Genomic DNA, 56,287 nt, shown 5'->3' on the forward strand with positions numbered 1-56,287 from the left:
TCTTATTACTAATAAGGTGGCCCCACCCTGATTGATATTTAAACTTTAAAGCCGGGCCGGTGCTAAACCGGGCCCGGCTTTAAAGGCGACAGAGCCCCGCTCCACATACTGGGAGCTATAGATTGCTCAAAGCGCGGTTCAGGACATCCAGACGCCGCTTATCACTGTATTCGTCCACCTCGTCGTAGACCAGAGCCCCGGTGGGGCAGGCCCGGACACAGGCCGGCACCCCTTTTTCGTCCCGGCACTCCCGGTCGCACTTCAGGGCCAGAGTGCCGTCGGCGTCACTGCGGATGACGCCGTAGGGGCAGACCATGACGCACATCCAGCAGGCGGTGCACTGCTGGTCGCCGCCTACATTGGTCACGGTACCGTCCTCCTGCCGGTGCATGGCCCCGGCAATGCAGGCGTCGATGCAGGGGGCGTCCTGGCAGTGGCGGCAGTTCAGGGGGGCTTTGTGCCCACCCGCCTGGTGGATGAAAATGCGGGCGCGGGGCCTTTCACCGTTCAACACGGCGCCCAGGAGGCTGCCGGCACCGGAGTGGGCCACGGCACAGGCCAGCTGGCAGGAGCGGCAGCCCAGGCAGCGGTCGTAACGGATTAAAACTTCTTTCGGCATCCTGCCCACCCCCTAAATGCCCATAGCGGCCCGTTTATCATCAATATGCGCGATGACTAACTCAGCTGCCTTGAAGGGGTCTGTTTCCACCGCAAAATAGCCGCCTACCAGATCTTTCGCCTGCCTGGTGAGCAGATCCGCCACCACGTTGCTCCCCAAAACGGGAGGTACCGTGCCCAGAACGGTGAAAATCCCGGAAGCAACCACATAGGCGCCGATGCTTACCGCCTTTTCCGACATCCACTCGGGCGCCGCCCCGGCCACCGGCAGGTCGGCAATGTCCACGCCAAGTTCTCTGGCCAGCGCTGCAGCAACTGTCAGAATCCGGCTGATGTCCACACAGGAACCCATGTGCAAAACAGGAGGCAGGCCGAGCGCCCGGCAAACTTCCGCCAGGCCCGCGCCGGCCAGTTCCGCCGCCTCCGGCAGGAGCAGCCCTGCCTTGGCGCTGGCAATGGCTGCGCAACCCGTTTCCACCACCAGCACATCCCGGGCAATCAGGGCCTTTGCCAGGTTCACGTGGCTGTGGTCCTGGGTGACTTTCGGGTTATTGCAGCCCACCAGAGCGGCAATTCCCCTGATCTTTTTGTTTTTCACCGCCTCGATGAGGGGGTCGAGGGTGCCGCCCAGGGCGTTCAAAAGGGCCTCCACACTGAAACCGGCCACGTATTCAGCGGTCTCCTCAGGAATATAGACACGGTTTTGGTCCCGGTTGGGATAATTTTCAATGGCCTGAAGGATAATCTTCCGGGCGGTTTCCAGGGCGTTGTGTTCATCTAATGGTATATGAAGGGCGCCCGGGAACTTTGCCTTGGGCGAGGTGGAAATAAACTTCGTATGGTAGCAGGCAGCCAGCTGGCCGAGGGCGGGCATGATGCACTGCACGTCCACCACCACCGCCTCCAGGGCACCGGTAATTATTGCCAGCTCCTGCTGAAGGAAATTGCCGGCCACAGGAACACCGTGGCGCATGAGAATTTCGTTGCCGGTACAACACATCCCCACCAGGTTGATGCCGCTGGCTCCTTTAGCCCGGGCCGCGGAAATTAGAGCCAGATCTTTTGCCGCCGCCACCAGCATCTCCGACAGTACGGGCTCGTGGCCGTGAACGAGAATATTTACTGCGTCCTTGCTGAGAACGCCCAGGTTGCTCCTGCCCCTCACCGGGCGGGGAGTGCCGAATAAAACGTCGGAAAACTCCGTGGCCAGCAATGAGCCGCCCCAGCCGTCGGAAAGGCTGCAGCGCAGGCCGTGCAAAATCAGGTTGGCCGGGTCGTTGTCCACGCCAAAATGGGTGCGGTGCATGGCTTCCACCACTTCCCGGTCAATCCCGCGGGGGGTGATGCCCAGTTTTTCCCATATCTCCTTCCGCTTCACGGGAACCCGGTTTATGCCCTGCAGGTAGCCTTTCCTGGTACCGAACTCCTCCAGCGCCGCTTCTGCCAGTTTTTTAGCTATGACCTGAACCGTCTCACCTTCGGTGGACAGGCCAAACTCCCGGGCCAGGGCCATGAGTTTACTCTCATCCTTAATGGTATAGTCCCTGATCTCCCCGGCGGCAACACCTCGAAGGGTTTCGACAATGTCCCGTCCGTGGTCCGAGTGGGCTGCCGCTCCGGCGGCAATCATCCGCAACAGGTTTCGCGCCACAATAATGTCGCCGGTGGCTCCACAAACTCCCTTCTGCGGGCCATCACCAAAGGGATCGATGCGGCACGGGCCCATATTGCAGTTCCGGCAGCAAAGCCCCAGTTCCCCAAAACCGCACTGGGGCTGCTGGGCCAGGTAACGGTCCCAGGCGGTTTCCAGGCCTTCATCACGGGCAACTTTAAGCATCTGCAGGGAAGCCGGATCGATGGAACGGGTATCCTTCATGGCATACCTCTCCTTTCGCAAAATTCGAAAATTTCCCGGATAAATTGATGGCCCTTACTCATACGAATTGTGAGCACCTTTATCCCTTTTAAAAAGCAAATCCAGAGCTACGCTCCCCACCCGGCCCTCCAGCAACTGCCGGCGGTAAGCCCAGGCCGGGCGGCCCGATTTCACCAGCGCCGTGTAGACCCCTGCGCCATCCACCCTTCCGGCCAGGATGAAGCCCGCCAGGCGCCCCCCGCTAAAGACCAGCCGCCGGTAGGTACGGCTCAGGGGATCATAATGGGCCAGCACCTCCTCGCCTTCCAGGTTCCCCACCGAGACCACGTCCACCCCCCCAAAGCGGGCGCTGTTCAGCCTGGTGAGAGGAGCCGGATAGGGACGGGCCATGCCCAGCATATTGGCCGCCGCGTAACGCCCCTGCTCAAAAGCCAGCGTCCACAGGGCCGAATTGACCTTTTGCCCGGTTAACCGGTCGGTTACCTGGATACAATCCCCCGCCGCATAAATATCCTCCAGGGAAGTGCGCATGTTGCCATCTACCACAATACCCTGCCCCACCTTACCGCCGGCCTTCTCCACCAGGCCGCTGTTGGGGCGCACACCCTTGGCCACTACGGCCAGCCCCGCGGGCAGTTCCCGGCCGTCTTCCAGTTCCACCCCCGTCAGGCGGCCTTTTGGCCCGGCAGCAAAGGCCTTTACCCGGGCGTTATAGATAAAATCGATACCCGCATTGATCAATTCCCGCTCCACCATGGCCGCCGCCCTTTCATCCAGTTGCCGGATGAGCAACCGCGGGCTGGTGACCACCACGGTGACCCGCCCCAGGCCTGCCTGCCTCAAGGCCAGAGCCGCCTTCAACCCCACCAGCCCGCCGCCCACCACCACCGCCCCGGAAACCCGTGGGACCAGGGCGGACAGCCGCCGGGCATCACGCAGGGTGCGCAGGGTACACACCCCTTCCAGTTCAGTCCCCGGCACGGCCGGGAGCACCGGGCTGGCCCCGGTGGCCACCAGCAGGCGGTCATAGGCCAGCTCCCGGCCATCCTGCAAAACCAGTCTTTTTTCCCGGGGCCGTACCTCCACTGCCGCTACCCCGGCTAGCAGTTCCACCTCCAGCCGCCGGTAAAACTCCGCCGGCCGCAAGTTGATGGAATTTTCTGTACGTTTCCCCGCCACCAAATCCGGCAGCAGGCAGCGGGAATAGGCCCCCGCAGGCTCATCGCTTACCACCGTAATGCGGTGCCGGTAACCGCCCAGGCGGCGCAGGGTCTCCACGGCTGCCACTCCCGCCGCGCTGTTGCCGATAATCACAAAGCGCAATTAACCACCCCCTTATCCAGGATAAAATTACCATTTACCGCGAGGCTTTAGCATACCCCGCTCTCAACCTGACCTCAACCTAAACAATTACCACTTCATCCGGGAACCTGGTTAATCTCTCCAGCTCCCGCTCCCGGACCACAAAGGTATTCTCAATACCCACCGCCCCCCGGCCCGGAAAGATAAATTTGGGCTCTATAGCCAGCACCATACCCGCCTGCAGCTTATCCTTCGCCCCCCGGGCCAGCACGGGCAGCTCGTTCAATTCCAGACCGATGCCGTGGCCCACAAAACGCACCTGCTCACCGCAGCCCATGAAGTGTTCCGCCAGGCCGGCGCCGGTGGCCATTTCCAGGGCCAGGTCGTATAGCTCCCCGCATGTTACTCCCGGCCGGGCCGCCGCCACCAGGGCATTCTGGATGTTTACCGCCGTCTCATGGGCTCTGAGCAGGTCTTCGGGCAGGTACCCCAGGGCAAAAACCCGGGTCATGTCCACCTGGTAGCCGTTGGCCACCCCTACGTAATCCACCATCACCGGTTCGCCGGGAGCAAGGCGGTGCCTGCCCACACCAAAGGGGAAGGCCGGTGTGAAGCCGGGCCCGCCCAGGGGGCTGTCAAAATAACTGGGCACCCCGCCGCTGGGCCCCGCCAGGAGACAGCCCCAGAAGAACTCCTGGTTGAATCCCCGCACCCGGATCAGGCCCATATGGCCGGCGCAACGGGCTGCCGCCTCCAGGCGGGCGGCCAGCTCAAGCTCGTCCATTCCCTCCCGGAGCATTTCCGGAATCCGGGCAAAGACACCGTCCATCATGGCCGCAGACTCTTTTAAAAGGCCGATCTCGTATGCCGACTTTACAGCCCGCAGTTCCCTGATCTGGAACGAGCAATCGACAATCCGGCCGGGGAAAATTTTTTCGTAACGGCGATACAGGTTGACCGGCAGCACATCCAGTTCCATGCCCAGCACCCCGGGCATTGCCAGGCCGCGGGCGGATAACAGTTCGGGAATCTCTTCCAGCCTGCGCAGGGGCACCACTTCCGCCGGGATTAAAGCAGGATCAACGCGCTGGATGCTCCGGCGGATCATGAAAAGGGCACGACCCCGGGCCGGGATATAAAGGTGGGCATTCTGGGTGGTACCGCAAAAATAAACCAGATCCGCTCCCTGCAGGAGCAGGGCGCCATCCATGCCCTGTGCACGCAAAACCTCCTGAAAACGCTTTACCCTGGTTTCCAGCTCCGCCAGGGGAGGATAAGACATAATTTCCACCTTCCTTTTCAAGAGAAAAATCTCCGGCCGGTTATCCATTTTCCTGAAAAACACCTGAGAATTACCGCGTTTATCACGCCCATCTTTATCCCAGGGCACAGTGGTCCCCGGCAGTGACCAGGTCACCCCATATTTCTTCCAGCTCCCGCCGGCTGTTAATAAGCACCCCCGCCACATCCCCGTCCAGCATACCCTGCCCGGCCTGCCGGGCAATAATACGCTCTATCTCCGGCCAGGCCATGCCGGACCGGTACGGGCGGTCCTCCTTCAGAGCCGTAAAGATATCACTTACCGCCATAATCCTGGCCCCCGGGCACAACTGGGAACCGGACAGCCGGAAAGGATATCCCTGGCCATTTATTTTTTCGTGGTGGAAGGCCGCCCAGCGGGCCACCGGCAGCTGGTTATCGAAGGGCTTGAGCAGCCAGTAAGTATAGTAAGTATGCTGCTTGACGCGGTTAAATTCCTTTTCGGTTAAGCGCCCGGGTTTCTCCAGAATATCCTCCGGGACGGTCAACTTGCCCAGGTCATGCAGCAGGCCCGCCACCTCCATCAACAGGCAATCCTCGTCGGACATCCCCATGCGCCAGGCCAGGTAGCGGGCCACCGCAGCCACCCCCCGGGAATGGCGGTGGGTGAAAGGGCTCTTGGCGTCGATGACCCGGGCAAAAAGCCGGGCTATGGAAATGAGATCGGCAAGGTCAATGGTGGAAGCGTGCTCCCCCACCAGTTCCAGCAGGTTTTCGGTCAGGCAGGGAGCGGTAATATCCAGCCAGAAGCTTTCCGCCCTGGCCAGCTGCATAAAAATATCCACCAGGTCGGGATCAAAAACTTTTCCCGCAAGCAGCTGAACCTGCCTGATAATGGACTCTTTTTGATCCAGGACGTACTCCCCGTCGTTCAGTAAAACGTCCAGCCGGTCGGCCAGATGAATAATCCGGGCTGCCAGGGGAATACCGGCCTTTATATTCCCGGAAGGATTTCCCCCCTGCCAGCGGTCGTGGTGGGAAAGGATAATTTCAGCGGCAGGTGATAAAACAGCTACATCGGAAACAAACCGGTAACCCCGGTGGCAGTGATCCCAGGGTTGCTGCACGTCGAAAACTTCCAGGGCATCCTTTTCGGGCCAGGTAACCGCCCCGGCATCGTGAATGATGGCCGCTTTAAAAAGGTCAAAACGTTCATCCCCGGACATTCCCGCCGCTTCACCCAGGCGCAGGGCTATCAGGGCCACCCGCTGGTGATGGCGCAGTAAGCCCCGGCGGGTAAAATCCAGGGCCAGGGACAGGTTGACGAGCAGGCGGGCCAGGTCTATGACGGGCATACCCGGTTCCTCCCCACTGGTTGATTAATACACCCGCTGCAACCCCGGGGAACGGCTCGACCGCTGGCCGGCCGGATTGCCAGCGCCGGCGAAGACCTGCTCCAGTTGGAGCGCCGGTTTGCAGCAGACAAAACTTGCCGGCAATCTGCGTTACCGGGTTAAAAGTTCCTGCACCACCCGTTTCATCTCCCCCGGCGCCACAATGAGGGTGTGGCGCACCGGTTTTTTATCCAGGTCCTTCAGCCCCCCGGGTACGGGCATCCCGGTAACCCGGGACAGGATTTCCAGCAGTTCAAACTCCCCTTTCCCCCGTACCGCCTCTTCCCCCAGGATGGCTGCAGCCACGCTTTGATTGAACTTGAAGGGACTGGCCGTGGAGACAAGCACCGTCTTACGGGTATCCCCGGTGGCCTCTAAATAGCGTTCGTAAACATACATACCCACAGCGGTGTGGGTGTCCATCAGGTAACCATATTTCCGATAAACCCGGCGGATGGTTTCCACGGTTGCCGGGTCACCGGCAAAATCGGACCAGAAAACGGACTGGATCTTTTCCAGGGTCTCCCCGTCTACCCGGTAGTGTCCATTTGCCTGCAGCTCCTCCATCCACCCCCGCACCCGCACGGCATCACCACCGGTAACATCATAAAGAAGGCGTTCCAGGTTGCTGGAAATGAGAATATCCATGGATGGGGAGATGGTCCGGTAAAATTCCCTGGTGCGGTCGTAGGTACCCGTGCGGATAAAGTCCGTCAGCACATTGTTGCGGTTGGACGCGCAGACAAGACACCCCACCGGTAACCCCATCCTCCGGGCATAATAGGCCGCCAGGATGTTGCCGAAGTTGCCCGTGGGCACCACAAAATTCACGGTTTCACCGGGCCTGATCTCTCCCCGGGCCAGCAAATCCGCATAGGCGGAAAAATAATAAACTACCTGGGGCACCAGCCGCCCCCAATTTATGGAATTTGCAGAAGAGAAGCGGTAACCCTGGCGGTCGATGGCCTCAATTACGGCCGGATCGGTAAATATTGCCTTCACCCCGCTCTGGGTTTGGTCGAAATTGCCATCCACCGCCACCACATGGACATTGCCGCCCTCCTGGGTGACCATTTGCAGGCGCTGCACCTCACTGACACCCCGGGCCGGGAAAAAGACGATTATGCGGGTGCCGGGCACATCCCGGAACCCCTCCAGGGCGGCCGTGCCCGTATCACCGGAAGTGGCCACCAGGATGGCTATTTCCCGGTCTTCTCCCACCTTCCCTGCCGCCCGGGGCAAAAGCCGGGGTAACAATTGCAGGGCCATATCTTTAAAGGCGCAGGTGGGGCCGTGCCACAGTTCCAGCACGTAAAGGTGTCCATCCAGTTTTTCCAGCGGGGCAACTTCCGGTACGTCAAATTTGGCCGCACCATAAGCACCCTCAACACAATCCCCGATCTCGCCGGGGGTAAAGTCCGTCAGGAACATCTGCAGAATCCGAACCGCCCGCTGCTGGTAAGACATGCCGGCCATCAGCGCCAGCTCACCGGGGTTTACAAAGACTTCCTCTGCGGGCACAAACAATCCCCCGTCGGGAGCGATGCCCAGCCTGATGGCTCCGGCGGCTGTAACCGGTTCACTATTCCCTCTGGTACTCCGGTATAGCATGATCGCAACTCCTCGGCTATAAATTAATACCCCTAATTATTAGCTATAACAGCTCCAAAATCCTGCCCCTTAACGGGAGCATAAAAGGATGATTACTTAAAATTTACCAGGGAAAAGGAAAATTTCTACCCGTGAGGAATACAATACCTGTATCTCAGCGGGCGAAACCGGCTGGGACCAAAATTTTCAGGAGGGTAAAAATATGTATTTTATCCGTACTGTTACGGTGGCCCCCAGGTTGCCGGAAAAAATCTCCCGCCTGGATGAGCTGGCCCGCAACCTCTGGTTCAGCTGGAATCCCCGGGCCCAGGAACTCTTCCGGCGCATCAACAGTTCCCTCTGGGAGGAAGTAAAACACAACCCCGTCTGCTTCCTGCTCAACGTCAGCCAGGAACAGCTGGAAAAAGTGGCCAAAAGCGAATCTTACCTCCTGCTCTACAGCCAGGTAATGGAAGAACTGGACCGGTATTTATCTGCTCCAACCTGGTTCAGCCACCATTACCCCGGGCATGACCATCACGTCATCGCTTACTTTTCCGCGGAGTTTGGTATTCACGAATCCCATCCCACCTATTCCGGGGGGCTGGGATTGCTGGCCGGTGACCACTGCAAGTCGGCCAGCGACCTGGGCCTGCCTTTCGTGGGGGTTGGCCTGCTCTATAAAAGCGGCTATTTCACCCAGCGCATCAACCGGGAAGGCTGGCAGGAAGCCCATTACCCCCGCTTGAATTTTTACCAGATGCCCATCACCCCCGTTACCAACCCCGACGGCAGCCCGCTTTATGTTCCCGTGGAACTACCCGGCCGGACCGTCTACCTGAAAATATGGCGGGTACGGGTGGGGCGGGTACAGGTTTACCTCCTGGATGCCGATGTGACCGCCAACAACATGGCCGACAGGGCCTTAACCGGCCAGCTCTATGGCGGCGACCGGGAAACGCGTATATGCCAGGAGATCCTGCTGGGCATCGGGGGTGTCCGGGTACTGCGGGCCCTGGGCATCCACCCTTTGGCCTGGCATATCAACGAAGGCCACGCCGCCTTCCTGCTCGTGGAAAGGATCCGGGAGCTGGTCCAGGCGGGAGTGCCGGTTAAGGCCGCCGTGGAAGCGGTCCGCGCGGGCACCCTGTTCACCACCCATACTCCCGTTCCGGCCGGACATGATGTGTTCAGCGCTGAAATGATCGATAAGTATTTCAGTCACCTGTATAATCAGCTGGGTATGACCCGGGAAGATTTCCTGGCCCTCGGATGGGATGAAGAGCAAAAGGTATTCAACATGACCCTCCTGGCCCTGCGCCTTTCCAGCTACTGCAACGGGGTCAGCCGGCTGCACGGCCAGGTGACCAGGCGCATGTTCCGCCGCTTTTACCCCGGCATACCCATGGAGGAGATACCCATTTCCTCCATCACAAACGGCGTGCACATCAACAGCTGGCTTGCCCCGGAGCTGCAGGAACTGTTTGACCGCTACCTGGAAGACGGCTGGCGGCAGAACTGCTGCCACCGGCAGACCTGGGAACGGGTTTCGGCTATCCCGTCCGAAGAACTGTGGGAGGTACACTGCCGGCTGAAAGCAAAAATGGTCCGCATCGCCCGGGATAATCTGCGCGGCCAGCGCCTGCGCAACCAGGAACCGGCCTTGAGGGTCCGGGAGGTAGAGCAATATCTGGACCCCGGAATATTGACCATCGGCTTTGCCCGCCGGTTTGCCACCTATAAAAGGGCCAACCTGCTCCTGCGGGATAAGGAGCGCCTGGCCCGGCTGGTAACCCACCCGCAGCATCCCGTGCAGTTTATCTTTGCGGGCAAGGCCCACCCGGCAGACCGACTGGGACAGGAACTGATCAAGCAAATTTACGAGCTGACCAACCAGGAACCCTTTAAAGGACGGGTAGTCCTCCTGGAAGACTACGATATAGCCCTGGCCCGGTCTTTACTGCAGGGCGTGGATGTGTGGCTGAACACCCCCCGCCGGCCCCTGGAAGCCAGCGGTACCAGCGGCCAGAAAGCAGCCTTAAACGGGGTGATCCACTGCAGTATTCTTGACGGCTGGTGGCCCGAGGCCTACGATGGGGAAAACGGCTTTGCCGTGGGAGAAGCAAGAGAATACCACGATGACGAAACCCAGGACCGGGACGATGCCCACTCCCTCTTTGCCCTCCTGGAAGAAACCATTATTCCCATGTATTACGACCGGGACCAGAAGGGAATTCCCCGGGCCTGGATCGAGCTGATGAAACGGTCCCTGCAAACCATCCCGCCCTTTTTTAACACCGAGCGGATGGTGAAAGAATACTGCCAGCAGTATTATGTGCCGGCCATGGAGCGGAACCTGCACCTCAGCCGCAACGGCTGCGAAAGAGCACGGCATTTAGCCTCTTTTAAAGAAAGGCTCAGGGAAAACTGGTCCCTGGTGCATATCGAATCCGTAAAGGCCGGGGAAACCCGGGCTCTGGGCGTGGGCGAACCGCTGCCCGTTGAGGCCGTGGTATGGCTGGGCCCCCTTACCCCGGAAGAAGTCATGGTGGAGATAGTATACGGCAGAGTGGATGATAAATGCCCCGAAAGCTTTGAACATATGCCCGGAGCCTTCTGCCTGATTGATTCCCATTCCAACGGGCAGTTGAGCAACATAAACAGGACACCCATGACCGTGGCGGAGCAAACATCCACAGGGGCATACCTTTACCGGGGCAACCTCATCCTGCCCCAGGGCACCATAGGTTTTACTGTCAGGGTCCGCCCGGCCAGCGACGGCTTTGCCCATATTTTCGAGCTACCCCTGGTTGCCTGGGCCCCGCAATTTTAACCCGCAATTTTAAAAAGCAGGAAAAAGAAAAAGAAAGGTGAATTAAACAATATGGTCTGATCACTTGAAGACAGGAGGTATTGCTGTTATGAACTGGAACGAACTGCGGGAAGCAGCCCGGGAAAAATTGAAGGGGTACTGCCGGGTATGCCCTAACTGCGACGGCCGGGCCTGTGCCGGGGAAGTTCCCGGGATGGGCGGAACCGGCACCGGGGCATCCTTTAAGGCAAACATAGAGGCCCTGGCCCGTTACCGCCTGAACCTGCGCACGCTCCACGGGGCCAAAAATCCCGATACCACCCTGACCCTGTTCGGCAAAGAACTTTCCACGCCCATTCTTGCCGCACCCATGACCGGCGTCAGCTATAACATGGGAGGCGCCCTCACCGAGCGGCAGTTTATCGGTATGATCATGAGCGGTGCCCGCCAGGCCGGCACCCTGGGCATGTCGGGGGACGGCGGCGATCCGGAATATTATAACGCGGGCCTGGAAGCCATCGCTGCCGAAGGGGGACACGGTATCCCGGTAATTAAGCCCCGGGAGCAGCAGGCCATCATCGAGCGCATCCGCCGGGCGGAAGAAGCCGGTGCCCCGGCAGTGGGAGTGGACGTGGACGGCGCGGGTCTGGTAACCATGGCCCTGTTCGGACAACCGGTAGGACCCAAAACGGCCGATGAACTCAGGGAACTGGTCAGCGCCACCCGCCTTCCCTTCATCGTTAAGGGCATTATGACCGTGGACGAAGCCGAACTGGCGGCCGATGCAGGGGCGGCGGCCATCGTGGTCTCCAACCACGGCGGGCGCATTCTGGACCATACTCCCGGAGCGGCCGAGGTGCTGCCGGCCATCGCCCGGGCAGTAAAAGGCCGGGTGACCATTCTGGCCGACGGCGGCGTCCGTTCGGGAGCAGACGTTTTGAAGCTGCTGGCCCTGGGAGCCGATGCGGTGCTGGTGGGCCGGCCCCTGGTAATCGGAGCTTTCGGCGGCGGTACCGAGGGAGTTAAATTTGTCCTGGAAAAACTAACCGGGGAACTGAAACAGGCCATGATCCTCACCGGATGTGCCTCATTAAGCGATATCGATGAAAGGGTGCTCCGTCCCTACCCGGGAATGGAATATTAATATGCTCCGGAAAGCGTCGTACCCGAAGACGCGGATAAATTGAACATGGAAAAGAAAGTGCGCTGGTTCCCCCTGCTGCCGTACCGCACCAGGCCTTCCCCCGGAACCAGCGCACTGCCTTTTAAGTGCGGCTCTTACCTCAGATCTTTTTTCCCGGCCAGGGCTTCTTTAAGCTTGCGGTAGGTGGTGTCCAGGGCTTCGGAAATAACCCGCACGTCCCCCAGAACAGGCATGAAGTTGGTATCCCCGGCCCAGCGGGGCACCACGTGAATATGGAAATGGCCCGGCACACCGGCACCGGCAATACTGCCCAGGTTGACCCCGATGTTGAAACCGTCGGGGTTAAAGGCCGCCCTCAAGAGGGAAACCGCCCGCTGGGTCATCTGGCCCAGCTCCAGCAATTCCCCATCCGTAAGTTCTGTCAATTCACCCACATGCCTTTTAGGAGCAATCAACAGATGCCCGTTGGTATAAGGATACAGGTTAAGCAGCACAAAGGTCTCCCGCCCCCGCAGGAGCACGTAATTGGCCTCATCTTCCGTAGAATGCAACTTCTCACAAAAAATACAGCCATCTCCTTTTTGCTTGCCGACGTAGACCGTTCGCCACGGTGCCCAGATCCGTTCCAAGCCTTGATTCCTCCCCTTCTCCTCCGGAGTGAGATTTGTTTTCTTCTTCCGCATGCCCGGACTTAGTTTTTCGGTTTTTCGTTCCTCAATTCCTTCCCGGAAACAATCATGGCGGGGTAATTTCTTCAGAATTATTTGTTCCACGAAACCGGCGTATCAACCTTGTTTTTCTTCTCCTTTATCGAGTAAGATGAAATTAAAAATTTAAGTCAAGGTGTTGCTCATGCCTTTCCCCCTCCTGGCCAAAAAACGCGCGGGCATGGAAGTATATCAAACCCTCGCCGGCCACACGGAAGACGCCCTGATTGTTCTGTCCCGTTACCTGCGGGAGCACCGCCCGGCGGTGCAGAGGTTGATGAACGAGCAGGAGCTACCATTTACCCATTTTTGCCAGATCCTTTTTTGCGCCCTGTTTCTGCATGATATCGGCAAGGCCACCCGGGAATTTCAAGAACGGCTGATGAAAGAGGAACTGAGCCGGGAGCTTTCCCATACCTTCTTCAGCCTGCCCCTGGTGGAAACGGATCTGCCGCCGGAATACAATCTCCTGGTCAGGATCCTGGTGCTTACCCACCACACCCAGCCTTTCAACCACCTTTATTCCAGCTTCGAACTGCTTCCCCGGGTAAACTACCTGACCGAACAGATAAAAGACTACCTGCAAAACTACCGGGACCTGTATAACCGTTACTTCAAGGACATCTTTCCCCTTTCCGCCCGGCCGGTTTTCCGCCCCCCCGCCTGGATTACCGGAGCCGGTTTAAGGGAAAAACTGCAGGAGGAAGTGGCCCGGCTGCAGCAGGGGGTTGAACTGTGGGGAAACGCCGCGCGAACCAAAGCCCTGTATTGCTTCGCCATTACCCTTTTAAAATACTGCGACAGCCAGTCCAGCCGGGCATTTCACCGGGCCCGCCTGGCCGGCGGCACGGTTTGCGGATCAATATTAGGGAGCGAAGTTAATACACAGGACGGGAATTCACAACCCCGTCACCCCGGGCCGGCTGACAACCGCCCGGCCTTTAACCGGCCAGCTCCTGTAGCGGCGGTTAAAACAGCCGGTGCTGCATCTGGCGATGGGTTTTTGCTGCTCCTGGCACCTCCCGGCTCCGGGAGGCTGACGCTGGCCCTGGCCCGGGCCGCTTCCCTGGGGCGGGAAAGATGCCGGGAAAAACTGGTCTGGATCTGCCCGGGACAGATCGCCTCCGGCTTCACCCGCCGCCGGCTGGCCCGTTTCTTTGGCGCGGAACAGGTGGCCCTGGTTCACGCCGCGAGTTATTACGGGAACGACCCCCACTCCTGGGGGCTGCCCCCGGAAACCAGCCGTTTCAACGGTACGGCCAGCAATTCCAGGGAAAGCATTTTTGCCTGCCCGGTAACGGTGGCCACCCTGGATCACCTGGTTTTTTCCCTGGTCCATGGATTACGGCAGGCCGATTACATCCTGGGCAACCTGATGCAGGCGGTGGTAGTTATCGACGGGCTGCCCGAGCCGGCAAGCCCGGCCTTTCCTTACGCCCTGGACGCCCTGGCCCTGCTGCGGAAAATGAAGGTCCCCCATCTAATTCTTGATACGGTAATGGCCCCGGCATTAAAAAAATACCTGGAGGGTGCGGGTTATGTGGTGGATGATCACGTTTCCGGGCACAACGGGCCTCTCTTTGAGCTGATACGCTGCCGGGACAAACAGCCGGAGCTGATCCGGGAATACTACCGCCTGGGCTTCAGACAGGTGGTCCATGCCCCGTCTGCCCGAAAGGCAAGGCAAATCGCCCGCCAGCTCAAATCGGCCCTGCCCGGGTGCCCGGTTTTCCTTTATCATTCCCTGTTCACCCACGAAGACCGGGAAAGGCTGGAAAGAGAAATAATGTCCCTGGGGGAAAAACCCGGCCCCTGGTTGTTAATAACCGGTGGAGATATTGATCCCGCCGGGCCTCCTCCATGCGATGTCGTGCATACGGGGAGTACCGGCCCCACCATTCTGCTGCGGCACAGTTACCCCCTCTGGCGCACGGATACCGACCCGACACGTCTGGAGAGCAGGAACAGCGGCAGCCCTGGACCCGGGGTGCTGGTGCTTCACTCTCCCCCGGAACTCGCGCAACCTTTGCCCGTTACCCCGGGCTTCCTGGAAACCATCCTGGAAGAGGAATACGTGCAAAATAAACACCTGCCCACCAACCTGGAAGAAATATTCCGCGCCTGTACCCTGTTCGGCCATTCGCCCCGGGAGGTACGCTTCGACCCATCCCCCCTGGTAAGCCTGTGGCCGCCCCGGGAGCGGTTAATCGACGTCATCCCGGCTGTATTGTGGCGGGAGGAGCTTTTTGCCCAACCGGCTGCCGCGGGGGGACTAAAAGTTAAGGTGCCTGCCGAATGGTTCTTCCAATATCCCCGCTTATTTTCCACCCTGGACACATCCCGGGAAAAGATCATCCTCTGTCACCTCGCTTACAGCCGGGAATGCGGGCTGGAGGAGCCGGAAAATCGATAATGGAGGTGGAAACACATGATTCTGGTTACCGGAGCTACCGGTCTGGTGGGCCGGCACATTGTCCCGGCACTGGTGCAGGCGGGTTACCGGGTGCGCTGCCTGGTGCGGAACAGGGAAAAAGCCCGTTCCCTGCTGGGTAACGAGGTTGAGTTTTATACCGGGGATGTTACCGACCCCTCTTCCCTGGATGAGGCCTGCCGCGGCGCCGGGGCAGTGGTCCATCTGGTGGCGGTAATCCGGGAAAAGGGGCCGGTTACCTTTGAGAGCGTCAATGTCCGGGGCACGCGCAACATGGTTGTCGCCGCCGCAAGGGCCGGATGCCGGCGTTTCGTCCACATGAGCGCCCTGGGTGTACGCCAGGACCCGGCCTACCGCTATGCCTATTCCAAGTGGCTGGGTGAAGAAGCCGTGCGCCGGAGCAGCCTGGCCTGGACCATCTTCCGTCCTTCAGTGCTCTACGGCCGGGGTTTCGGCTTTTTCGACCGCATGGACCAGTCCTTAAGGATGAGCCCTCCACCCTTTGCTCCGGTCCCCGCCGCATCCTCCCGCTTTCAACCCCTGGCCGCCGAAGATCTGGCCCGCTGCGTCGTCCTCGCCCTGAACAACCCGGCTTCCACAGGACAAACTTACGAAATCGGGGGGCCGGAGCACCTGACCTACGGCCAGATGCTGGATACCTGGCTGGCCAGCCGGGGCCGGCGGCGGATCAAACTACCCGTCCCTCTGGCCCTGATGCGCCTTGTGGTCCCGGTTATGGAACGCCTGCTGCCCGATCCGCCGGTAACTTCCGTGGAGTTAAAGCAAATGGAGCTGGACAATATTACCGACCCGGAGGCTGTAGAAAAATATTTCGGTTTTAAACCCAGGACCCTGGCGCAGGGGCTGGCGGAGCTGCAATCTTAAAGTGAAACAATTTGCAGGGAGAAGAGCTAAGACAGCAATTAAAAATTTTGATACCATTGCCAGACCAAAATCGGGGCGTTATTTACACTAATTTTTTCTCTTAAACGGTATTTTATATGATAACGCCATCTGGTCCCCGCCGGGGGATTATACCAGGGGCTTTTTTCTTTTGGGGAACTTATTGCAGGCTCAATCAGTCCAGATATACAGGGGATGACAAAACACTAAACATAAAGGGATGGTGACCATGCGCAAGAAAATTGTGCCCCTTTTTATTGCGGGATGTCTATTCCTCAGTGCCTGCACCCACTTCCCTACCCCCGCGGCATTGATCAAGCCCCCGGGAGCGGGCGCCGGCACTGCCGCTGAAAAGAAGGCGGAAAATCAAAATGACCTGCTTAAGATTGTGCAGACCTTTTTACCCACCGGCGCGCACCTTTTAGCCCCGGAACCGGCGGGAACCGTGGACCAGAGCACCCGGAAACTGGTGGAAACCGGAGACTTAAACCATGACGGTCGGCCGGAAATTATTGCCGGTTACCGTACGAGCCAGGGCAGTGCGGGGGTGCTGGTGCTGGAAGAAAAAAGTGGCGGGTGGGCAAAGTTATGGCAGGAAGAAGGCGGATATAGTTTGGAACGGCTGCAGCTGGCCGACATTACCGGTGACGGCCGGGATGAATTGCTCATCGGCTGGGCCATTGGCGCCTCGGCGGGCAACGGCCTGGACATTCTGGCCTGGCAGGATGGGAACCTGAAAAAAATTGCCGGCACGGGTTACCACCGCCTGGAAGTGAAGGATCTGGCCGGTGCAAAACGTAAGGACGGCCGGCAGGAACTGGCCGTCTGGGTCAAGGACACCGGTGATGCCATGGCCGTAGATGTGCTGCGCTGGGATGGGAAAAACTTAATCCCCGCTGAAGATGTATACCCCGCCTATTTCCCGGTGGTGGTTGATTACTACCGGGAGAAGGTGCGGGAACACCCGCAGGCCAGCTTTTACTGGTACTACCTGGCGGACGCCCTGGTCAAGGTGGGAGAATACCGGCAGGCCCTGGAAGCAGCCGAAAAGGGAATAGCAGCAAATAAGGAAAATCCCCCTTCCATGTACGGCTTCCAACTGGTTAAAGCACGGGCTTTAGCCGGCCTGGGAAGCTACAAGGAGGCTGCTTTCACCTACCGGGAAATCGTCACCGCGGGTGAAAAAAACCTCCCCCGCCCGCAAGCAAACACCGGAAAGGACTACGAAACGCCGGGTTTTATAGGCGCCCATCTCTCCCCCCGCATGGTGGCCGTGGCCTGTTATGAAGCGGGTGAGGTCTACGCCAGGCTGGGACAGAAACAAAGAGCTGCCGATTATTTCCAGAAGGCCCTGCTCTACCTGCCCGGCTGGGATAAGCCCCGGCAGGCCCTGAAAGACTTAAACAATTAAGAATTCAATAGCCTGATGCTTTCTTAATCCGGAACCATTAAATGAAAATGATATTTAATTAACCAAAAAATATCAAGATGGGAGATGACCGGAGTGGACGTTAAGAAAACCTGTAAATACATTGCCGCCTGCCTGCTCCTGGGAGCGGCGCTGGTAACCGGTGCGGCCGGCTGCGGGCAGGAAGCGGGAACCCGGAAAACCCCTTCGCAACAGGCGCAGGAAAAGGAACGGGATGCCGCCGCCCGTTCCCGGCAGCTTTTCAACCTGTATAAAATGGACGGGGAAAAGGCGCTGGCTGCCGTCGACGAAGTTTATCATAGCCTTGCCTCGGAAAAGGAAAAAGCAGGCTTTATACAGGAAGCCGGCAACGCCGCCCGCTGGTCGTTAAAAGGCACCGCCAGGGATGCAGTCGTTCAGTGGCTGTGGAAAACGGCCGAAACGGACTCCCTGCCCTCCATCCGCCAGCAGTGCCTTTACACCCTCTATCAACTGGGGGTAAAGGAGGCCCTGAATAAATTCGTGGAAGATACGGACAAAAACGGAATGGCTGCTTGGCCAGTTGGAAACGACGATGCGGGTTTTAGCCGGCTGGACTGGCAGTTCCTGAAAGAGGCAGTCGAAAAGTACCCGCAAAGCTACCTGGCGCGGGGTATTAAGGCCTACGAAGAAGTACGGGGCGAACCTTACTTTGAGCTGGCGCGCCGGGAAAAATATCAAAAGGACTGGGGAGTGTATTCTTACGGCGATGAACAATACGATCCAGAGCGGGAGATCCCCGGGTGGGAAAAATTTTTGCAGGAATTCTCCCGCCACCCGGCCGCTGACGACGCCGCCTACCGCCTGGCCCGCTGTTACGAAATAGAGGGGCGCTGGGCCGAGGCCCTGAACATGTTACAAAAAGCCCGCACCTTGCCCGACGGGGATATGCGTTACCACGCTTCCGGCCGTCTGGTCTATGTCCTGGATGTGCGAATGACTTATGAGCAGTTAAGGGAACTGCCTTTGCAGGACCTGGATCCGGCTTTACGCCTGATGACCTCCTATTCCCTGGGCGTCAAGCAAATCCGGCGGGACGACTACCGGCAGGCAGCCGGTGCACTGGAAGAAATGCTAAGAAAATATAAAGAGGAGGGGAAACCGGCCAGCCAGGAACTCTTACCATATACAACCGCCGCCTCCCCATACGATTTCTGGGGCGCCGTGGAGAAGCAACTGGCCAGGGTGAAAGAGCTGGCCGGTCGCAAAGAACAGTGGGAAAAAACCCGGGATCCCGCCCGCCTGTACGACCTGGCGGCGGCCATCTACCACGACCAGCTCCTCTACTACAACCACCTCTGGGCGGGGGAGCGACAGTGGTACAACTGGCTCGGTTATATCAACGCCACCGCCTCAGGCCGGGCGCCGGCGGAAATGGCGGCCTTTGCCCGGGAAATGATCAACTACAACCACAGCCTGCCGTTTTTCCGGCAGGTTTACAGCCACCCCGCCTCCGGGCCGGAACTGAAGGCAAAGGCGCTTTACTCCCTGGGTTTATGTTACATCGGCCTGGACCAGTGGGGCCAGGATGCCTGGTTTGCCTTTACCCCCTCGGAAGTGAGACAAAAAATAATCTCCATCTACCGGCAGTTCCTTAATGAATATCCGGATAACTCCATGGCCGACGAGGCCCTGCTGGTCCTGGGCGCCTACACCGGGGACGCCGCTTATCTGGAAAGGATCATTCGCGAGTATCCCCGGGGCGACGTGGCTGACAAGGCGCAAAAACTCCTGGAGAAAATGAAATCACCTTTTTACGTAAACACACGCCCTTACGGGTCGGCCATGCCCTATAAGGTACTGGTTGACGGAGATGCCGGGAATCCATGGGGCGCTCAGGATGCCATCACCATCCCCGGAGAAGTTAAAAAGTGGGCGATGGAGAACAGCCGGCGGCCTTTCACGGGCTCGCTGACTTCCGGGCAGTGGCGCTACATTTTCATTGCGGCCGGAGAAAAACCTACCGCCGGCTACAGGGTGGAGATTACCGGCATCCACGATGATGGCCGGGGTAAAATAACGGTGCATTACCGGGTTGCCGGCCCGCCACCCGGTAGCGTGGTAGCCCAGGTAATCACCCACCCCTGCGTGCTGGCCCGCATTCCGGCAGGCGACGCGGCGCTGGAGTTTCGGGAGGAGAGTTGATGAGCACGCAACGCCCGACCGGCACAATATAAGGCACCTTTGGACCCCGACGGAGAAAACCAGGACCCCCCCTGTGATATAGCAGGGGGTGCGTTTTTTTGTAACCTTTCCTGGTTGTCCACCGTCTTTATAGGCGAAAAAGAATTCTTTTTCACTAAAACCCCGTGCCGGATGCCATCGGGCCGGCCGGCAAAACAATTCCTGAAGGAGAGGGGCCCCTTGTGGCAGGAATTGTACCGCTTAATTTTCCGCTACTACAGCGGCCTGGGACTTTCCCGGGAAGATGTCGAGGATCTGACCCAGGAGACGCTGGTGGCGGCCTACCTCCACCTGGACGGGGTGCGGCCGGGAAAACTAAAAGCCTGGCTTTTAACCGTCGCCCGCCACAAGTACATTGACTGGCTGCGCCGCTCCCCCAAAGGGGTGGTGCTGGTCAATTTTCCTGCGGCAGAGCTTGCGGACGGAACACGGGGACCGGAGGAAGACGCGCTCGCCGGGGAGACCCGGGAGGCGGTGGCGGCTGCGCTGAACCGCTTGAGCCCCCCGGAACGTACCCTGCTGGCGCTGAAGTACAACCTGGGCCTGAGCACGCAGGAAATAGCCTCCGTCCTGAAAATAAAGCCCGGAACCGTCAAGGTAAGGCTTTTCCGGGCCAGGCAAAAGTTCAAAGAGGAATTCATCAAGCTCTGGGAGGGCTGATCATGACCGAAAAAAATTTTAACATGAGCGAAAAAGAAAGTGAAACTTCAGGAGCACCGGCCGGGAATACGGAAGAACAATCTTTATGGGATGAGCGGCGCTTTTTGCGCCGGGTGCGGTGGCACAGTGCCCTGCGCACGATACTGATTGCCCTGGGAGTGATGGGAGTAAGTTTCGCGCTCCTGTTCATATGGACCAGGCACCTCCTGAACGTACAGGGAAACCGCATCGACAGTTATTACCCCGACCTGGTCCGGTACAGCACACCCAATACCATCGCCATCCGCGGCTCCTGGCAGGATGTGGGCTGGCTGGGGCAGCAAAGGGAATACTACCTGGTCCGGATGGTGGGCAACCGCCCCGTTTACGTAGGCACCACCAGGGTGGAATACCAGGTTTGGGGCGGGGAAATGTTCTGGGAGCCCGACCACACCGTACTGCAGGTGGGCGGCCGGGAATACCTGCTGCCCGGCGCAGTCCCGCGGCTTAGGTTTTTCCATCCGGCGGTAACCCACGACCAGCTTCCCCGCCAGTTTGACCGCCTGAAAGACATACCCGCCGGTAAAACGGTAGAAATGGCCCTGTCCTTTAACCGCCTGCTGACCAGGAAGGAGATGTTCGCCCTGCTTCCCAGGGGGGTGGAGCCGCTCTGGGGCGCCATTTCCGCCTACAGCAGTGAGGAAATTGAGAAGGCGGGCAGGAAAAACCCCTCTGCGGCATACAGCCTGGCCCACCGGCTGGTGGGCCTGCCCCTGGGTGGGTTCCCGGACGGGGAAGGCGCGGAGTTCAGGTTTACTGAAGAAAAATTTCCGGCCGAATTGCAGCGTCTAAGCAAGATTCCCAGCTATTCTTCCCAGCTGCTCGGGCGTACGGCCGATTATCTGCAGAAAAATGGTATCCGCTACTACGGCCTGGTGGTTTGCGGCAAACCGGCCGATCTTTTAAAATTACAAAATAACCCCATGGTTTCTGCAGCCGTTCTGGGAGCGGTCGCAGACATGGAGTAACCCGAAAACACCGGGGGTAAGCCGGCTTCATTCCAAGGCTTACCCCTCAAAACTTTGTAACTTTATGTCGAAGGAACAATGAGGAATATTTTGTTTCTTTATGCATCAGGAGGAAGGATTTTCTTCTTTTATGGAGAAGAAAGTACGAAACTGGCTAATCCTACCCGGAGAATACAATTATGTTTGGTGAAACATTAACCGAAGCCCTGCTGGCCCTGCCCGTTCAGGACCTGCCGGAAAGCATTGTCATGACCATGGCCGTTTTCGCCCTCCTGGGCCTGCCGCTGGAGTGGAGAAAAATTGCGGCGGTGGCCCTTCTGCAGACGGTCACCAACCTGGTGCGCCTGCTGCCCATCGCCTTTGGCATGCATACGGTCATTCTGGCCATTTCCCTGGCCATATACACCAGGTTGTTTACGGGAGCCAGGTTTAGCAGGTCATTTCTTGCTGTCATAATTTGTTTTTTTTGTCATATTTACTACTGAATTGGTAAGTATTAGACCATTAATAACTATGTATAACTTTTCATATGAACAGGTAGTTAATAGCCCCCTGCTCAGGGGTCTTTTCAGCCTCCCTTATGAAGTTGCTTTATTACTGCTGGCCCTGGTGAAAAATTACTTCAACCGGCGGAAATATGAACAAGTGTCCAGGTGATGACCTATATGGTTCGTTACAGCCTTTCCCGGGAACTGGCCGGTTACCTGCGCAAAACCCTGGAGCTTACGGAAGAGCAGGAAGAAATCGCGGCCTACAGCCTCCTGCTTATCTTTCAGACCCTTATCTCCCTGCTGGGCATATCAGTGGTGGCCTGGCTGGCGGGTTGCCTGCCGGCAGCCCTGACTGCTCTTTTCACCAGCGCATTCCTGCGCTCCTTTTCCGGCGGTGCCCACTGCTCCTCGCCCGCCCGGTGCACCGTGTTAAGTATGGTGACCGTCCCCTTGATTGGAGCGCTGGCAACCAATCTGGCCGAGGTCTTTCCACGTCCTCTGCTGGCCCCGGTAATCCTGGCCGGCGGGGTTGTGGCTCTTGCCAATGTCCTGCGGCTGGCCCCCGTGGACTCCCCGGCCAAGCCCATCACCTCGCCGCAGGAGCGCCGTCGTTTCCGCCGGCTCTCCCTGGCAGCAGTGGTGGTTGTTGTTATAATCCAGCTCCTTCTTTTGCCATTTCTCAACCAGGAAGCAATAGCTCCCATCCTGGCCGCTGAAGCGGGCATGCTGTGGCAGGTTTTTTCCTTAACCCGTACCGGCCACAGCTTTATAGCCGGAATAGACAGGTTGTTGAAGTTCATCTGAACGGGGAGGTGATCCAGCAAAATGAAGAGGTTATATATTAGTGCTTTATCTACATTTTTTAGTGTGTTACTTTTTGTTGCTACCATAAGCATTAAACCTGCTTGCGTATCATGGCTTTACCAACCAGAATTACCTCGTCTTCTAAAAAAATAACTTTATCTTAATTTAGGAGAGGTTTCCTCTCCTAAAAAACTTTTCTCTAGAGGCAACCTTTATGAGCACATGGAAAGAAAAAAGAACAGAAAATATAAAGGAACATATTGTATGTACACAAATACTGTGTATTTTACTCACATTACTTTCATTACCTGCATTATACGGTTTTACACCGTGGGAAATTTATAAAAATTATTTTTATTATTGGTTAGCATTATTAATTACATTTTCATTAATTATTGTTATATATATAATCAGTAAATTTGATTATCAAAAATTTAAGATTATTAATAGCCATCACTTTCATATTAATGAAGTAATAATAATATCTCTTCTGCTCCCCCTTACCCTCTCCCTGGCCGCAGCCTTTCCGAAAACCAAATTTCTGCTCCTTATCCCGGTAATCATCGCCGCCTCTACCTGGGGCAAGAGGGTTGGGATGGCCGTGGCAGCATTTTCCGGCTGCGTGGTGCTGATCAGCGACCTGCTCCCCTTCCTGAGTCATTTTTCACCCCGGGACTTCCGGATGGATCTGGTCTTTACCGGTGTAATCGTCCTGGCAGGCTGGTTTATCGGCGGGCTGACAGATATAGAAACCGAGACCAGAAACCACCTGCTCCACCTGGCCAACACCGACGGCCTGACCGGGCTTTACAACCACCGGTACTTCCAGGAAGAACTGCGCCGTCACCTGGCAGAAGCAGCAGAAAAGAACAGGCCTTTAAGCCTGATCATGATGGACATAGACTACTTTAAATTTTATAATGATGTCTTCGGCCATCAGAAAGGTGACCGGGTACTGGCCACCATCGGCAACATACTGGCCCGCCTGGTGAAGGAACCTTCTTTTGCAGCCCGTTACGGTGGCGAAGAATTCGTGGTGGTCATGCCCGGGGCGGACCGGGAGGCAGCCCGTGAGCTGGACGAGCAGATCAAGCGTGAAATCGCCGGCTACCCCTTTGAAGGTGCCGAAAACATGCCGGGGGGAGGGTTGACCATCTCCTCGGGCATCGCCTCTTTCCCCGAAAACGGTACAACCGCAGAGGAACTGGTCCGGATGGCGGATAAAGCCCTTTACCGGGCCAAGTACGGACGGGGAAATCATATTTATTTCTCCGTGGTGGATGAACTGCGCGCCTTTTGCCGCAATGAGAAGGAGCTTTTCAGCTCCCTGAAAACCCTCCTCACCGTCATCAACGCCCGGGACCGATACACTTACTGGCATTCGGAACGGGTGGCCGGTTATGCCGTTGCCCTGGCGGAAAGGATGGGACTTCCCCGGGATCTGGTCACGCTGCTCCAGTGCGGCGCTTACCTGCACGATATAGGGAAAATTGAAATTCCACCGGAAATACTTAACAAACCCGGCAAGCTGGACAAACAGGAATGGGAAATTGTTAAAAATCACCCCGTATGGGGCGGAAATATTGTGCACCCCCTGACCCTGTTCTCGGCTGTCGTCCCGCTTATCCGCCACCATCACGAAAATTACGACGGTACCGGCTACCCCGACGGCCTGGCCGGGGAAGAGATACCTCTCCTGGCACGGATCCTGCGCATTGCCGACAGCTTTGATGCCATGACCACGGACCGCCCCTACAAACCGGCCAGAACTCCCCGGGAGGCATGCCTGGTTTTAAAACAGGAGGCCGGGAAAATGTTCGACCCTCATCTGGTTGATATTTTTATATGTTTAATCTCTGAGCAGGAAGAAATTAAGAAAGAGCCTTCCCGGCCTCGCACCGCCGGCAGAAGTGCCGGCTAGGCACAGGTACACTCCACCCTGGCCATGGCTTCAGGCAGCAGTTCCAGAATATCACCTGCCAGGAAGCCACGCATGCCCTTTTCCCGGGCAGCCATGTCGCCGGCCAGGCCGTGCAGGTATGCCCCTGCAGCCGCGGCCCGCGGCGCATCCATCCCCTGCGCCAGGAGCCCGGCAATCACCCCTGTGAGTACATCACCGCTGCCTCCAGTGGCCAGGCCCGGATTACCGGTGGGATTGATATAGGTTGTGCCGCCGGGGCAGGCAATCAGTGTGGCAGCTCCCTTCAGCAGGGTTACCACTCCCCAATTTCCCGCTGCTTCTTCCGCCACTTTCAGGCGCCGCGAACTGATCTCACCGGGAGGACATCCCAACAGGCGGGCCATTTCTCCCTCGTGAGGTGTAATTATTGCAGGCGCAGAAATACGGCTCAAGATCTGAACATCACCGGCCAGAGCGTTCAGGCCGTCGGCGTCAATAACGCAGGGCACCCTTACCGCCGGTAACAGCTCCCGGATCAGGGCCACTGTTTCCAGGTGCCGGGAGAGACCGGGTCCAATGGCCAGCACGTCGGCTTTTTCCACCAGATCCAGGATTTCGTTCCGGGCGCTGCGGGCCAGCGTCCCTTCCCCGGTACCCGGCAGCCCGACGGTCATTATTTCCGTTAGCTTTACCGCCACCACATCCTGCAGTTCCGCAGGTACGGCCAGGGTCACCAGCCCCGCCCCGGCCCGGGCGGCACCCAGGGCTGCCAGGCAGGCAGCGCCGGTCATGCCCCGGGAACCGGCCACCACCAGCACCCGGCCGCAGGACCCTTTATGGGCCCAGGCAGGCCGCGGAGGCAGCCAGTCCCGCACCATTTTTTCGGTAACCAGGTAGCGGCCGGGAGCACCGTTTTCCAGCAAAAATGAGGGTATGGAAATATCGGCCACATGCAGTTCCCCAACGTGACTGCGCCCGGGTTCCTGCACCAGCCCCAGCTTGGGCAGGGCAAAGGTCACGGTATGGGTGGCCCGCACACAGGGACCGTGGACCTGCCCGGTATCGGCTTCCACGCCGGAAGGTATGTCCACGGCCACCACCGGCTTGCCGCTGGCATTGATGGCATCGATCACCCCCGCGGCCGGTTCCCGGGCCGCCCCCTTAAACCCGGTACCAAAGATGGCATCCACCACCGCGTGGGCACCTACCAGAAACAGGCGCACCGCATTTAAATCTTCCCCCCTAACCACGGGATACACCGGCTGGCCCATCTTCTGCCAGATAGCTAAATTTACTGCTGCATCACCGGTGATTTCCTCCGGCCGGGCCAGGAGCAAAACCTTTACCTCCGCCCCGGCATTAAACAGGTGACGGGCCACCACCAGCCCGTCCCCGCCGTTATTACCCTTGCCGGCAAAAACGGCCACCCTCTTGCCCGCCACATCCCCCAGCAACTGCCGGACGACCTGTACTACCGCCAGCCCGGCATTTTCCATCAGCACCAGTCCGGGTATGCCGTATTCTTCCATCGCCGCGCGGTCCAGATCGCGCATCTGCCCCCCGGTAACCACCCGCATGGGAAACACCCCTTTCCAGTCAGTTAATCACCAAGGGCCACGACCAGAGCAATTGCATACGCATCATCGTGGGAAAGGGTGAGCAGGAACGTTTTAATCCCCTGCTCCCGGGCCAGCAGGGCAGCCCGGCCGTGAAGCTTTACGCCGGGAACACCCCGCTTACTGCTTACTACTTCCACATTCCGCCAGCTGCAGCCCCCGGTTAAACCCGTACCCAGGGCCTTTAATACCGCTTCCTTGGCGGCAAACCGCGCCGCATAACAGGGGTAGGGATCCCGGCGGGCCATACAATACTGGCGCTCCCCGCCGGTATAGACCCTGGATAAAAAACGTTCTCCGAATTTACCTACTGCCTGCCTGATCCTCTCCACGGAAACCATGTCCGAACCAATGCTGCAGATGTTGTGCCGCGTGTTAATTTCCATTTTCCCTTTCCGCCTTTAAAAATATGGTCCGGATATATCCGGATCCTTGAAAATTCTAGTTCTCCTTCCAGGGGCAAAAACCCTGCTTTTATAGCCCTTCACTGCTGTTACTGCTATCGCTGAATGTTCCCCGGAGTTTAAAGTTAACCCACTCGGGAAAGGGAATCCCCGACCGGGCGAAAAACTCACTCTCCCTGGCCCGCTCATCGTCTTTTTCTTTAAGGAATTCCCTAACCGCCCGGCGGGTAATGGCGTATAGCTCCTCGTCCACCAGGCCCTGCTCCATCAGCAGAACGCGCAGGGCCAGATTTTCCTCTTCCAGAACCTTAACCCGGCTGAAAATTTCTATAAACATAAGCCGGATTATATCTTCATCCAGGGGACGCTGCACATCACCCAGCAGGTTCCAGATCTTTTGATCGCTTAACATATCCCATACTGCCTGCACACGCATCACCATCCATACCAGGTTTCACCAGCAGTCTTCAGCATAGTTTTTACAAAAGAGCCCTCCTTTATACACCCGCCGGTTTATGTGCCCCAAAAAAAGCATGGCCCGTGCAAAGGCCATGCAGTTATTCAGCAACCTTCTTTTTACACATCTAGAAGCCCAGAATCTTGCGCAACTTTTTGGCCTGGGCCCGGCTTACCGGAACCTCGCTGTTTTCCTTGTCATCCACCACCAGGTTGTAGGTACCGTTAAAGAAAGGTACTATTTCCTTGACCTTATGGAGGTTAACAATATAGCAGCGATGGGTACGGAAAAAGATGTTGGGGTTCAGGCGGGCTTCCAGCTCTTTCAGAGTATAACGGGTGAAAAATTTATCGGCATAGGTTTTAATGTAGATGTAATCCTGCTCCGTAAAGGCATAGACAATATCCGACTCCGCAACCAGCACCGTCTTGCCCTGTTTTTCCGCCGGGATCCGGTCAATTTTAAACTGACCGGCCCCGTTACCACCCCGGGCTGCCGGGGTGGTAAAGCCATTCTCCACAGCTCCAGCATCCATCTGGTTGATTTCCTGATATTTTTTCCATACTTTATCCACGGCCTTTTTCAGCCGGGCCTGGTCTACAGGCTTCAAAAGGTAATCCACGGCATTAACTTCAAAAGCTTTGACGGCATATTCATCATAAGCGGTAACGAAAATTACCTGGGGCTGCCTGGGCAACTCCTGAATAGCCGCCCCCAGTTCCAGGCCGTTCATGCCGGGCATGGATATGTCCAGGAAAAGAACCTGATATTCCAGTGCCTTGATTAACGCCAGGGCTTCTTGGGCATTGGTGGCCTCTCCCACGATCTCTATGTTATCAAAGCTGCTCAGGGCATAACGCAGTTCCTGCCGGGCCGGATATTCATCATCTACTATTAATGCTTTTAGCTTCAACAGAGTTCCCCTCCCCGTGTCCCAACTTGCATAATAAAGGCACCCGCACATAAACCGATGTTCCGGCATTGGGAGCACTGATAATGTGCAGGCCGTAATCTTTACCGAAAAGGCTTTTCAAGCGTTCATGGACATTACTGAGACCCACGCCATTGCCCGATCCAACACCGGGCTGCAGCACCTCGGACAGCCTTTCCGGAGGTATACCTACCCCATCATCCTTAATCACAATCAGCATATCCTCATCCAGCCGCTGGGCCGTAATCTGCACCGTACCCTGCCCCGGCTTGGGAAGAATCCCGTGCTTAATGGCATTCTCCACCAGGGGCTGGATGGTCAGAACCGGCACCTGATAGTCCAGTAGCTCCCGGTCTATATTCCTGACTACCCGCAATTTTTCACGGAAACGAGCCTTCTCCAGTATAAGGTAGGTGTTCAGGTATTCTATTTCTTCCCTCAGAGTATTGAAATGACCGTGGCGCTTCAAAGCATGGCGGAAGAAAGAAGCCAGGCGGATAAGAAGGCGTCGCGCCGTTTCCGGATTGGTCCGGCTGAACATGATGATGGTGTTCAGGGTATTGAATAAAAAATGGGGGTTGATCTGGGCCTGCAGGGCATCCAGCTCCGCTTTGGTTACCAGCTGAGCCTGCCTGTCCAGTTCCGCCAGTTCCATCTGCATACCCAGCAACTGGGCCAATCCTTCAGCCAGCTTAACCAGGTTCTGGGGAATTTCCCCCGGCTGTGTGCGGTAAAGCTTAATGGTACCCACAATTTCGTCCCTGCACTTGAGGGGAGAAATTACCGCCGACTCCAGGGGGCAACCGGGTACAGGACACTGCAGGTCACGGCCGCTGCGGACCACCTTGAGTTCACCCGTAACCAGGACCTCCCGGGTGGCATCGGTCATGATTGAACCGCCGGGCTTGTGGTGATCCGCCCCGGCACCGATATAGGCCAGGACTTTCTCCCGGTCAGTGATGGCCACAGCCGCCACGTCGCTGATTTTCTGAATGATTTCCACGGTCTTGGCTGCCGTCTCTTCATTCAACCCCCGCCGCAGGTAAGGCAGCGTTTCACTGGCAATTTGAAGGGTGAAATCCAGGGGGTGCTGCTCGCTTTTAAGATTGATTATCTTTTGTTTCTGTATATAATCACTGACCACAAAGGCAGCCACGGCATTGACACAGACCATGGCCAGCACCAGTTTCCAGGCCAGCGGATCCCACAGGAGTACAAAACCGGTGGCCAGAAAATTAATTGGCAACCAGCGGGCTATTACTCCCAGAGCCAGTTTTCTCTGCACCCAGACGCGCCTCCCCTCCCCCAAATGTTCTTATAATTCATAACATTTTAAAGATAAAAAATTTATTAACCTGCTAACTTTATTATATAAAATCCAGCGCAAAAAGTCTATTCCTCCACCAAGCAAAAAACCGGCCGTCCGGCCGGGAAAAAACGGGTGTGGATTATATCTGCCCTCTGCTTCCGTATAAATTAAATGGGCCCGCCGGATGGCGGGCGGAGGTAATGCCCAGTATTTTTAATCATAACCGCCCCCGCAGGCGGAAGCGCTGGCATAACCGCCACCCGGCAGGCCCAAATTTCTATCACATTTCTTTGGATTCGTACTGCTCCTTGATTTGAGCCACAACTGCAGGATCGGCCAGCGTGGTGGTATCCCCCAGTACCCGTCCCTCGGCAATATCCCGCAGCAGGCGCCGCATGATTTTACCGCTGCGGGTCTTGGGCAGTTCAGCGGTGAAGAAAATATCCTCCGGCCGGGCAATGGCACCGATTTTCTTGACCACGTGGGCCTTCAATTCATTGGCCAGTTCAGGGGTACCCTGAATGCCCTCCTTCAGGGTGACAAAGGCGCTGACAGCCTGGCCTTTTACCTCGTGGGCTTTACCGATAACGGCCGCCTCGGCTACCGCCGGGTGATCCACCAGGGCACTCTCAATTTCCATGGTTCCCAGGCGGTGCCCGCTGACGTTAATCACGTCATCCACCCGGCCCATGATCCAGAAGTAGCCGTCTTCATCCCTCCTGGCCCCGTCACCGGTGAAATATACATTTTCAAACCGGCTCCAGTACTGGGCCACGTAACGATCGGGGTCGCCGTAAATGGTACGCAGCATGGCCGGCCACGGGGACTTGAGAATCAGGTAACCACCGCTGCCCAGGGGCACTTCCTTGCCCGTGTTATCAACCACGGCCGCTTCCACACCGGGGAACGGTACGGTAGCGGAACCGGGCTTCAGGGTGGTAACTCCCGGCAGGGGAGAAATTAAGATCATTCCGGTTTCCGTCTGCCACCAGGTATCCACAATGGGGCAGCGCTCGTTGCCGATGTACTTGTAGTACCACATCCAGGCCTCGGGGTTAATGGGCTCTCCCACCGTGCCCAGCAGGCGCAGGCTGGAGAGATCGCGCCTGGCCGGCCACTCGGTGCCCCACCTCATAAAGGCCCGGATGGCCGTGGGAGCGGTATATAAGATGTTGACACGATATTTTTCCACAATGGCCCAGAAGCGGTCCCTTTCCGGCCAGTCGGGGCTGCCCTCGTACATCACCGTGGTGCACCCGTTGGCCAGGGGGCCGTAAACGATATAGGAGTGCCCGGTCACCCAGCCGATATCGGCGGTACACCAGTAAATGTCATCATCCTTAATATCGAAGATCATGCGGTGGGTGGCAGCAACCCCTACCAGGTAACCACCGGTGGTATGGACCACGCCTTTGGGCTTGCCCGTGGTCCCGCTGGTATAAAGAATGTAGAGCATATCCTCGGCGTCCATATGCTCCGGCTCGCAGCCGATGGGTGCCCTGGCCATCATCTCATGCCACCAGTAATCGCGGCCTTCCACAAAGTTAACATCCTGGCCGGTGCGCTTAACCATGAGCACCTTTTCCACAGACGGGCACTGGGCCAGCGCATCGTCACAGTTCTTTTTCAGGGGTACAATACCGCCCCGCCGCCACCCGCCGTCGGCGGTAATGACCAGCTTGGCCTGGCAGTCGTTAATGCGGTCCCGCAGGGATTCGGCGCTGAAGCCGCCAAAAACGACGCTGTGGGGGGCACCAATACGGGCACAGGCCAGCATGGCAATGGCCAGTTCGGGAATCATGGGCAGGTAAATGGTCACCCGGTCTCCCCGCTTTACGCCCAGCTCTTTCAGCACATTGGCGCATTTGGTTACCTCACGGTACAGATCCTGGTAGGTCAGGACGCGGTCGTCCCCGGGCTCCCCTTCCCAGATGATGGCTGCTTTGGTCCTGCGCCAGGTGTTCAGGTGGCGATCGATGCAGTTATATGAAACATTTAATTTCCCATTTACAAACCATTTGAAGAAGGGAGCATTGCTGGTATCCAGCACCTTATCCCACTTCTGGAACCAGTCAATACTCTCGGCCTGTTTGGCCCAGAAGCCCTCCCGGTCTGCCTTCGCCTCTTCATATATCGAAGCATCTTTTACTAACGCCTTGTCGACAAAATATGCCGGCGGCGGAAACGTCCTTTCTTCTTTTAATAACGCTTCCAGAACTCTTTCTTCGCTGGCCATTTTTTACCGGACCTCCTTTTTATTTTTCTGGAAAATAAAATTTTGTTTGTTTCGCGGGAAATAAATCCCAGCATCACCCCCGTCTAAAGCCAGCACAGCCTTACCTTTTCTAGAGAATTTTACATCAGAAATGATAAAATTTTAAGAATTTTGAGTTCAATTGCCCAATTTTAGCTCCTTTTCGTTTCTTAATCGAAACCAGTTGCCGGAAGACAAGCCGGGCTACCCTCGCAAACCATTGGCGGGCAAAAATAAACACTCTGCCCCATGACTTTGGAACAGAGCAAAAAGGTATTTTTATATGCCTGTTTTACACACCAGTGAACAGTCATTCACCGCGTTCTTCCACCCGTTCGGCAGGCTTTTTTGCCTGCTGCCACAACAACCGGGTCTTCCGTTAAATTATCCGGTATTAATATCGCCATATAAAATTGGCCCGGCAGTTAACATTTCAGCTCATATCCTCGAGAATTTCACCTATAAGCCAGAAGAGATCAATAGTTCTCACCACACCGCACAAATTGTCGCCGTCCATTACCGGTACGGAATTAATCTTTTTATTTAACATAACCAGGGCAGCCTCCCAAAGCGCTGCATCTTCATTAACAAAAGCCATCCCCACCGGGCGCATAACCTCTTTGACTTTTATGAATTGCTCGCTCCAGCGCGGGGGCAGGAAAAAAAGACCTGCCGGGTCACCTTTTAACAGGTCTTCCAGGAGAGCCTGGTAATGCAGGGCCCGCAGCAGCCCCCGCAAAGTAAGGATGCCCGTGGCACGCCCCCGGTTGTTATAAACCAGCGCCGATTGAAAACCCATCCACGTGCCGTCTTTCCCGCGAAAATACTCCTGCAACAACCTGAAAGCAGAAGCCACATCCGCATCTTCGTGCAGCGAAGGCAGTTCCTCCGCTGGAACCATAATTTCCCGCACCTTCAGCCGCAGGGGCACAGGATCATACCACCTCCCGGGGGTTCAACCGGTCTTGGCCTCACCTATCTTTTCAATATATTCACGGGTCACGAGGATGAAATCTGCCATCAGGCGGGCTATTTCCTCACAGTCGCGAACCGACAGGCGTTCGTTTAAGGGAAAGCATATTTTAAAGCGGTATTTACCGGTTTCCTCAACACGGGTGGACTCCCGTTCCAGGCGAAAACCCAGACGATTTTCCATTTCAACCTGATAATGGAGCAGCGGCAAAAAAAGGCTGTGCTTGTGACCATCCAGCACCAGTTCACCCTTGATAATTTTCTGCCCGGAATAGGGGCCCTTGCGGGGCTGGGTGCGGCACAGGCGGTAAAAAACATCCCGGCGGTCGGGAAGAACCAGGCACAGAGCTGAACCCCTGGCCTGCCCCCAACGGGCAGCGGACAAACATTTAATAACTATGCCTCTCTTAAAAAGGTTTTTCTCTACTCTCCGGCAGATTTCCTCCAGAAGCATCCTCCAATCTTTACCCGCATTAAAAGGCATGACCGGGACATTGGCAGCTTCTTCCCCTTGCTCATTCCGTTGCTCTTTGCCCCGCACCTGCAGCCATTTTTCAAACATCTCCAGAACTCCCCGCTGGTCCTCCTCCAGCTTCCACTGCTGGAGAAATTCCCGTTTATACCTGTTAAAGGACAGGATGAACTCGCTATCGTTCACAGTTTTCCCCCCTTTTTCCCCGCTAACACAGGAAGGGGAGCGACACCCTCCCCTCCGGCCATGTATATTGCACCGGTTGAGCTGCCTGCTCAACCCATTTTCAGCCCCAGCCATAAACATGCCGCCAGGACAAACGCAAGCACTACCACCAGAAACAAGCCGCCATTTTCCTCTGTCTGTATTTCCGCCCTGGACAACTCAATCCGGGTGAACACCTGCTCCAGGTATTCCAGGAGAGAAGGATCATCGTCCGGCAGCGGCCTGCCCCGATGGGCCACCAGCGCTTCCCCCCGGGAACAGCTTTTATGCAGTAAATTTGCTCCACCATTACTCATGGTCCGTTCCTCCCCTCATACAGGGGCAATGGTAATCGGCTTTAGCTCTTCTGCAGGTTTACCGCCACGCCGGCTTCTTCTGCCTGCAGTTCTTTCTTTCTCTTCCACATATTGCCGAGAACGATTACCCCACCCAGAGCCAGGGCAAAACACATGATAATGAAACTTGCTTTATCCAGCAGGTTAACGGTGCCCTGATTGAGCTCGATCAACCCCAGTTCGTGTAAATAAGTGGGTATGGCAATCCCCCTGCTGATGGAAACAATCAGCATTATAGTAGACATTACCAGCTTAATCATGTACTCTTTAACATAGGTGGTGCCCACAGCACCAACCTGCACCCCTATCAGAGAGCCGGCCAGCAGGAGCAGGACCATTCTAATATCGACAAAACCGCTTACAGCCCAGGTTATGGTACCGGTCAACCCCATCAGGAAGGCCACCACCAGCTCCGTAGCGCTGGCCATGATGGGTGATACACCCAGAATATAAATCATACCTGGAACGCCTATAAAACCCCCCACCGCAATGGTTGCCGCCAGCAAACCGGTGGCAAGCCCCAGCGGTGCAATAACCCAGAAGGAAACCCGTATACGGGCAGCGTTAAAACTGATCATGGGAGGAATGTTAATTCTTTTCATTTTTTCTGCCAGACCGGAAACGGTATCCTCAGTGCTGGCCCTTACCGCTCTCCGGGCATCGTAAAGCATATACAGTCCTACCAGGGTTAAAATCAGCACAAAGGCTACACTAACATATAAATTTGAACCCGCCGACCCCCACCGGGCAAAAATGAACTTCTGCACATAAATTCCCAGCTGCACACCTATAACCGCGGAAATGGCCATGAACACGCCCAGTTTTAAGTCCAGCTGGCCATATTTATAGCGCTTGTAAGCCCCTACCATGGATTTGGGAAACTTGTGGCACATATTGCTGGCCACCGCAATGGCCGCCGGTGCGCCCAGGCTCATCATGCCGGGAGTCAGAACAAACGCCCCTCCCGAACCGATAAAACCGCTGATCAGGCCTCCAAGAAAACCAAGGATAATCAGATATATAGCTCCCAGCGCATCGAGGCGGACAAACTGCTTAACCACATCACCAGGGCCCAGCGCTTCCCCGGCTGCTTCAGCCAGAGAAGGGATAGAAATTAAAAACAGGGTACCCAGGGCCACCAGGCTCCACAAAACTGCCTTTCTGCCCCGCATTCTAATGCACCCCTTTCTTTAAGGGTTGAATGCCCAGCGCTTCCAGAAGATAGTTGGCAAAGGCCCCGTGAATAAAGGAAAATATCATAGCTGTAAGAATAACCGCTATAGCAAAAATGCCTCCCCGGGCGAAATTGCGGGTAACAACATCCTGGTTAAGAAATAAGGCGAGATAAGCTGCCAGGGAGATTATTCCCCATAATATTGCCCGTCCGGTTGGTTTTTTTTGCGTGCCCATACATTCTCCCCCTTGCCGGTAATATTATCCAACAGCAATCATCCACGGCTTTCAATCAGACCGGCCAGTTCCCCCCTTTACCGGTTGTTGTTTTTGTGCTTAAAGGTGCAAATGCTGTGCCGTTGTTCACAAAAAAAAAGGCCGTTTTTAAAGGCCTTCCGGGTTCTGACATTACTTTCCTTGTGTCCAGTTTATGGTCAGTAGAACAATTTCTCAACACAGGATTTTTAAAGATGGCTTGATGGCTCTCATTTCAGTTTATTTCGGCCACCGGTTTTACCACCTGTCTTTTGCTTCTCTGTTGAAATTTTCATCAACCCTGACGGAAAAAGTGTAATTGAGCATTTTCACAATCTTCGAGAACAGGCATAAATTTTACCTGTTCTTTTCTTCTGCTTCCCGATAATAATCGCTCAACACTTTGAAAACATCAACAACACGTACCACACCCAGCAGGTTGCCGCGCTCCAGAACAGGCAGGGAGTTAACGTTATATTTCAAAAAAGTGCGGATAACCTCTAAAAGCTCATCACTGGCCTGCACTGTGGCCAGCAGGACGGGCCTCATGATATCCCGCACCTTCATCCGGGAGCCTTCCTTTAACTTTCTCAGAAAGTACCAGCTCCAGGACTCGGACTTAAACAGGGGGTTGCGGATTAAATCGTAAAGCCCTACCGCTGTTAAAATCCCGCGGAGAGTCAAAATACCTTCCAGTTTACCATCATTATTCAGAACAATCAGAATACGGTGCCCATGCCAGGGCCTGCCTTCCCGGTGAAAAGATTGCCTTAAGGCCTGGATACCCTCGTGCAGGGTGGCATCTGCCGTAATAGTGGGAATCTGCTCGATGGGGATCATAACGTCCCGTGCCCTCAACGCAAGCATGATCGTACTCCTTTACATTAATTTACATTCGCTTAATCAATAATGCCCAGCTCTTTCATTTTCAGGTACAGAGAACTGCGGTTCATTTTCAGCGCCTGTGCGGCCGCTGAACGGTTCCAGTTGTGTTCTTCCAGGGCCTGCAGGATGATCTCCCGCTCCACTTCAGCAACCATTTCTTTGAAGGAATCCCCGCTCAGCCCTTTCAACCAGTGCAGGCGGCGGGAACTTTTGCGGATGGAGTGGGGCAGATCCTCAACCGTCAGCAGAGGCCCGTTGGACATCAAAACAGCCCGCTCGCAAACATTTTTCAGCTCCCTCACATTGCCCGGCCACTCGTATTCCAGGAGCAGCTTCATGGCCTGTTCGGTAAAACCGCTGATCTGCTTTCTGTATTCAGAGCTGTACTGCTTTATCATATGTTCGACCAGCAGGGGAATATCTTCCCTGCGCTCCCGCAGCGGCGGCAGGTAGATATCAACCACGTTCAGACGGTAAAACAAGTCCTCCCTGAACGTTCCTTCGGCAATGCATTTTTCCAGATCCTTATTGGTGGCAGCAATAATCCGCACGTCCACTTTTATGGTTTCGGTACCCCCCAGGCGCTCAAATTCCCGCTCCTGGATGACCCGGAGCAGTTTGGCCTGGAGGTTCAGGGACATTTCCCCGATTTCATCCAGAAAAATGGTTCCATGCTGGGCCAGCTCAAATTTACCGGGTTTCGATGTCACCGCGCCGGTAAAGGCACCTTTTTCATAACCGAAGAGTTCGCTTTCCAGAAGGCTATCCGGAATAGAAGCACAGTTGATTTTTACAAAAGGCTTATCCCGCCGCACGCTGTTAAAGTGTATGGCCCTGGCCACCAGTTCCTTGCCCGTTCCGCTCTCGCCCCGGATGAGCACAGTGGCATTGGAATTGGCCACCCGCCCGATAATCTTGTAAACCTTTTGCATTGCCGGCGACAATCCGATCATGATTTCCGAAGGCTCATCCGTCACCTTACCCGGATCGGCCGGGGCTTTACGCATCAACTTTTTTATCTCCACGGCTTTTTTGACCGTTTCCAGAAGATCATTAATCTGAAGGGGTTTTAAAAGGTAATCAAAGGCACCCATCTTCATGGCCTCAATGGTACTTTGCGTAGAACCGTAAGCCGTAATTAAAATGATGGGAGTATCCTGACCTTTCACCCGTACCAGTTCCAGGGCCTTAATCCCATCTATTTCCGGCATGCGTATGTCCATGATGACCGCAGCGGGATCGAGCATGGTTATCTTTTCCAATCCCTCCCGGCCATCCCGGGCCGTTTCCACACGATAACCATGGTCAGTCAGGATGTCCTTTAATGTTTGCCGCACGCTTTCCTCATCATCCACAACCAGAATGAGATCTTCCATCGCGCTTCACCTCTTGCCAGGGTTACCCGGCTACGTTCTGAGATAGATGGTAAACTTCGTTCCCCGGCCCACCTCGCTCTCCACTTCTATCTGCCCGCCATGGGCCTGCACGATCTCGTAGGCAATGGCCAGCCCCAGGCCGGTGCCTTTAGGCCTGGTGGAGTAAAACGGCGTAAAAAGATGGGCCAGGTTTTCTTTCGGAATACCGCATCCGGTATCAGCAATGGTCAGGGCCACCCGTTGCCTGCCGGGAAGGTAAGCGGTGGATATGGATATGGTACCACCTTCGGGCATGGCCTGGATGGCGTTAAAAATTATGTTAACCACTGCCCTCTCCATCTGCTCGGCGTCCATCCAGACCGGCGGCAGGTCCGCTTCCAGGTCCAGCAGCAGGTTATATTTCCCCTGATACATCTCCTGAAAGAATTCGGTTAACTCCCGGATTAAAACATTCAGATCGCGCTGAAACAGCCGCGCCTCCGCTGGTTTGGCAAAGTACAGCAGTTGCTCAACAATGTAATCCAGGCGGGTAATCTCACGCTGGATTGTTGCCAGGGCCTGGGTGCTGGGTTGTTTGTTTTGCATCCAGTGCTGGATATAGCAGCTAATAGAAGTGAGCGGGTTGCGAATTTCGTGGGCCACACCGGTAACCAGTTTCCCCAGAGCAGCCAGACGCTCCTGCCGCCGCACTTTTTCCTCCAGCTGCATGCGTTCAGTCAAATCCCGGCAGTTGATTACAGCTCCCAGAAGTTCTCCGGAAGCAGTTTTCAAAGGTAAAATGCTCAAAAGCAGCTGGCGGGGAGATTTATCGCCATTGCTCCAGTTCAGCATCAAATCGCGAAAAGCCTTTTCTTCCTTTAAGGTCCGCTCCAGGTAAGACAGCAGGGGGGAGTTCCCGGAGAAAAGCTCACCCATCATACGACCTTTAAATCCTTCCGGCAGGGCGAACAGTTCCCGTGCCAGGTTATTGGCCAGGACCACTTCTCCCCCGGCGTTAACCACCACGATAGCTTCATCGATTACCGCCAGCATGGTTTCGGTATACAGGTTTAACTCCGCAATACGGCGGGCAAAGCCATTAATTCCCTCTACAATTTCACCGAGCTCGCCATGAGCCTCGGGCATGGTCCGGGAAAGATCTTCTTCCAGGGTTTTCAGGCCCTGCCTGATGAACCGCACCTGCATTACCAGGTCACGGAAAATGTATATGGCTCCCCCAAAGCCTGTAAGTACCACAGCGGCTATTGCCGAGTAGGCAATCATCTCGATATGGCGCCGCTTGCCGTAATAACCCACTTCGGAAAGATATTCGGCCGAACGAATTACGCCCTCCACTTTACCATTACGGGTGAAGGGACGGTAAATCTCAATAACCCCGCCTTCTTCAGGACCCAGGTTTTGTACCAGGCTCTTCCTCTGGGACATGGTTTCCTCAAAGGCCTTTTTACGGCGCAGGGAAAAATTTTCATCGAAACGCGCGGTTCCGTCGTAAAAAACGTGCAGGGGTTCATAGTACAACCCTATATGAACCTCCGGGTACTCCCGTTTAACATGGTTAATTTTTTCATTGACATAATTGCCTATAGCCACTATTTTTTCTTCTCTGGTTCTGCCCGCCAGACCCTGTTCAGCTAAATAATTATCCAGGCTGCCGGCCAGGTTCTGGTCCAGCAGGTAAGCCGCCTGGTTAAGCTTGGCCTTCTGGTGTTCCAGAATGGAAAGCTCGCTGTTTTTGATGATGTGCATCATATAAAGGGTAAGAAGAACAGGGAGTATCAGCAGCAGGGTAACCAGAAACAATATACGATTGCCGTAAAAGAACTTGTGCAACGCATCCCCACTCCATGCGCCAATGATTTATTACTATTGTAATACCGGATAAGACCCTTTTAAAAGGGAAAAACTTTTGGCACATAAAAAATCAAGCAGTCACGTACTGCTGAACTGTAAAATCGCTAATAATAGGAACGGTGAAAACTCATGTTTCAGCGCATAACTTCCCTGCCCCCGGGAGCCACCTACCTGGGAGAAGGCCGCTGCTATTTTAAAGTATGGGCACCCAGGGTAAAAAGCCTGGCCGTACATATCCTGGGACCCCGTGAGCGGGTTATTCCCTTAACCGAAGAAAAACACGGTTATTTTGGCGGCACCGTAGAGGGGGTGGAACCGGGAAACCTCTATTACTACCTCCTGGACGGGGAAAAGGAAAGACCCGACCCGGCCTCGCGCCACCAGCCGGAAGGAGTGCACGGACCTTCCCAGGTGGTGGACCTTTACTCTTTTAACTGGAACGATCACTGCTGGTCCGGCCCCAACCGGGAAAGCCTGGTTTTTTATGAGCTGCACCCGGGAACATTCACCCGCGAGGGGACTTTCGAGGCCATCATCCCCTACCTGGAAGAGTTAAAGGAACTGGGAATCACCGCCATCCAGCTCATGCCCGTAGCCCAGTTTCCGGGCAGCCGCAACTGGGGCTACGACGGTGTCTACCCCTATGCCGTGCAAAATTCCTACGGCGGGCCCGGCGGCCTGCAGCGACTGGTGGACGCCTGTCATCAAAAGGGAATGGCTCTTTTCCTGGACGTGGTCTACAACCACCTGGGACCGGAGGGCAATTACCTGGGCGACTACGCGCCCTATTTCACGGAGCGTTACCGCACCCCCTGGGGACCGGCAATTAATTTCGACGGGCCGGGCAGCGATGAGGTACGCCGCTATTTTATTGAAAACGCCCTTTACTGGATCCGGGATTACCATATAGACGGCCTGCGCCTGGACGCGGTGCACGCCATCCTGGACATGTCGGCCACCCACTTTCTGGAGGAGCTGGCAGAAGAAGTGCACCGGGAAGCCGGGCGCCTGGGCCGCCGCGTCTACGTGGTGGCGGAAAGCGATCTCAACGATGCCCGCATCATCCGGCCCCGGGCCATTGGAGGCTACGGGCTGGACGCCCAGTGGTGCGATGATTTTCACCACGCCCTGCACACCCTGCTGACGGGTGAAAGGCTGGGGTACTACCGGGACTTTGGAGAGCTCGATCATCTTGCCAAAGCCTTTCGCCAGGGTTACGTATATACGGGCCAGTACTCGGAATACCGGCAGCGCAGGCACGGCAATACCACGGACCTCTGCAGGCCCTGCCAGTTTGTGGTTTTCTCTCAAAATCACGACCAGGTAGGGAACCGGGCGGGGGGCGAAAGGCTCAGCAACCTGGCCACCTTCGAGGACCTCAAGCTGGCGGCAGCAGCAGTCATCCTCTCCCCCTACTTACCCCTCCTGTTTATGGGGGAGGAATACGGTGAAACGGCTCCTTTCCTCTACTTCACCAGCCATACGGACCCGGCCCTGGTCGAAGCAGTGCGCAAGGGGCGGCGGGAGGAATTTTCCGCCTTTGCCTGGCAGGAAATAGCAGACCCCCAGGATGAGCAGACTTTCCTGCGCTCCCGGCTGAACAGGGCTCTTCGCCATGAAGGCCACCACCGGGTCCTCTACGAATTTTACCGGGAACTGCTGCGCCTGCGCCGGGAAGTGCAGGCCCTGGGGAACCTGGAAAGGAGAAATATGGAGGTGCACTCCTACCCCGGAGAGCAGGTTCTGGTGGTCCAGCGATGGGAAAGGGAGAGCCGGGCCAGTCTTATTCTCTCCTTTAATGATCTCCCGGTTCACCTGAATCTGCCCCTGGCACAGGGGCACTGGCAAAAAATTCTGGATGCCGCGGAGGAGCGCTGGCTCGGCAGCGGCAGCACCGTCCCGCCCGTCCTGTTTTCCCCGGGAAGGGTGGAACTCACCCTCCCGCCAAAAGCATGCCTTTTACTGGAGCTGGAAAGGTGAGTCCATACCCGGGCCTATGCCGGGGAAGGAAAATCGATACTGGAGGGATACCAGTGGAACGCTATATCTGCATTCACGGGCACTTTTACCAGCCACCCCGGGAAAATCCCTGGCTGGAGGACGTGGAACTTCAGGATTCCGCCTACCCCTACCACGACTGGAACGAGAGAATTACCGCTGAATGCTACGAACCCAACACTGCCTCGCGCATACTGGACGCCGACGGTTGGATCAGAAAAATCGTCAACAACTACAGCAGGATCAGCTTCAATTTCGGCCCCACCCTGCTTTCCTGGATGGAGAAACACGAGCCGGAAGTCCTCCGGGCTATCGTTGAAGCCGACCGCCTCAGCCGGGAAAGATTTTCCGGACACGGTTCCGCCCTGGCCCAGGCCTATAACCACATGATCATGCCCCTGGCCAACCGGCGGGACAAATACACCCAGGTCATCTGGGGCATTAAGGATTTCGAATACCGCTTTGGGCGCCGCCCGGAAGGCATGTGGCTGCCGGAAACAGCGGTGGATCTGGAAACGCTGGAAATTATGGCCGAACAGGGTGTCCGCTTTACCATCCTGGCACCCTACCAGGCCCGGAGATTCCGCAGGATCGGCACCGATACCTGGCAGGATGTGGGGCCGGGGGGTATCGATCCCACCGTCCCCTACCTCATCAACCTGCCCGCATCGGGCCGCACCATCAGCGTCTTCTTTTATAACGCCGATATTTCCCGGGCGGTGGCCTTTGAAGGCCTGCTCTTAAACGGGGAGAATTTCGCCAGGAGGTTGATCAGCGCCTTCAATACGGGCCGCCCCGAAACCCAGCTGGTCCACATTGCTACCGACGGGGAAACCTACGGCCACCACCACCCGCATGGAGATATGGCCCTGGCCTACGCTCTTAATTACATAGAAACCAATAAGGCAGCCCGCATAACCAACTACGGGGAGTTCCTGGAAAAACACCCGGCCACTATGGAAGTGGAGATTAATGAAAATACCGCCTGGAGCTGTGCCCACGGGGTGGAACGATGGCGCAACAACTGCGGGTGCAATTCCGGCCAGCACCCGGGATGGAGCCAGGCGTGGCGGGCCCCCCTGCGCAACGCCCTAAACTGGCTGCGCAACACCATCGCCCCCATGTACGAGGAGGAAGCACGCCGCTTTTTAAAGGATCCCTGGGCCGCCCGTAACGACTATATTGAGGTAATCCTGGACCGTTCAACCGGGAGCCTGAACCGCTTCCTGAATAAACACGCCGCCCGCCCGCTGGAAGAAAACGAACAGGTACGGGTCCTCAAACTCCTGGAAATGCAGCGCCACGCCATGCTCATGTTCACCAGCTGCGGCTGGTTTTTTGACGAAATTTCCGGTATCGAAACGGTACAGGTGCTGCAGTATGCCTGCAGGGTGATCCAGCTGGCCCAGGAATTATTCGGGAAATCCCTGGAGCAACCTTTCCTGGAAATACTCTCCCAGGCCAAGAGCAACATACCCGAACATAAGGATGGCGCACACGTCTATGAAAAGTTCGCCAAACCGGCCATGGTGGACCTGGTCAAAGTGGGAGCCCACTACGCCATTTCCTCGCTGTTCGAATCCTATGACGAACATTCCCGCATATACTCCTATACCGTGTTGCGGGAGGACAGCATCAACCGCCTGGCCGGGGCGGCCAAGCTGACCCTGGGCAAGGCTCGCGTCACCTCGGAAATTACCCGGGAAGGGGTAACTATTGTTTATGGCGTGGTCAACTTTGGCTACCCCAGCATTAACGGCGGGGTGCGGGTATACCAGGACGAGGAAAGCTACCGCAAGATGGTGGAAGAAGTGGCCGGGGCCTTTGACCGGGTTGATTTCCCGGAAGTCGTCCGCCTTTTAGACCAGTATTTCCATGGCAGCACTTTCTCTTTAAAACATCTCTTCCGGGACAAGCAGCGGGAGATCCTGGATGTCATTCTGGACTCCACCCTGGAAGAGGTGGCCGGCGACTACCGGCGCATATACGAGCGCCACGCTCCTTTAATGCGGCTTTTGCAGGAACTGAACATTCCCCAGCCCAATGTCCTGCGGGCGGCCGCCGAATTTGTTATCAATACCAGCCTGCGCCAGGCCTTTTCGGAAAAATTCCTGGACCTGGAGCGTATTAAAGCCCTGCTGGAAGAAGCCAGGATGACCAGCATTAATCTAGATGGGGCCTCCCTGAGCTATGCCCTTAAGAAAACCCTGAATAAACTGGGAGAGGAACTGCGCAGGCATCCCACCGACCTCTCCCTGCTCGAGCACCTGGCCACAACCTGCAACCTGGTCCGTTCCCTGCCCTTCGAGGTGGATATGTGGAAAGTGCAGAACAATTATTACTGCCTGCTGCAAACCATCTACCAGGACCTGCGCCAGAAAGCCGACCAGGGGGATGAAGAAGCCAGAACCTGGGTGGAACGCTTCGGCTCCCTGGGAGATTGCCTGGGCATTAAAAGGAACAGGTGAGGGAGGAAATGCCATGACCCCCGTGCGGATCCCGGTTTCCACCTACCGCCTGCAGTTCAGCAGGGAGTTCGATTTCACCAGGGCCCGGGAACTGGTCCCCTACCTGCATGCCCTGGGTATTACGGATATATACGCCTCTCCCCTGCTGGGCGCCCGGCGGGGCAGTCCCCACGGTTATGACGTGACCGACCCCACCCGCATCAACCCGGAACTGGGGGGGGAGGAAGGAATGCGTACCCTGGTCGCTTCCCTGCACGAACGGGGGATGGGCCTGCTCCTGGATGTGGTGCCAAACCATATGGCCGCCAGCCCGGAAAACCCCTGGTGGTTTGATCTCCTCCGCTGGGGGCCTGATTCTCCCTATGACGCATATTTTGACCTGGACTGGCAACCGGCGAGAACTTCCCTGGCCGGCAAGTTACTCCTGCCCATCCTGGGCTCTCCATATGGTGATGTTCTGGAGAAAGGGGAACTCTCCCTTACCCTGACCGGGATGGGCTTCGGCGTGGCCTACCACCAGCAGTGGCTCCCTTTAAAGCCCGCCTCCCACGGGGAGATCCTGGAATATGCAGGGGTGACAGGTGAACTGCAGAGACTTGCCGGCGTCTTTTTGCGCTCCCCCGGCCGGGAGGAATTTTTACGGGCGGTAGAAGAATTGTGGCGGCTGTATACCCAGAAACCTCCTGCCAGGGACCTGCTGAACGAGGCCCTGCTCCTGATCAACAACCAGAAGGAGAAGCTGGACGAAATCCTCAGCGGGCAGTACTACCGCCTCGCCTTCTGGAAGGCGGGCAGGGAAGAGGTTAATTACCGGCGCTTCTTTGATGTGGCTGAGCTGGTCTCCCTGCGGATGGAGGAGGAAAGGGTTTTTGAAGCCACCCACTCCCTGGTACTGGAACTGGCCCGCCAGGGAGCGGTAACGGGCTTCCGCATCGACCATATAGACGGCCTGCGCGACCCGCAGGCTTACCTTGAGCGCCTGCAGGCACGTCTCCAGCCTGCCGGCAGCACCGGCGGTTCGCCGGCCAGAAACAATTTTTTCGTGGTGGTGGAAAAGATCCTCACCGGAAACGAAGAATTACCCCCGCAGTGGCCGGTTTACGGAACCACGGGGTATGATTTTTTAAACCTTTTAAATGCCCTCTACACCAACGGGGATGGCCTGGACATTCTGGAGGCGGTTTACCGCCGGGCAGAACGGGAGGTTCCCGCCTTTGAAGAAGTGGTTTATACCTGCAAAAAAAAGGTGCTGCGGGAGCTCTTTGCCGGGGAAGTGCGGGCGCTGGTGCACCAGCTGGACCCCCTGGCAGCCGCCGACCCCCGGGGCCGGGATCTCTCCCTGAAGGAACTGGAAAAAGCCCTGGTAGCCCTTACCGCCTGCCTCCCGGTTTACCGGACCTACATCCGGGAAGAGGCAGTATCAGACATGGACAGGGACTTTATCCTCCAGGCGGTGGAGCAGGCCGGCAGGTTAAACCCGGAACTAAAAAGGGCCATTGATTTCCTGCGGCGGGTGCTGCTGCTCGAAGTTAAGGACCGTGCTGCCGCCCTGAAATTTTCCATGCGCTGGCAGCAGTTCACCGGCCCCGCCATGGCCAAAGGGTTCGAAGATACGGCTTTATATATTTACAACCGCCTCATATCGCTGAACGAGGTGGGCGGGAATCCCGGCACCCGGGGCCTGGAGGTGGCAGAATTTCACCGGAGCAATCTAAAAAGATACCGGTGCCAGCCCCACACCCTCAACGCCACCTCCACCCACGATACCAAGCGCAGCGAGGATGTGCGGGCACGGCTGCACGTCCTGTCAGAAATTCCCCACCTGTTTGCCGGGCGCCTGGAACGCTGGCAGGAAATGAACCGGAACAAAAAGCCCCTTATCGAGGGCCAGCCGGTCCCCGAAGCAAATATGGAACTGTACATCTACCAGACCCTGCTGGGGGCCTGGCCCCTGGAGGAAGGAGAGCTGGACAGCTTCAAGCAGCGGCTGCGGGATTACCTGCTTAAAGCCGCCCGGGAAGCCAAGACCAGAACCAGCTGGTTGAATCCGGATCCGGCCTACGAAGAAGCCCTGCTGAAATTTGTGGAAACCATCCTGGAAGATGATAAGAACAACCGGTTCCGGCAGGATTTTCTGGAGTTCCAGAAAATAACTGCTTTTTACGGCGCCATTTATTCCCTGGCCCAGGTGCTGCTGAAGATAGCCTCACCGGGCATCCCGGACTTTTACCAGGGGACGGAGCTCTGGAACTTCAGCCTGGTGGACCCGGACAACCGCCGCCCGGTGGATTTTTCCCGCCGGATGGGCCTCCTGACCGGGCTTAAGGAAAAGGAAAATTTCGCCGGGCCGCTGGCCCTGGCAAAAGAACTTTTATCCACCTGGCCGGACGGCCGCGTGAAGCTCTATCTCACTTACAAAGCCCTGCACTTCCGCCGGGCGAGGCGGGAACTTTTCCAGGCCGGTGAATACATTCCCCTCCAGGCCGCAGGCCCGCTGCAGCGGCACCTGTGCGCTTTTGCCCGCCGGGCGGGTGAAAGCTGGGCCCTGGTGGTTGTACCCCGCCTGGTGGCCTGCCTGAACGGCCGGGAACCGCAACTCCAGTTTCCCCTGGGGGAGAAGATATGGGGGGAAACTGCCCTGCTCCTGCCCGCCCGGGCCCCGCACCGGTGGATTAACATTTTTACCGGCGAAGAGGTAAACTCGTCCGCAAAGGGCTCCCTCTCCCTGGCGGAAGTATTCCGCCACTTCCCGGCAGCACTGCTGGAAAACGCCGGCTAGAGCTGGCCGGAAAAATTTTCAGGCCGGTTTGCAGACCGGCCTGTTCAACTCCATTCTATAATTCCCGGTAATCAAAAACCCTCTTGCTTTTTTTCTCACTCCGGGGCAGGGTGCCAGGGGCAACCGCTTCCACGTCGGCGGTAACGCCAATCCGGGATTTCATGTTGCGCTTGAACTCCCCGGCCACTTCCCGGGGATCTCTTCCTTCTTCCACCTCTATTTTGATCAGCATATGATCCTTACCTTCGTTCCTGGTAAGTATGATCTGGTACTCACTGCCGGCCCCCTCTGTAATTTTAAGGACATGGTCGACCTGGCCGGGGTAGATATTTACGCCCTTAATCTTGATCATATCGTCGGTCCGGCCGAGAACCCGGTCGATCATGGGGTACGCGCTCCCGCAGGGACACCTGTAGGGCAGCAGCCGGGTGATATCATGGGTGCGGTACCTCAGCAGGGGCATACCTTCCTTGGTGAGGGTGGTGATGACCAGCTCTCCCTCTTCTCCCGGAGGAAGCTGCCTGCCCGAAACGGGATCAATAACTTCAAAAAGGAGATGGTCGGACCAGTAGTGAAGGCCGCTGTGGTAGGGGCAGTCAATGGCAATCCCCGGCCCGTAAACCTCGGTGAGCCCGTATATATCATAGGTTTCTATATTGAAGATTTCTTCAATGCGGCGGCGCATCTTGTCGCCCCAGCGCTCCGAGCCAAAGATGCCCAAACGGAGTTTGATTCGATCCAGCACCCCCCTCTTTTTGGCCTCTTCCGCCAGCAGGAGGCCGTAAGAAGAGGTGCCGATTAAAACGGTCGTCTTCAGGTCGATCATCATTTCCATCTGTTTTTCCGTATTCCCGGGACCGGTGGGTATGGCCATGGCGCCCAGCCGTTCCACGCCGGCCTGGAAGCCGATACCCGCCGTCCACAGCCCGTAGCCGGGGGTAATCTGCACCCTGTCCCGGCTGCTCACCCCTGTCATGGCCAGGGAGCGGGCCATCATTTCGGCCCAGGCATCCACATCTCTTCTGGTATAAGGTACAATAACCGGCTTGCCCGTGGTACCGGAAGAAGAGTGGATGCGCACAACTTCTTTTTCGGGAACGGCCATCAACCCCAGGGGATAGGCATCGCGCAGCTCGTGCTTGTCGGTAAAAGGTACCCGGTCCAGATCGTTTATTGTTCTAATGGAAGCGGGATCCACCCCCGCTTCATCCAGCTTCTTCCGGTAAAAGGGAGAGTTGCGGTACACCCGCTGAACCATTTCCCGCAGCGCCGTCCCCTGCATCTCATACAGGGCCTCGAAATCAAAACGGCCCCCGCCCAGTTCGGCAGCTTTTAAAGCCATTTAATACACCCCCATGGCCCGGCGGCCTATTTCAAAAGCCTTCCGGTTAATATCCCTGTACCGGTTGGGCACGGTTTCCAGCACCGCTTCCAGCAGCCCCTCCGGGGTGAAAGGAAGGCCGGGAAAAGTCGACAGCGCCCCCAGCATTACCACATTGGCGCACCTGATATTTCCCGCCTCCCTGGCCAGGGCGGAAGCTTTCAGAAAACACACCCCCGGCAGTTCTTCCTCCAGATATCTCCTTATATCCTGAACCGGGTAGCGGGATAAACCCGCCGAAACGGAAGTGGGCATAATTACCTCGTCATTGACAATGGCCCTGCCCCCGGCGGCAAGTTTTTTCAAAGCCCGGGCCGCCTCCGCCAGTTCAAATCCCAGCAGGACATCGGCCCTGCCGTCCGGAATCAGGGCGCCCGCCAGCCTATCCCCCACCCGGACATGGCTCACCACGCAGCCTTCCCGCTGGGCCATGCCTATAGTTTCAGAAGTTCTGACCTGCCACCCGGCTTCCATGGCAGCTCTGGCGATCACCCGGGAAGCCAGAACCGTTCCCTGGCCGCCCACTCCGGCAATGACCAGGTCAAATTTCACAGCTGCTCCTCCTCCTCGATGGCACCTGCCGGGCAAACCTGGGCACAGACGCCGCATCCGGTACATTTTTCAGAAATACTTATCCTATCTTCATCATCCCTGTTCAGAGCCGGGCAGCCAAAGCTTTCCACGCAGGTCAGGCATCCCACGCAGGTTTCCGCATCCACCCGGTAGCGACCGCCCGGCCCGGTCAGAGCCACGCACTCCCTGCGGGCGATGACCACAGAGGGACCTTCATGTTCCACCGCTTCCCTGGCGGCCTGCATGACTTCCCCCAGGTTATAAGCATCCACCTGGAGGATGTGCTCCACACCGCATCCCCTGACCAGCCCGGCAATATCTATTTTTCTGGCCGGGTCGCCGGAAGCTCTTTTACCAATTCCCGGATGGGGCTGGTGACCCGTCATGGCGGTGGTACTGTTATCAAGGATCACCAGGGTGATGTCGGCATTGTTGTAAACCGCGTTGATCAGGCCCGTCACCCCGGCATGAAAAAAGGTGGAGTCGCCCAGAAAAGCCACGTGCTTGCGCCCCCGTTCCACACGGGAAAGGCCGGAAGCTATGGTAACGCTCGCCCCCATGCACAGGCAGGTATCAAGGGCGTTCAGGGGTGGAACAACCCCCAGGGTGTAACACCCGATGTCCCCGGTAAAGACCGGGTCGTAATCCTTCAAGGCTTCCCGGAAGCCATAGAAAACCGGCCGGTGGGGGCACCCCGCACAAAGGACCGGGGGCCTTAAGGGCAGCTCGGGAACGGGGTGGACGGCACCCGCAGCCCGCTTTTCTTCCTCCAGGCCGAAAAATTTCCGCAGGGCGGCAGCCACCCTGTCCGTATCCAGCTCCCCTTCCCGCGGTACCAGCCCGTCATTTTTGCCCGCCACGGCCAGCGGTAATTTATGGCGCCAGGCCAGGTGGATTATCTGGTCCTCCACCACCGGTTCCTGCTCTTCAACCACCAGCACCCGCTCCATCCGGGACAGAAAATCCAGCACCAGATCTCCGGGCAGCGGGTAGGGGGTCCCTATTTTCAGGAGGGATGCCTCCAGGCCCAGCATTTCCAGGGCCTCCAGCACGTAATTGTAGCTCACACCGGAAGCGACAATGCCGGTTTTCCCCTTAATTTCGGCCCGGTTAAAGGGCACACTGTTAAACAAAAGGGCCATCTCCTCCTGTTTCCGGTTGAGCCAGATATGTTTTTTATAAGCCAGGGCAGGGAGGATCACCCACCCCGGATTTTTTTCAAAGCGGCACTGGTTTCTGGCAGCAGGCAGGGGACCCAGGATAACATCCTGGCAAACGTGACAGGTTCTGGTGGTGGGTCTGAGGATCACCGGCAGCCCCAGCCGCTCGGAAATTTCAAAAGCCGCCACCGTCATATCCTTCGCTTCTTGAGGGGTGGAAGGGTCCAGGACGGGCAGACCGGCGAAATGGGCGAACTTTCTGGTATCCTGCTCGTTCTGGGAACTGTGGGGCCCCGGGTCGTCCGCCACCACCAGAACCAGCCCGCCCTTCACACCGATATAGGCCAGGGTCATCAGGGGGTCCGCCGCCACATTCAGTCCGACCTGCTTCATGGTCACCATGGCCCGGGCTCCGGCGTAGGCTGCCCCGGCCGCCACTTCCAGGGCTGCTTTCTCGTTAACCGACCATTCGACATAAAAGCCATAGTCCCGGGAAAAGCGGGCCAGGGTTTCCAGGACTTCCGAAGAAGGGGTGCCGGGATAACCCGCCACCACCTGCACCCCCGCTTCCACCGCCCCCCTGGCGATGGCCTCGTTACCCATCAGGAGCATTTTTCCAGGAACTGCCATTAAATGTGCCTCCCCAGTGGCCAAACTGGATGTCGCAAGATAAAAATAAAAAACCAACACCCGATGAGTGTTGGTTTGCTCAACCCCATCCACTCATCTCGGCTCACCTCATCTCAACTCTTTTCCATTGGCTGTCTCCAAACAGGTACGCATCCGAAATATGCCTGGCAAAATGCTATCACGCCGGAAGAAAATATGTCAAGAAGATTTTCAGGCCATCTTTTTTTACGCGGTTGGAAGCTTCCATACCAGCACGTGAAATTCCTGATCCGGTGCCGCCTTTAATCCGTGGGGAATACCCTTTGTGCTGTAGACGAGTTCACCCTCTTCCACCGGCGATTCATCTTCCCCAATTGTGATTACCCCCCTGCCCCGGGTCACCTGAAAGACCACATTTTGCGGCGTTACATGGGCTTCTACCACTTCGCCCGGCTTCAGCAGCAGGTTCATGATGACAAGACCGTCTCGTTCCAGCACCTTCCTGGCACTTACCCCCCGGGGGTTAGTGGATACCGGTAATTCCGAAATTTTAATTACTTCCATTAAAAAAACCTCCCTTACAGCACCCGGATTAAAAATTGACCGGAGTTATTTTAACTACCCGGCTGCCATTTTAAACAATGGTACTGCACTCATTTTCAGGGAAGATATTAAATGGCTCACGCCGCAGTTGTGATATTGATCACCATTTATTTACCGGATGATCTGCGGACCCATTCCCGAAGCATTTTTATTTCCTCTTCCGTCAATTCACGATATTCCCCGGGCTGCAGGCGCTCATCCAGCACCAGGGGTCCCATGGCAATACGTTTCAAATAAACCACTTTCTTGCCCACGGCTTCAAACATGCGCTTCACCTGGTGGTATTTCCCCTCGTAGATGGTCAACTCCACCCTGGATTCCGGCCCGGAACTGAGAATTTTTAATTCGGCGGGCATGGTCCGGTAGCCGTCGTCCAGGATCACTCCCCGGCGGAAGGCCTCCACATCGGCTTCCGTCACCACCCCGCTGATAATGACATAATAGACTTTGGGCACGTGTTTTCTGGGTGAAAGTAACTGGTGGGCCAGTTTACCATCGTTGGTAAGCAAAAGCAGGCCCTCGGCATCTTTGTCCAGCCGGCCCACCGGAAACGGGTGAAAGAAACGATACTCGGGTGGAAGCAGGTCCACCACCACCTCGGCAAATTTATCTTCGGTGGCCGAAAGAAAGCCCTGCGGCTTGTTGAGCATTAAAAAAATATGCTGCCTGTACACCACCGGCTCCCCGTCCACCTCGATCTGATCCCGGCCGGGCAAAACATGGAACCCGGGGTTACCCACCGGCTCCCCGTTAACCGTGACCCATCCCTCTTTAACCAGCTTCTTAACCTCATTACGGGTACCAAACCCCATATGGGCCAGCACTTTGTCCAGGCGCTGGCCACCTTTCCCCGCCATTTTCCTCACCTCACCGCGTATTCTGCCAGTGGCATCTCAAAAGCATAACCTCCCGGCCCATCCCCGGAGTATTCCTGCTCCTCAGGGCATGGTCAACCTTTTGATGAGCATCGTCCCGTAGCTCCCGCGCGGCAGCCTGAAGAACAGGCGGATTTTCTGCCTGCCGGGGTAAAGGTCATCGGGTTCCGCAGGCTCCAGGCGCAAATCGCCGGGAAAAACTATGGCCTGCCTGGGGGTGGACTTGAAAAAGGCCTGCCGCACCTTGCGGAGGTTAAAACTGCTGCGCCTGATGCCCCTTTCTTCCAGGATGTCCGCAAAGAGTTGCTCGGTACGGGCATCGGGAAATTCCATGCGGCTGGCGGCCAGTGGAAGGGCAAGGGACTTTAAATAAGCCAGTTCTTTTCTTTCCAGGCGCCGGTAAAAAAGATAGGGTCCGGCCACTCCCGGAACGGCCGCGAGATTCAGGTTCATTTCCTGCAAGATCCTTCTCAAAAGCTCGTTAAACAGAAAGCTCTGGTAGGCCGAAAAGAGAAGCGAAAGCTCTTCCCGGGGAATCATCTGCAGCGCCTCAACAAAGGCCTTTGGTTTCTCCGCCAGCAGGGAGAACATTTTCATCTCCATGGTGGTTTTGGCACGGGAAAGGCAGGCCGGCCAGTCACCCCAGTGTTCGCGGAAAAAGCGTTTCCGTTCCCTGGCCTCTTTTTTTTCTTCCGGGTAGATACCGGTAAGGTATACCTGCAGGCTGCCGTTATAATGCTTTTTCAGCAGCCTCTCGGCCATGAAGCCCATCTGGCGGTCCATGCTGCCGAAACGCTGGTCATCATAGTAATTGGGATAGCCGAAGCCCCTGACCTCATCCACCCGGCGGGTGATGCGGGATACCTCTTCCGCGCTGAGGGCGCGGATGGTGATGGCAAACTCGTTTCCCTCCAGCAGATCGGGCCCCATGGGCCTGTCCATATAGCCAATGCTCTGGAAGAAAAAGTTTTTGTCCCCGGTGGTTAAATTGGCGGGATGCTTAACCGTAACGTACTGAAAGGTATGGGCATGCCTGTCCTTCAATCCCCCGTAAGCAAAAAGGCGGTAGGGAAGGCCGTGTGCCTTTGCCAGCCGGATCAAAAGATCGATGGTGTTCCATCCTTTCTTTTCCAGGAGATAGAGCCGGTAAGGCCCCCTTTCCCGGAGAGGAAGACGGGCCAGCTCCCTGACCACGAAATCCTCCGGGATCACCTTCAGCTTCATCGTCCCCGAACTCTCCTTGTCTTCCTCTTAGCCCTTCTTTATGTCTCTTTATATTTACCACAACCGGGGAGCTTTGTAAAATGCCTGTCCGGCCGGTGCCGGGTCCGGAGGAGCTCCAGCGTGGAAAAGATGTGCGTATGCCCTTACCCATCATGCACATACTATGGAAGGTATATCAATCCGTTCTAAATTCTAAATGTGGAGAGAACGAACATGGCCAGGAAAAGAGAAGGGCTTACTACGCGGGACCTGGTGCTGCTCGCCCTGAAAGAAAAAATAATCCGGCATGCGCCGGAAGAACAAGGTTTTCGCCATGGACACGGAGAAAAAGTCTTTTCATGGATTACGTTAGCGGGGGGTCTGCCGCGCTATGGGTGAAGTCAGGAAGAGAGAAATCTTTGAAGTGCTCAAGAGGATGCCCGCCTACTTCAGGCTTATTTACGGGCTGTACAGGGATAAGGATGTTCCCCCCAGGGCCAGGCTGTTCTTAGCCCTGGCCCTGACCTATAATATTTCCCCGGTGGACCTGATCCCCGATATCATTCCGCTGGCCGGACAGTTTGACAACGTCCACTTCACCTTAAAATTATTACGGCGTTCCCTGAAGGCTTGCCCCGAAGAGGTATTGAAAAGACACCTGGAGAATACCAACCTCTGCCTGGATTATCTGGAAAGAGATATCCTGATCTCGGGGCAGTTGATGAAAGGCTTTGGCCGTGCTGCTTTAAACGTATCCCGCAGGACCGCCGGCTATATTTTGACCATACCGTTTAAAATGGGAAAAGCCATCTTCAGGCTGGGGAAGATGATAAAGTAACCCCACCGGGCCGGGAAATTACCGGTTAAATAATCTTCCGGTACTCCCTTTCAATAATATTCCTGAGCATTCCAGCCAGCCCGTTTACACTGTCCATTTCACTGTAAGGGATGGTAAACCGGACAAATCTTTCGTCCAGGTCCAGCTCGTCCAGAAGGGACCCGAAGAGGCCACGGGCCTTTTTGTCGATCTGCATGACCACCTCCAGTTCCCTCTCCCCGGCCACGGGATAAACCTCGATTTCATCCAGTTCCCGGACAAAATAAGTGGTCGGACGGTACTCAAACTCCTGGAAGCGGCCGTTGTAATCGCCGGAGCCGCGCTTTTCCCGGAAACCCAGGGCTTTCAGGGCTTCAAAGAACATTTTGAATTCCCTGTTGGGCACTATTTGAATGGGGTCATGGTCAACCGGGTCAATGGCCTGGGGTATGTCCAGCCCCGTCTGGAGGAAGTACCTGGTCCGGCCCCTGGAAATGGGCAGGCCGAAGGGGATCTGGAAACTCACCGGGTAGACCCTTTCCTCCCCCGGGCGGACCACCATTTCCTCCCCCACCCTAACGGTACCGATGGTCCGGCGAATGTTCCTGGTCTGATCCCCGGCCCTGTACGCCGAGGAGAGGACAAGGTTGATGTAGATCCCGTTCACCCGCTGCTCCACGTTCCCGCCCTGGATCCTGATGGCCCCATTCAGGATCCCGCCCAGGGGGACCGCAGTCCCCGCCACCTCCAGGTCCACCCTGGCAGAACCAATGCCAATGCTGGCCAGAAGTTTGGTAAGCATAATACACCTCCGATAGAATTTGGAAAGCTGAGGTAATGAATTCGCCGGGCAATGGGGAAGTCCTTTTCAGGAAGAAACACTGATATGCTTTTAATAGACCACGACCATGCTCGGGTGCGCACAAAAATAATCCGGCTGCCTGGCCGGATCATGTTGAGCATTGCCAGAGGATTTCATATTTGTGCGGCCAGCCAGAGCAACTCCCCGTCAGGCCAGACTTCTTCCAGTGGCAATTCCCTTGGCTGGATAACCAGTTTTGTTGCCTCATCCAGATTCTCCCTGGATATGACCGGATAAGCAATCTCAAGAATACTCATGAACGAAATATAAATATTGCCTTACCTGAGAAAGCCTGTCCAAATACCTCTTCGATCAGGTCAGCTCCTGGTTTATCCTGGTAACAGGTCATGGGGATTAAATACCGGTTAATTTAATTCCTTTAAAAATCTCACATATTTCCTTCGCCCGTTCAGGAGATTGACCAGCTTTTCATCCGCCGTCCAGAATTCACATGTTTCCCCGGTTCTCCTTTCCACCACCTCAGCAACCGCCAGAAAAGCTGCATCGTAAAGCGTAGGCATATCGAAGTGGCGACTAATTTTCCAGGCCAGATCCATTATCGAGTCATCATTAAAGTACTCTATCCCGGGAAATTGCCGGAACTCCAACCACAGATCGTCCGCTTCCTGAACAGCCAATTCCCCCCTTCTACGCTTCTTTCTCAGAACAGTTCCTATTTCGGCCCAGGCGAATGCGGGCAGCACAATGAGCTGCCCCTGGTCAATGATCCTTTGCAATAATAACGTAGCTTTATCGCTATCCTCCTCCTGAATGAATAATTTGATCAAAACCGAGGTATCCAGGCAGATATAGTTACTCATGGCGGTTCAACCCCTCCCGAAGTTCACGGATCAGTTGAACCGAATCACCCCTTACACCCCCCTTCTTTGCCATCTTAACCCTTAACTGAAGTATCCTGTCCAGGCTTTCTTTTCTGGTTTGAGTCAACAGGTCCATCTCATTCAACTTACGCGTCTTCTCGAATGTTTCAGCATCCACCAGGTAAGCAACCGGCTTTGACCTCTGGAGGATAACCGCCGGTTCTTTTGTGCGAATTACTTCCATCAGAATCTCGCGGATGTTCCTCCGGATATCTGTCACATTCACTATATGCATTGCTATCACTCCCAAATGTGCTTTTGATTATAGTATAACCGGTTGGGAGAGTGATCGCAACACAACCCGGCCCGGAACTTCCGTAAGCGTCAAACACAACCCACCTTGGCACAATACCCAAGTTTAAGGGATAATCTTCCTCAAAAAATAAGCTCGATGAGGAGGATTTTTTCTTATGACCAAAGCCGAACGGGAAGCGCTATGGGAAACCCGAATAGCCGAATACAAGATGAGTGGGCAAAGCGTCAGAGAATGGTGCGCCGCCCATGAAGGCATCAGCCCCAGGCAGTTATGGTACTGGCTGCGAAAGTTTAATGACCGGAACGGAGTTACCCCAGGAAAATCAAACCGGTGGTTGCCGGTGGAAATAAGCAACCAGTCATTTATAGAAGAGGACCATACTTTACTGGTCAAAATAGGACCGGCCAACATCGAGGTTAAACCCGGCTTTGATCCAGCCTTGCTTTCTCAGGTAGTTAAGGTGCTGGTAGCGTTATGCTAAATGAATTTAGTATCAACCGGGTTTACCTCGCCTGCGGTGCCACCGATTTGCGCAAGTCCATCGACGGGCTGGCCGTGCTGGTCAAGGAAGGGTTTGAGCTGGACCCCTTCTCTTCCTGCCTTTTCGTCTTCTGTAACCGGCAGCGGGACAAAATTAAAATTCTCCACTGGGACCACAATGGGTTTTGGCTCTATTACCGCCGGCTGGAGAAAGGTAAATTCCCCTGGCCGGAAAGAAGCACTTCTTCAACTATTGCCATTAGCCGCCGGGAACTGCGCTGGCTGCTCGACGGCCTA

At 56.2% G+C, this 56,287-nt stretch carries 50 protein-coding genes; 20 read left to right on the top strand and 30 right to left on the bottom strand.

From position 1 onward, the window contains the following. Positions 1–115: 115 nt before the first annotated feature. From BUB44_RS01460 to thrC, 6 genes are all read right to left on the bottom strand, one after another. Positions 116–619, bottom strand: a complete 504-nt coding sequence (locus BUB44_RS01460) for a 4Fe-4S dicluster domain-containing protein (RefSeq protein ID WP_027355631.1) — start codon at positions 617–619, stop codon at positions 116–118. Positions 620–631: 12 nt separating this feature from the next. Beyond that, on the bottom strand, positions 632–2,494 hold the full coding sequence (gene cooS / locus BUB44_RS01465; RefSeq protein ID WP_073162627.1) for an anaerobic carbon-monoxide dehydrogenase catalytic subunit: 1,863 nt from the start codon (positions 2,492–2,494) through the stop codon (positions 632–634). A gap of 54 nt (positions 2,495–2,548) precedes the next feature. After that, the gene (locus BUB44_RS01470) at positions 2,549–3,808 is read right to left on the bottom strand and encodes an NAD(P)/FAD-dependent oxidoreductase (RefSeq protein ID WP_242655795.1); all 1,260 of its coding nucleotides are present in this window, start codon (positions 3,806–3,808) and stop codon (positions 2,549–2,551) included. 88 nt (positions 3,809–3,896) lie between these two features. Then, complete coding sequence (locus BUB44_RS01475; RefSeq protein WP_242655790.1) at positions 3,897–5,099, bottom strand: M24 family metallopeptidase; 1,203 nt, start codon at positions 5,097–5,099, stop codon at positions 3,897–3,899. 73 nt (positions 5,100–5,172) lie between these two features. After that, entirely contained in the window at positions 5,173–6,411 is a 1,239-nt protein-coding gene (locus tag BUB44_RS01480) for an HD-GYP domain-containing protein (RefSeq protein WP_073162629.1), read from the bottom strand. Positions 6,412–6,561: 150 nt separating this feature from the next. Continuing rightward, a complete protein-coding gene (thrC, locus tag BUB44_RS01485) occupies positions 6,562–8,061 on the bottom strand; it encodes a threonine synthase (protein ID WP_073162631.1) in 1,500 nt (499 codons plus the stop codon). A gap of 202 nt (positions 8,062–8,263) precedes the next feature. Between thrC and glgP the strand changes: the two genes are divergently transcribed. Together glgP and BUB44_RS01495 are read left to right on the top strand one after the other, a co-directional pair. After that, positions 8,264–10,873: an alpha-glucan family phosphorylase gene (gene glgP, locus BUB44_RS01490; RefSeq protein ID WP_073162633.1), complete on the top strand. Its 2,610-nt coding sequence runs from the start codon at positions 8,264–8,266 to the stop codon at positions 10,871–10,873. A gap of 88 nt (positions 10,874–10,961) precedes the next feature. After that, positions 10,962–11,996 carry an alpha-hydroxy-acid oxidizing protein gene (locus tag BUB44_RS01495; protein ID WP_073162635.1) on the top strand — a complete coding sequence of 345 codons (1,035 nt, stop codon included), beginning with the start codon at positions 10,962–10,964 and terminating at the stop codon, positions 11,994–11,996. 134 nt (positions 11,997–12,130) lie between these two features. On the opposite strand, the gene BUB44_RS01500 is transcribed toward BUB44_RS01495, so the two are convergent. Continuing rightward, on the bottom strand, positions 12,131–12,625 hold the full coding sequence (locus BUB44_RS01500; RefSeq protein WP_027355638.1) for an HIT family protein: 495 nt from the start codon (positions 12,623–12,625) through the stop codon (positions 12,131–12,133). Positions 12,626–12,848: 223 nt separating this feature from the next. Between BUB44_RS01500 and BUB44_RS01505 the strand changes: the two genes are divergently transcribed. The 10 genes from BUB44_RS01505 to BUB44_RS01550 all read left to right on the top strand — a co-directional run bounded on the left by BUB44_RS01505 (position 12,849) and on the right by BUB44_RS01550 (position 24,551). Next, on the top strand, positions 12,849–15,116 hold the full coding sequence (locus BUB44_RS01505) for a CRISPR-associated endonuclease Cas3'' (protein ID WP_073162637.1): 2,268 nt from the start codon (positions 12,849–12,851) through the stop codon (positions 15,114–15,116). A 15-nt stretch (positions 15,117–15,131) separates the two neighbouring features. Continuing rightward, a complete protein-coding gene (locus BUB44_RS01510) occupies positions 15,132–16,019 on the top strand; it encodes an SDR family oxidoreductase (protein WP_073162639.1) in 888 nt (295 codons plus the stop codon). A gap of 247 nt (positions 16,020–16,266) precedes the next feature. Next, complete coding sequence (locus BUB44_RS01515) at positions 16,267–17,448, top strand: tetratricopeptide repeat protein (protein ID WP_157832944.1); 1,182 nt, start codon at positions 16,267–16,269, stop codon at positions 17,446–17,448. A gap of 93 nt (positions 17,449–17,541) precedes the next feature. Continuing rightward, positions 17,542–19,629 carry a protease complex subunit PrcB family protein gene (locus BUB44_RS01520; protein ID WP_242655792.1) on the top strand — a complete coding sequence of 696 codons (2,088 nt, stop codon included), beginning with the start codon at positions 17,542–17,544 and terminating at the stop codon, positions 19,627–19,629. A 219-nt stretch (positions 19,630–19,848) separates the two neighbouring features. Then, the gene (locus BUB44_RS01525; RefSeq protein ID WP_027355641.1) at positions 19,849–20,328 is read left to right on the top strand and encodes an RNA polymerase sigma factor; all 480 of its coding nucleotides are present in this window, start codon (positions 19,849–19,851) and stop codon (positions 20,326–20,328) included. A 2-nt stretch (positions 20,329–20,330) separates the two neighbouring features. Beyond that, a complete protein-coding gene (locus BUB44_RS01530) occupies positions 20,331–21,335 on the top strand; it encodes an anti sigma factor C-terminal domain-containing protein (protein WP_051617729.1) in 1,005 nt (334 codons plus the stop codon). A gap of 179 nt (positions 21,336–21,514) precedes the next feature. After that, positions 21,515–21,820: a hypothetical protein gene (locus BUB44_RS01535; protein WP_073162641.1), complete on the top strand. Its 306-nt coding sequence runs from the start codon at positions 21,515–21,517 to the stop codon at positions 21,818–21,820. Positions 21,821–22,000: 180 nt separating this feature from the next. Further along, complete coding sequence (locus tag BUB44_RS01540) at positions 22,001–22,630, top strand: accessory gene regulator ArgB-like protein (RefSeq protein ID WP_073162643.1); 630 nt, start codon at positions 22,001–22,003, stop codon at positions 22,628–22,630. A 21-nt stretch (positions 22,631–22,651) separates the two neighbouring features. Continuing rightward, the gene (locus tag BUB44_RS01545; RefSeq protein WP_083543029.1) at positions 22,652–22,783 is read left to right on the top strand and encodes a cyclic lactone autoinducer peptide; all 132 of its coding nucleotides are present in this window, start codon (positions 22,652–22,654) and stop codon (positions 22,781–22,783) included. A 442-nt stretch (positions 22,784–23,225) separates the two neighbouring features. Then, positions 23,226–24,551, top strand: coding sequence for a bifunctional diguanylate cyclase/phosphohydrolase (locus BUB44_RS01550; protein WP_165610986.1), 1,326 nt, complete (start codon positions 23,226–23,228; stop codon positions 24,549–24,551). On the opposite strand, the gene BUB44_RS01555 is transcribed toward BUB44_RS01550, so the two are convergent. From BUB44_RS01555 to atoS, 14 genes are all read right to left on the bottom strand, one after another. Next, the gene (locus BUB44_RS01555; RefSeq protein WP_073162645.1) at positions 24,548–26,107 is read right to left on the bottom strand and encodes a bifunctional ADP-dependent NAD(P)H-hydrate dehydratase/NAD(P)H-hydrate epimerase; all 1,560 of its coding nucleotides are present in this window, start codon (positions 26,105–26,107) and stop codon (positions 24,548–24,550) included. The genes BUB44_RS01550 and BUB44_RS01555 overlap by 4 nt on opposite strands. 23 nt (positions 26,108–26,130) lie before the next feature. Continuing rightward, positions 26,131–26,532 (bottom strand): holo-ACP synthase, encoded by a 402-nt coding sequence (gene acpS, locus BUB44_RS01560; protein WP_073162647.1) that lies wholly within the window; start codon positions 26,530–26,532, stop codon positions 26,131–26,133. 88 nt (positions 26,533–26,620) lie between these two features. After that, positions 26,621–26,986, bottom strand: a complete 366-nt coding sequence (locus BUB44_RS01565) for a hypothetical protein (protein WP_073162716.1) — start codon at positions 26,984–26,986, stop codon at positions 26,621–26,623. A gap of 148 nt (positions 26,987–27,134) precedes the next feature. Continuing rightward, positions 27,135–27,920 (bottom strand): LytR/AlgR family response regulator transcription factor, encoded by a 786-nt coding sequence (locus BUB44_RS01570; RefSeq protein ID WP_073162649.1) that lies wholly within the window; start codon positions 27,918–27,920, stop codon positions 27,135–27,137. Next, complete coding sequence (locus BUB44_RS01575; RefSeq protein WP_073162650.1) at positions 27,892–29,223, bottom strand: histidine kinase; 1,332 nt, start codon at positions 29,221–29,223, stop codon at positions 27,892–27,894. The genes BUB44_RS01570 and BUB44_RS01575 overlap by 29 nt, the downstream gene beginning before the upstream one ends. Positions 29,224–29,527: 304 nt before the next feature. Then, positions 29,528–31,483: an acetate--CoA ligase gene (gene acs / locus BUB44_RS01580; RefSeq protein ID WP_073162652.1), complete on the bottom strand. Its 1,956-nt coding sequence runs from the start codon at positions 31,481–31,483 to the stop codon at positions 29,528–29,530. A 451-nt stretch (positions 31,484–31,934) separates the two neighbouring features. After that, positions 31,935–32,432, bottom strand: coding sequence for a CBS domain-containing protein (locus BUB44_RS01585; protein WP_083543031.1), 498 nt, complete (start codon positions 32,430–32,432; stop codon positions 31,935–31,937). Between the two features lie 24 nt (positions 32,433–32,456). Further along, complete coding sequence (locus BUB44_RS01590) at positions 32,457–33,131, bottom strand: hypothetical protein (protein WP_027355652.1); 675 nt, start codon at positions 33,129–33,131, stop codon at positions 32,457–32,459. Between the two features lie 89 nt (positions 33,132–33,220). Next, the gene (locus BUB44_RS01595) at positions 33,221–33,466 is read right to left on the bottom strand and encodes a hypothetical protein (protein ID WP_027355653.1); all 246 of its coding nucleotides are present in this window, start codon (positions 33,464–33,466) and stop codon (positions 33,221–33,223) included. Positions 33,467–33,507: 41 nt separating this feature from the next. Then, positions 33,508–34,677 (bottom strand): sulfite exporter TauE/SafE family protein, encoded by a 1,170-nt coding sequence (locus BUB44_RS01600; RefSeq protein ID WP_083543032.1) that lies wholly within the window; start codon positions 34,675–34,677, stop codon positions 33,508–33,510. Position 34,678: 1 nt separating this feature from the next. Beyond that, on the bottom strand, positions 34,679–34,915 hold the full coding sequence (locus BUB44_RS01605) for a hypothetical protein (protein ID WP_073162654.1): 237 nt from the start codon (positions 34,913–34,915) through the stop codon (positions 34,679–34,681). 375 nt (positions 34,916–35,290) lie between these two features. Next, complete coding sequence (locus tag BUB44_RS01615; protein ID WP_027355656.1) at positions 35,291–35,800, bottom strand: CBS domain-containing protein; 510 nt, start codon at positions 35,798–35,800, stop codon at positions 35,291–35,293. Between the two features lie 32 nt (positions 35,801–35,832). Then, positions 35,833–37,194: a sigma-54-dependent transcriptional regulator gene (locus tag BUB44_RS01620; protein WP_073162657.1), complete on the bottom strand. Its 1,362-nt coding sequence runs from the start codon at positions 37,192–37,194 to the stop codon at positions 35,833–35,835. A gap of 30 nt (positions 37,195–37,224) precedes the next feature. Continuing rightward, positions 37,225–39,024 carry a two-component system sensor histidine kinase AtoS gene (gene atoS / locus BUB44_RS01625; protein ID WP_073162659.1) on the bottom strand — a complete coding sequence of 600 codons (1,800 nt, stop codon included), beginning with the start codon at positions 39,022–39,024 and terminating at the stop codon, positions 37,225–37,227. Positions 39,025–39,174: 150 nt separating this feature from the next. On the opposite strand from atoS, the gene treZ reads away from it, so the two are divergent. The 3 genes from treZ to treY are packed head-to-tail and all read left to right on the top strand — an operon-like array spanning position 39,175 to position 46,290. Then, entirely contained in the window at positions 39,175–41,025 is a 1,851-nt protein-coding gene (gene treZ, locus BUB44_RS01630) for a malto-oligosyltrehalose trehalohydrolase (protein WP_073162661.1), read from the top strand. Positions 41,026–41,078: 53 nt separating this feature from the next. After that, complete coding sequence (locus BUB44_RS01635) at positions 41,079–43,511, top strand: DUF3536 domain-containing protein (protein WP_073162663.1); 2,433 nt, start codon at positions 41,079–41,081, stop codon at positions 43,509–43,511. 13 nt (positions 43,512–43,524) lie between these two features. Then, positions 43,525–46,290 (top strand): malto-oligosyltrehalose synthase, encoded by a 2,766-nt coding sequence (gene treY / locus BUB44_RS01640; protein ID WP_073162664.1) that lies wholly within the window; start codon positions 43,525–43,527, stop codon positions 46,288–46,290. 55 nt (positions 46,291–46,345) lie between these two features. Here treY and BUB44_RS01645 read toward each other — a convergent pair whose 3' ends face one another. From BUB44_RS01645 to truD, 6 genes are all read right to left on the bottom strand, one after another. Further along, a complete protein-coding gene (locus tag BUB44_RS01645) occupies positions 46,346–47,572 on the bottom strand; it encodes a phenylacetate--CoA ligase family protein (protein WP_407637320.1) in 1,227 nt (408 codons plus the stop codon). A 60-nt stretch (positions 47,573–47,632) separates the two neighbouring features. Further along, positions 47,633–48,223, bottom strand: a complete 591-nt coding sequence (locus tag BUB44_RS01650) for an indolepyruvate oxidoreductase subunit beta (protein WP_027355663.1) — start codon at positions 48,221–48,223, stop codon at positions 47,633–47,635. Beyond that, on the bottom strand, positions 48,220–50,034 hold the full coding sequence (iorA, locus tag BUB44_RS01655; RefSeq protein WP_073162666.1) for an indolepyruvate ferredoxin oxidoreductase subunit alpha: 1,815 nt from the start codon (positions 50,032–50,034) through the stop codon (positions 48,220–48,222). The genes BUB44_RS01650 and iorA overlap by 4 nt, the downstream gene beginning before the upstream one ends. Before the next feature lie 225 nt (positions 50,035–50,259). Beyond that, positions 50,260–50,577: a cupin domain-containing protein gene (locus BUB44_RS01660; RefSeq protein ID WP_027355665.1), complete on the bottom strand. Its 318-nt coding sequence runs from the start codon at positions 50,575–50,577 to the stop codon at positions 50,260–50,262. A gap of 146 nt (positions 50,578–50,723) precedes the next feature. After that, entirely contained in the window at positions 50,724–51,473 is a 750-nt protein-coding gene (locus BUB44_RS01665) for a pseudouridine synthase (RefSeq protein WP_027355666.1), read from the bottom strand. 81 nt (positions 51,474–51,554) lie between these two features. After that, a complete protein-coding gene (gene truD / locus BUB44_RS01670) occupies positions 51,555–52,715 on the bottom strand; it encodes a tRNA pseudouridine(13) synthase TruD (RefSeq protein WP_073162668.1) in 1,161 nt (386 codons plus the stop codon). A gap of 213 nt (positions 52,716–52,928) precedes the next feature. Here truD and BUB44_RS15295 point away from each other — a divergent pair, with 213 nt between their 5' ends. Together BUB44_RS15295 and BUB44_RS01675 are read left to right on the top strand one after the other, a co-directional pair. Continuing rightward, the gene (locus BUB44_RS15295) at positions 52,929–53,093 is read left to right on the top strand and encodes a hypothetical protein (RefSeq protein ID WP_165610987.1); all 165 of its coding nucleotides are present in this window, start codon (positions 52,929–52,931) and stop codon (positions 53,091–53,093) included. Further along, a complete protein-coding gene (locus tag BUB44_RS01675; protein ID WP_073162670.1) occupies positions 53,086–53,532 on the top strand; it encodes a YkvA family protein in 447 nt (148 codons plus the stop codon). The genes BUB44_RS15295 and BUB44_RS01675 overlap by 8 nt, the downstream gene beginning before the upstream one ends. Before the next feature lie 25 nt (positions 53,533–53,557). Here BUB44_RS01675 and BUB44_RS01680 read toward each other — a convergent pair whose 3' ends face one another. Beyond that, the gene (locus BUB44_RS01680) at positions 53,558–54,313 is read right to left on the bottom strand and encodes a sporulation protein (protein ID WP_073162671.1); all 756 of its coding nucleotides are present in this window, start codon (positions 54,311–54,313) and stop codon (positions 53,558–53,560) included. Between the two features lie 84 nt (positions 54,314–54,397). On the opposite strand from BUB44_RS01680, the gene BUB44_RS01685 reads away from it, so the two are divergent. Further along, a complete protein-coding gene (locus tag BUB44_RS01685) occupies positions 54,398–54,610 on the top strand; it encodes a hypothetical protein (protein ID WP_073162673.1) in 213 nt (70 codons plus the stop codon). Positions 54,611–54,738: 128 nt separating this feature from the next. Here the strand turns inward: BUB44_RS01685 and BUB44_RS01690 are convergent, their stop codons facing one another. Both BUB44_RS01690 and BUB44_RS01695 read right to left on the bottom strand, forming a co-directional pair. Continuing rightward, positions 54,739–55,194, bottom strand: coding sequence for a type II toxin-antitoxin system VapC family toxin (locus tag BUB44_RS01690; RefSeq protein WP_027355672.1), 456 nt, complete (start codon positions 55,192–55,194; stop codon positions 54,739–54,741). Next, on the bottom strand, positions 55,187–55,489 hold the full coding sequence (locus BUB44_RS01695; protein WP_027355673.1) for a type II toxin-antitoxin system Phd/YefM family antitoxin: 303 nt from the start codon (positions 55,487–55,489) through the stop codon (positions 55,187–55,189). Before BUB44_RS01695 ends, BUB44_RS01690 begins: the two co-directional genes overlap by 8 nt. Positions 55,490–55,664: 175 nt before the next feature. Here BUB44_RS01695 and tnpA point away from each other — a divergent pair, with 175 nt between their 5' ends. After that, positions 55,665–55,991 carry an IS66 family insertion sequence element accessory protein TnpA gene (gene tnpA / locus BUB44_RS01700; protein WP_073162675.1) on the top strand — a complete coding sequence of 109 codons (327 nt, stop codon included), beginning with the start codon at positions 55,665–55,667 and terminating at the stop codon, positions 55,989–55,991. Further along, a partial coding sequence (gene tnpB, locus BUB44_RS01705; protein ID WP_073162677.1) for an IS66 family insertion sequence element accessory protein TnpB occupies positions 55,985–56,287 on the top strand: 303 nt, incomplete at its 3' end. The genes tnpA and tnpB, both read left to right, overlap by 7 nt.

This window comes from Desulfofundulus australicus DSM 11792, assembly GCF_900129285.1.
GTDB classification, from domain to species: domain Bacteria; phylum Bacillota; class Desulfotomaculia; order Desulfotomaculales; family Desulfovirgulaceae; genus Desulfofundulus; species Desulfofundulus australicus.

Bases quoted from the DNA above. Each gene is read 5' to 3' on its own strand.
- truD (WP_073162668.1), bottom strand. From the start codon at position 52,715: ATGAAGCTGAAGGTGATCCCGGAGGATTTCGTGGTCAGGGAGCTGGCC.
- acs (WP_073162652.1), bottom strand. From the start codon at position 31,483: ATGGCCAGCGAAGAAAGAGTTCTGGAAGCGTTATTAAAAGAAGAAAGG.
- BUB44_RS01545 (WP_083543029.1), top strand. From the start codon at position 22,652: ATGAAGAGGTTATATATTAGTGCTTTATCTACATTTTTTAGTGTGTTA.
- BUB44_RS01620 (WP_073162657.1), bottom strand. From the start codon at position 37,194: ATGGAAGATCTCATTCTGGTTGTGGATGATGAGGAAAGCGTGCGGCAA.
- BUB44_RS01685 (WP_073162673.1), top strand. From the start codon at position 54,398: ATGCTTTTAATAGACCACGACCATGCTCGGGTGCGCACAAAAATAATC.
- BUB44_RS01460 (WP_027355631.1), bottom strand. From the start codon at position 619: ATGCCGAAAGAAGTTTTAATCCGTTACGACCGCTGCCTGGGCTGCCGC.
- BUB44_RS01480 (WP_073162629.1), bottom strand. From the start codon at position 6,411: ATGCCCGTCATAGACCTGGCCCGCCTGCTCGTCAACCTGTCCCTGGCC.
- BUB44_RS01550 (WP_165610986.1), top strand. From the start codon at position 23,226: ATGGCCGTGGCAGCATTTTCCGGCTGCGTGGTGCTGATCAGCGACCTG.
- BUB44_RS01555 (WP_073162645.1), bottom strand. From the start codon at position 26,107: ATGCGGGTGGTTACCGGGGGGCAGATGCGCGATCTGGACCGCGCGGCG.
- BUB44_RS01690 (WP_027355672.1), bottom strand. From the start codon at position 55,194: ATGAGTAACTATATCTGCCTGGATACCTCGGTTTTGATCAAATTATTC.
- BUB44_RS01565 (WP_073162716.1), bottom strand. From the start codon at position 26,986: ATGCGTGTGCAGGCAGTATGGGATATGTTAAGCGATCAAAAGATCTGG.
- treY (WP_073162664.1), top strand. From the start codon at position 43,525: ATGACCCCCGTGCGGATCCCGGTTTCCACCTACCGCCTGCAGTTCAGC.
- BUB44_RS01530 (WP_051617729.1), top strand. From the start codon at position 20,331: ATGACCGAAAAAAATTTTAACATGAGCGAAAAAGAAAGTGAAACTTCA.
- BUB44_RS01675 (WP_073162670.1), top strand. From the start codon at position 53,086: ATGGGTGAAGTCAGGAAGAGAGAAATCTTTGAAGTGCTCAAGAGGATG.
- BUB44_RS01615 (WP_027355656.1), bottom strand. From the start codon at position 35,800: ATGCTTGCGTTGAGGGCACGGGACGTTATGATCCCCATCGAGCAGATT.
- treZ (WP_073162661.1), top strand. From the start codon at position 39,175: ATGTTTCAGCGCATAACTTCCCTGCCCCCGGGAGCCACCTACCTGGGA.
- BUB44_RS01495 (WP_073162635.1), top strand. From the start codon at position 10,962: ATGAACTGGAACGAACTGCGGGAAGCAGCCCGGGAAAAATTGAAGGGG.
- BUB44_RS01535 (WP_073162641.1), top strand. From the start codon at position 21,515: ATGTTTGGTGAAACATTAACCGAAGCCCTGCTGGCCCTGCCCGTTCAG.
- BUB44_RS01510 (WP_073162639.1), top strand. From the start codon at position 15,132: ATGATTCTGGTTACCGGAGCTACCGGTCTGGTGGGCCGGCACATTGTC.
- glgP (WP_073162633.1), top strand. From the start codon at position 8,264: ATGTATTTTATCCGTACTGTTACGGTGGCCCCCAGGTTGCCGGAAAAA.
- BUB44_RS01645 (WP_407637320.1), bottom strand. From the start codon at position 47,572: ATGCAGGGGACGGCGCTGCGGGAAATGGTTCAGCGGGTGTACCGCAAC.
- cooS (WP_073162627.1), bottom strand. From the start codon at position 2,494: ATGAAGGATACCCGTTCCATCGATCCGGCTTCCCTGCAGATGCTTAAA.
- BUB44_RS01605 (WP_073162654.1), bottom strand. From the start codon at position 34,915: ATGGGCACGCAAAAAAAACCAACCGGACGGGCAATATTATGGGGAATA.
- BUB44_RS01540 (WP_073162643.1), top strand. From the start codon at position 22,001: ATGGTTCGTTACAGCCTTTCCCGGGAACTGGCCGGTTACCTGCGCAAA.
- acpS (WP_073162647.1), bottom strand. From the start codon at position 26,532: ATGGAAATTAACACGCGGCACAACATCTGCAGCATTGGTTCGGACATG.
- BUB44_RS01595 (WP_027355653.1), bottom strand. From the start codon at position 33,466: ATGAGTAATGGTGGAGCAAATTTACTGCATAAAAGCTGTTCCCGGGGG.
- BUB44_RS01680 (WP_073162671.1), bottom strand. From the start codon at position 54,313: ATGCTTACCAAACTTCTGGCCAGCATTGGCATTGGTTCTGCCAGGGTG.
- BUB44_RS15295 (WP_165610987.1), top strand. From the start codon at position 52,929: ATGGCCAGGAAAAGAGAAGGGCTTACTACGCGGGACCTGGTGCTGCTC.
- BUB44_RS01695 (WP_027355673.1), bottom strand. From the start codon at position 55,489: ATGCATATAGTGAATGTGACAGATATCCGGAGGAACATCCGCGAGATT.
- BUB44_RS01515 (WP_157832944.1), top strand. From the start codon at position 16,267: ATGCGCAAGAAAATTGTGCCCCTTTTTATTGCGGGATGTCTATTCCTC.
- iorA (WP_073162666.1), bottom strand. From the start codon at position 50,034: ATGGCAGTTCCTGGAAAAATGCTCCTGATGGGTAACGAGGCCATCGCC.
- BUB44_RS01665 (WP_027355666.1), bottom strand. From the start codon at position 51,473: ATGGCGGGGAAAGGTGGCCAGCGCCTGGACAAAGTGCTGGCCCATATG.
- thrC (WP_073162631.1), bottom strand. From the start codon at position 8,061: ATGCTATACCGGAGTACCAGAGGGAATAGTGAACCGGTTACAGCCGCC.
- tnpA (WP_073162675.1), top strand. From the start codon at position 55,665: ATGACCAAAGCCGAACGGGAAGCGCTATGGGAAACCCGAATAGCCGAA.
- BUB44_RS01505 (WP_073162637.1), top strand. From the start codon at position 12,849: ATGCCTTTCCCCCTCCTGGCCAAAAAACGCGCGGGCATGGAAGTATAT.
- BUB44_RS01660 (WP_027355665.1), bottom strand. From the start codon at position 50,577: ATGGAAGTAATTAAAATTTCGGAATTACCGGTATCCACTAACCCCCGG.
- BUB44_RS01600 (WP_083543032.1), bottom strand. From the start codon at position 34,677: ATGCGGGGCAGAAAGGCAGTTTTGTGGAGCCTGGTGGCCCTGGGTACC.